A 57,671-nucleotide genomic window follows, 5' to 3' on the forward strand; every position below is an offset into this window, starting at 1 on the left:
AGTTCTTCCCAAACCGGTAGCTCTGGCTTAGCGCCAGCGCCCGAGCTGTGCGACTCGGGCTGCCGCTACCTTGCCCTTCCGGGCATTTGCGAATAACTCCTTGAATCTCCATATTCCGAGACCTACAAGGCGCAGAGGCGCGGAGAAAAATTGAAGTTGAGTGAAGACAACTCCGACTGCACTGCTTTCGGTACAAATTTGCTGAGACCAGTAATTGCATTCTCCTCTCAGCGCCCCTGCGCCTCTGCGCGAAATCTTTCCCTCTTCTCAGGGAGGTCTAAGACACCCCCAGGACCTTCTTCAAGATCGCCAGGGCCTCATCAGCTTCCGCCTTTGTAATATTAAGCGGCGGCAGAAGCCGGATCGTCCGCTCACCGGAGGGAATCACCAGTAGACCTGCGGCCATCAGAGCCTTGGTTGCGATGATCGAAGGAAGACCCTCCCCTGCGAGATCATTCAGCTCGATGCCAATCATGAGCCCGATACCCCTGACAAGTCGGATCGTGGGCAGATTCATCGCATCCAGCTCCCTGATAAGGTGATCGCCAAGCTTCCGAGCGTTCTCCAATAAACCCTCTTCTTGGATCGTCGAGAGCACAGCGAGACCAGCCGCTGCCACAAGAGGATTGCCTCCGTAGGTTGTGCCATGAGTTCCCGGACCGAGCAGATCGCAGAGAGGAGCGGATTTTGTTGAACGGCTTCCTGCCCAGAAGGACCCTAGCGGCACACCGCTGGCGATCCCCTTGGCCCAGCTGACCGCATCGGGTTCGACTCCGGAGGGGACGATTGTCCTCCAGGCACACCAGTCACCGGTCCTCCCGAAGCCGCACTGCACCTCGTCAAACATGAGAAGTAGGTCATGCTTGTCGCAGAGCTCACGCACTCCTTTTAGGAATTCCGACGTTGCCGGATTGATGCCACCCTCGCCCTGAACGGGTTCCAGCAGGATAGCGACAGTCCTTGAGTTGATCGCGGCCTCTGTTGCAGCCAGATCATTGAAGGGGACATGGACAAATCCCTCCACAAGCGGCGCAAAATCCATCTTCACCTTCTCCTGACCGGTGGCGCTGATGCCGCCGAGTGTCCTTCCGTGGAAGGAATTCGTAAAGGTGATGATCTCGTAGCGACCTGTCGGCGCGCCGAATTTCCGGGCCAGCTTATAGAGACCCTCATTTGCCTCGGCTCCGCTGTTGCAGAAAAAGACCTTACCGCCGAGACCCACAAGATCGACGATCAACTTCGCGAGCTCACCCTGCGGACGGGTCAGGTAGAGATTCGAAGTATGGATCAGCGTGGCTGCCTGATCGGCCAGAACCTTCGCCAGTTTGGGGTGTGCATGACCGAGCGAGCAGACCGCAATCCCGGCCCCGAAGTCGAGATAGGCTTTACCCGCTTCGTCCCAAACGCGTGTCCCTTCGCCCCGACTCAAGGCAAGGTCAAACCGGCCGTAGGTGGGCATCACATAATCCCGGTAGAGCTCGGAGGTGGTTGAGGTAGGCATCGGGAAATGTTGAAAGAAAGTGAATGAATATGGAACTCAGAATGCCGAGCCGTGGGAACGACTGGGATAGACTGTCGAAGGCAGCCCAGATAGGGGCGAGACGAACGGGAGTGAGAGAGTCAAACGCAAAGGTTTTTCACAGGGATGAAGGGGATAAAAGGGATGGGGCTAAGTCGTCGTCGAGTCAGTCATCACCTTAATCCCCTTGGCTTGCCCGGCCGTTGCTTCGCAGCCGTTACGGATCCCTGTGAGTTCCATATTAAACAATCAGCTTCTGGAATTCCTCCTCAGTGAGGATTTTCACGCCGAGCTTCTGAGCCTTTTCGATTTTACTACCCGCCTCCTCACCCGCCAGAAGGTAGGTTGTCTTGGCGCTGACGGAGCCGGAGACCTTACCTCCGTTCGCCCGGATCAGATCCGCAGCTTCTTCCCGGGGAATGGATAGCGTTCCGGTGAGCACCCAGGTCGTTCCCTTGAACGGGCCATCGGCAGCAGGGGCGGTGCCTTTGGTATCCCGCTCCCCGAAATTCAGTCCTGCTGCACGCAATTTTTCCAAGAGCGACAGGACGGCAGGATTGCGGAACCATCCATGAATAGCCGTGGCCATAATCTCGCCGATTTCCTCGACCGCGCAAAGCTCCTCAACAGAGGCCTTCTCCAACCTGTCAATTGTACCGAATGAGGCTGCCAGTGTTCGGGCCACGGTCACCCCGACATGAGGAATGCCGAGTCCTGCCAGGAGACGCCAGAGGGATTGATCTCGGCTCCCTGAGATGGCGGCAAGCAGTTTGGAGACACTCTTCTCCCCCATCCTCTCGAGTGCTAAAAGTTGCTCAGTCGTGAGCGTATAAAGATCGGCCACATCGGCAACCAGTCCGACATCACATAACTGTGTGACCATTGCCTCGCCGAGTCCCTCGATATCCATGGCGGATCGGCTGGCAAAATATTCAATCCGGCGACGGACCTGCGCGGAGCAGCTTGGGTTGGCGCAGCGCACGGCCACTTCCCCAGCAGTCCGGCTGACGGGGGCCGCGCAGACAGGACAGTGCGTCGGCATTCGGAAGGGCCTCTCGGAGCCGTCACGCTCGGCGGTCAGGACGCCGACAACAGCCGGAATAACATCGCCCGCTTTCTCGACCATCACACGGTCGCCGATCCGGAGATCCTTGCGCGCGATCTCCTCCTCATTGTGAAGCGTGGCCCTCGCCACAGTGCTACCCGCGACAAAGATAGGCTCGAGTTCGGCAACAGGCGTGAGGACGCCGCTACGCCCTACCTGGATGGTGATGTCGAGAAGGCGTGTCCTGGCCTGCTCCGGCTCGTACTTGTAGGCGATCGCCCAGCGGGGGGCCTTGCTGGTTGAACCGAGGCGGGCGTGCTGCGAGATCAAGTCGGCTTTGATGACGGCACCGTCCGTCTCAAAGGCAAATCCCCTACGGATCTCACCAAGTTCCCGGATTGCAGCCATGACCTCCCCGGCATCGCGGGCCGTCCAATGTCTCGGATTCACGGGAAGTCCCCACCCCTTCAGCAGGCCGAAGAACTTCTCCATGCTCTCCGGCAGGACGTCACCGGCGGCGGGCTCGAATGCTCCAAAACCGTAGAAGACAGCGGAGAGTTTTCGCTCGGCGACAATGTTCGGATCGAGCTGTTTGAGGGTCCCTGCGGCGGCGTTGCGCGGATTGGCAAATGTGGGAAGCCCCTGCTCGTCCCTCTCGGCATTGATCCGGGCGAAGGTCTCCTTTGGCAGGTAGACCTCGCCACGGACCTCCAGCAAATCGGGCACCATCTTTCCATGCAGCTTTGCCGGGATCACCCCAATCGTTCGGATATTGCGAGTCACCTCATCTCCTGCCGTGCCGTCGCCTCTGGTAGCTGCGCGGACCAGGTGACCCTTCTCGTAGAGGAGTGCGATGGCGACCCCATCAACCTTCGGCTCGATAGTCATCGGGATCTCTTCCCCGGGAAGCAAGCGCTGCAAACGCTCCACAAACTCGGTGATCTCTTTAGCCGAGTAGGTGTTGTCGAGACTCTGCATCCGAACAAGGTGCCTCACTTGGGCAAAGGCACCCTGGGGTCGTCCCCCCACCTTCTGGGTCGGGGAATCGGGCGTGATCAGTTCTGGATGGGCCCTCTCCAAATCGACCAGTTCGCGGTAAAGCGCGTCATACTCGCGGTCGGAGATCTCTGGCTTAGCCTTTTCGTAATAGAGACTGTCGTGGTGAGAGATCTGAGCACGCAGTTCCAGAATCCTAAGCTCTGGCGAAGCAGAAGCGGCTTGTGGTTCAAAAAGATCGTCGGTGGTCATTTCCTGAGAATGCAGCTGATCACTTTTTTAACTGCAGAAAGGGATTGCTGGCGATCTTTGAACAATGATTGCTGGTTGATGGAGTAAATGAGCACTCCCGAGAGTTGGCACAGGGAGTGCTTTACTGAAGTTGGTTTGTGGTTGCAGCCCGGTCGTAAAAACTTTCGAGGTCTCGGGGGGGAACTCGGAAAACTCCGGCCGGGCTGCTCTTTTTTCTTCTTTTTCTGACTCACAGAGATGAAGGGGATGGAAGGGATGCCCATTCTCTCGAAAGCCAGCTTTTGGAGTCCCACCCAAACTTTTTCGCTGTTTTCTAATTCAATTTTTCGATTCCCCATTTGCAGTGGCCGTTGCTGAGCATCCGTTACGGATCCCTGTGAATCTCTTCTTTGGGAGACTCGGAAAAGTTGTGGTATAGTCCTTATCTGATGACGACTTCTATCCCCCCCTCGATTCACGATCGATTGGGTAAGGAAAAGACGGACAGGCGGCTTCGGCTCCAGGAAAAGCTCAAGCAGCGAAAAGTCGCCCAAGGGCTTGGTCTCTTTGCCATGGAGCGCTTTTTCTCCGTAAATGCCTGCATCGGCGGAATTATTTCGCTTTGCGGGATGAAGGAAAGGGGGTTCCGAAATATCATGGATCTCAGGATCGAACAGCATGAGGTGATCCTGCCGTCACTGCCCGTTGCCTTCGAAGGGTTCCGCCTCTTGCAGTTGGCCGATCTGCACTGTGATCTCGATGCAAACATGATGACACGGATCCGTGAAGTGATGCTCACCGTCCCTCACGACGCCGTGGTCCTGACGGGTGATTACCACAACAAGGTCTCGGAAACGTTCGAGCACTCGGTGAATGCCATGATCAGCCTGATCCCCCATCTCCATCCGCTCCGCTTCGCCGTTCTTGGAAATCATGACTTTTTGGAAAAAGTAGAACCTCTCGAGGCGGCAGGACTTCCCTTCCTGCTGAACGAATCCGCCGCCATTGAGCGTGATGGCTCACGCCTCTGGATCTGCGGAATCGATGACCCCCACTTCTTCCTGACCAATGATTTGGCGAAAGCGCGTTCAGGAGTGCCAGTCAACGAAATCAGTATCCTGCTCTCGCACTCGCCGGAGACCTACCGGGAGGCAGCCTCGTTAGGCTATGATCTTCAGTTAAGCGGCCACACTCACGGAGGTCAGATCTGCGCTCCGGGAGGCATTCCCATATACCGGAATGCACCCGGTTGCCGCAGGGAACATCTTTCGGGTTCCTGGAGGGAGGGGAAGATGATCGGGTACACCTCGCGGGGGACAGGTTCAGCAGGCGTTGCCGCACGCTTCCACTGCCCTCCCGAAATCACGATCCACACCCTGCGCTCTTCACCATTGACCGGCGGACAGGGCTGATTTTGAATTCAACTCGTGAACTTACCCCCCAACAAGACCCCTCGCTCCGCTTTCTTTCTTGCGACCATCGTGTCCCTCCTCTGGGTGACGGTTACAATATCTCAGGATTTACCTGTTCCACAAAACGCCACTGCGATTCTCAAGGAGTTGGACAAGGTCGACCAAGAGGCCAAGGCGAATGAAAACAACCGCCGTAGGGCCGCGATCTCCCAAATTCAGGCAGCGGCCAATTCCGGGTCTGTCGCCGTAGATTTGTACCTCAGGTCGCTTGAGAACACAAAATACCTAGAGAGCCATCAGGACTATGTGGACTGGAGCCGCAAAAACCAGGAACTGCTCCACAGCCTCTCCTTCCAGAATGCCGCCCAACTCCAGATGCGTTATCTCTCCATGGCCCTTCAGCGCGATGAGAAGCATGATGCCTTTACCCAGATTCCGGAATGCCTCGCCTACCTGGAGGCCTTGGCATCGCAGAAGTCCCTGCGGTCGGCAGGTGCGTCTTCATCATCTTCCCAAATACAGAACCAGAAAACACCTATCAAAACCACTTCGACCGACAAACCCTACCCTGAGGCGCTTGCTCTAATCAACCAACCGGTGGACAAATCGAGCGTGGTTCAGTGGCTGCAAATTTCCGACCTTCTTCTGAACAAAGATTTCGAACCCTCTGCGGGAAATTACCAGTCCATCCTTGAGAAGAATATCCGTGGCCCCCTCAGAGCCAAGAACGATGCGCGAATCTTCCAGACATGGGATATGCAAATAGCCATGGAAACGGCAGCAGCCACCGAGAGCAATTCCAAGCAGCAGGCCGATGCATTCAACCAGATCCGCCTCCCATACCTCCTTTTCAGCAAGGCCAAGGACACCGCAGCTATTGGCCAGCCCAACCGAGCCCTTGGTGAAGTCATGGTGCTCGTTAGTAACTATCCTCAGAATCCCTCGATGAAGGACTGGATCACAACGGCGCGGGGACTACTGACCAATCTGCCGACGCCGGTTACAGGTGTCCCGACCGCTACGAACTTAGCCACCACGCCGACGCCTACGAATTCCACAGCACCGGGAATCCCCATTGCCCCAGCCCCAGCACACTGATCCGCTGATTAAGCAGGAAGCCGCTCACCCACGATCAGATCGTCCCAAGTCTGACGTGTGCGCACGACCGTCGCCTTCTCCCCCTCCACCAGCACTTCGGGCAGCAAGGGACGGGCATTGTAGGTCGAGGCCATGACAAAACCGTAGGCGCCGGAGCTCATCAGGGCAATGCGGTCGCCTGGTGCCAGCACCGGAACCTCTCGATCCTGAGCGAAGAAATCTCCGCTCTCGCAGACGGGCCCTACCACGTCGACTTTTTCCAACGCGCTTGAGGAGCATTGCTTTAGCGGCTCGATCTCATGGTATCCCTCGTAAAGGGCAGGACGGATGAGGTCATTCATACCAGCGTCCACGATCACGAAGTTTTTAGTCGGAGTGGACTTCCTGTAGAGCACGGTCGAGAGCAGGACTCCGGCATTGCCGACAATGAAGCGGCCCGGCTCGAAGAGGATCCGGAGACCGAGCGCCTTCAGCGGCTCGATCACCTCGGCTGCATAGGTCTCGGGGGCTAGACGCTCTCCTTCCTTTTCCGAGTTGTTGTTATCACCCCCCTCTTCACTTCCCTTCCACCAGGCGGCGTCACCGCTGGAGAGAGCTCCGCGATAGACAATGCCGACGCCTCCACCGACGCTAAAAAACTCAAGGCCGTACTTTGCCTTCAACTCCAGGACCAGCGGAGTGAGCTTGCGGACCGCCTCGGCGAAGGGAGGGGCCTTGAGGATCTGCGAGCCGATGTGGGTCTGGAGACCGCGTATCTTCAGATTCGGAAGTGAGGCTGCTCGCTCATAGACGGCAGCCGCACGGTCGAGGCCGATGCCGAACTTGTTCTTGCTCTTGCCTGTCGAGATATACTTGTGCGTCGGTGCGTCGACATCGGGATTCACACGGATCGCGATCGGAGCCACCAGACCTGCCCGGCCCGCAACCTCATTGATCATTTCCAACTCCTCCTCTGACTCGACATTGAAGCTGTAGATCCCCTGACGCAGAGCGTAGTCGATCTCAGCAGCCGTCTTGCCGACACCCGCAAAAGTGCAGCGATCCGCACGACCTCCAGCCTTCAGAACCTTGAAGAGCTCACCACCCGAGACGATGTCAAATCCAGCCCCTTCCTTGGCAAGCAGGTTCAGCACGGAGAGATTCCCGTTTGCCTTCATCGCGTAGCAGATCATCCGGTCTCCCAGCGGAGCCAGCGCCGCATCAAGTCGGCGGTAGTTGCCTCGGATCGTCTCGGAGGAATAGACATAGGCGGGCGTGCCCACCTCGGCGGCTAAAGTCTCCAGATCAACCCCCTCGCACTTGAGCGAGCCATCGACATATCGGAAAGAATGCATCGCGAGATTGTAAAAGGTGAAAAGTGAAAAGTGAAAGGTGAAAGGTAGTCGGGCACAGGGAACGGGACACGGGTCAGGACATAGGTGACACACGTGGTTCAAGACATAGGTAACACATGACGTGAGTGAAGATACGCAAATCCCTTACGCCTTAAGCCGTTCTTCCTGACCGGCAGAGTCGTAAAGTTAGTCATGGAAACCATATTTTCCCTTCTGATAGGCGGTATCGCCGGCACAGCAGTGATGACTGTATTCTTACTGCTTCCACGCTGGATGGACTGGGGAAAGATTGATGTGGTTCGAGCGGTTGGGTCTCTGATGACGGGTCGCCGGGAGAGGATCTTTCGTCTGGGACTAATACTTCATGGCGCGATGGGCCTTCTCTTCGCTTTTCTCTATGCGGGGTTTCTGAACCTCTCACGCCTCCCGTTTAATGCGATGACAGGCCTGCTGCTGGGCAGCCTGCACGGAGTGATCATCATGTTACTTGTCTGCGTCGTGATCATGGAACATCACCCGATTGCCGGGTACCATGAGAAGGGCTTGGGCACCGGTCTGGCTCAGCTTGTGGCCCACATGCTCTATGGTGCGACAGTCGGATGGATCGTCTCGATAATGCAGTGATCACACCACCGGTAGTGGCCCGAATCTTAAAAATGACTAAACCGCCACAATTTTAAGGTTGTATTACGTTACCCGTACTGAAATACAGAGAACGAGTTGAGCAACTCCCGCCACCAGATTGATTCGGTGTGGTTTAAGCATCTCCGGTTGGAGATCGCACAGAGGCAGCTTCGTCGCCCCATGGTTTCGTCATCCCTTTTTTACGTCCACTTTCCGTCAATAAACTAACTCCATCATTAAACACCCACCATGCACCGAACCGCCCCGCTGGAAGCCTCCGAAGAACAGAGCATCCTCCTTCCAGTAGTTCCACCCAGTAAGGCCGCCGGTAAAAAGAAACTCAAAAAAGATGCGAGCCTGGTGAAGAACTTCGTCCTCGATACGAATGTCCTACTCCATGACCCATATTGCCTGAACCGGTTTGAGAACAACCATATCTTCATTCCGGTCGAGGTCCTCGGTGAGATGGACAAGTTCAAGAACGAGCAGACCGAGCGCGGAGCCAATGCCCGGACCGTGCATCGCTTCCTGACACAGACCTTTGATCATCAGACCAACAAAGTGATCAGCGGCGTCCCGACCGCCGGGGGTGGCACCGTCCGCATCTTCATCAATGACGCGTTGAACACCGATCATCCTTCCGCCGCGATCCGGCGGTTCATCGAGATATTCCCGGACAAGAGCCAGGTCGATCACAAGATCATGGCAGCCTGCCTAGCCCTCCAGGAACAGGAGAAGACCCCTGCCGTCCTCATCACTAAGGACCTGAACATGCAGCTCAAGGCGATGGCCCTCGGGATCACCTGCCAGGATTACCTCAATGACAAGGTCTCCGCTGAGGACGCCGAGGAGGGCGAGCTCCGGAAAATCCAGGTCGAGGCCCATGAACTCCAGCGCTTCGGCAGTGCCCAGAGCATCGATCTGGAAGAGAGCCGCACCGGTCAACTCGAGATCAACGAATATGTTCTCCTCGAGGCCTCCGAACAGAAGCTCATGCCTGCCCGCCATGTTGGCAATGGCCACTTCCAGCGGCTCAAGGTTCCTCAGAGCCTTCAGATGCCGCGCGGTATCGAGCTGCGTCCTGCGAATCTCGGGCAGCTCTGCTTCCTCGACGCCCTGCTCGATCCCTCCATCTCACTCATCACCTGCTATGGCCAGGCCGGAACCGGCAAGACCCTCATGGCCGTTGCCGCAGGTCTCTACCTCACCGGTCAGCGCGACTACAATGGCATGACAGTCAGCCGCCCCGTTGTTGCCATGGGCGACACCCTCGGCTTCCTGCCCGGCACCCTGAACGAAAAACTCCACCCCTGGCTCCAGTCGATCTACGACGCCTTCGAGGTGCTCCTTCCCATCCATCCTCAGCGGAATGAAGGGCCTGGCACGCCCCATGCCTCCGAGCGGAAGAAGCAGAAGAAACAGTCCGTCCAGCAGCCGGAGAATACTGGGGGAGGACAGACGACCCCCCTCAAGCCCTACGAGCAGCTCATCCAGCGGGGACTCCTGGAGATCGAGGCCCTCTGCTACATCCGCGGTCGCTCCATCCCGAACCGCTTCTTCGTCCTGGACGAGGCCCAGCAACTCACACCTCTCGAGGCCAAGACCGTCGTCACCCGCATGTCAAAGGGATCCAAACTCGTCATGGTCGGAGACCCTGCCCAGATCGATAACCCCTATGTCGATCGCCGCTCCAACGGACTCGTCCACACCCGCAACAAACTGCGCGGCCATAAACTCACCGCCCACATCTCCCTCACCAAGGGAGAGAGGTCACCGCTGGCCGAGATGGGCGCGACCTTGATGTAGGAAGAGAGGCTGTTAGCGGTTTAGGCTGTAGGCTATTAGGAAAAGACTGAAAGATCTCCCGCAGAGGCGCAGAGACGCAGAGATAAAAAGACAAAGGGTTAATTCGAAAATTATCCAGATGGTCACCCAAAATCAGAGAAGTCATTTAAGTATTTAAAAGTTACCATCAACCTAAAAACTCTGCGCCTCTGCCTCTCTGCGCGAGATTTTGTTAGTTCTGCTTTAGGAATTTAAAACACCGGGCATACAAACTCCGACAAGCTCCGCATCTGGATCATATTGCAGGTAGGGGCCTAGCCACTTCTCCACTTCGGCTACGGGCATTCCCTTGCGTTTGGCATAATCCTCAATCTGGTCGCGACCGAGCTTGCCGACTGCAAAGTAGCGGGACTCGGGAGCCGCGAAGTAGAGGCCGGAAACCGAACTGGCGGGATTCATCGCAAGGCTCTCGGTGAGGGTGATCCCGGTGTGCTTGGTTGCATCGAGAAGGCGGAAGAGTTCCCACTTCTCGGTGTGGTCGGGACCAGCAGGGTAACCAGCGGCAGGACGGATGCCGCGATACTTTTCCCGGATGAATTCTTCCTTGGTGAGGTTCTCGGTGCGGCCAAACCCCCAGAGATCGCGTGCCTGCTTGTGCAGCCACTCTGCAGCGGCCTCAGCGAAGCGGTCTCCGATCGCCTTCACCAGCAGGGAGGTGTAGTCGTCATGATTATTCTGAAAGGAATCGGCATACTCCCCGACCTCGGGACCCGCCGTGACGGCAAAGCCTCCCATGGTGTCGATCCGACCGGAATCACGTGGAGCAATGAAGTCGGCCAGAGAGTAGTTCGGTTGGCCGGCTGGCTTCTTGTTCTGCTGGCGGAGCATGTGAAACTTCCCGATCACTGAGGAGCGCTGCGTGTCGGCGTAGAGCTCGACATCATCACCCACTCTGTTTGCTGGCCAGAAGCCGCAGACTCCGCGCACGCGGAAGCGCTTCTCCTTCACGATAGTCTCCAGGACCTTCAGAGCATCCTGATGAAGCTCCGTGGCCTGCTCGCCGATCTCGGGATCCGAAAGCAGGCCGGGATAACGGCCGCGCATCTCCCATGCGGCAAAGAAGGGTGACCAGTCGAAGTACTCCACCAACTCGGCCAGCGGGATCTCGTCAAAGGTCAGCACGCCCGTCTTTTCAGGCACGGCAAGATCCGCCGTACTCCAATCGATCGGGGTCACGTTTTCACGGGCGACCTCGAGGGGCAGAAGCTCTCCCTTGGCCCGCTTGCCGGCATGCTCCTCGCGGAGTCGCTTGTGATTCGCCTCAACCTGGAGATGATAGGCCTCCTTGCGATCCTCAGAGAGAAGCTCCGCCGCGACTCCGACCACGCGGGAGGCATCGAGCACATGGACAACAGGGTGCTGGTATTCCCCTGCGATTTTTACCGCGGTGTGGGCCGGGCTCGTGGTGGCTCCCCCGATCAGCAGCGGGAGATCGAAATTGGCACGCTTCATCTCCCGGGCGACATGGACCATCTCGTCGAGGGAGGGGGTGATAAGGCCACTCAGTCCGATGATGTCGACCTTATGCTCCTTGGCCGCAGCGAGGATCTTGTCACAGGAAACCATGACACCGAGATCGACAACTTCGTAGCCGTTGCAGGCAAGAACGACGCCCACGATGTTCTTGCCGATGTCGTGGACATCACCTTTGACGGTAGCCATGAGAATCTTTGCCGCGGCGCTGGTATCGGAAGCGGCCGCTTTCTCGGCCTCCATGTAGGGGGTCAAATAGGCGACAGCCTTCTTCATCACGCGGGCACTCTTCACAACCTGGGGCAGGAACATCTTGCCGGCTCCGAAGAGATCACCGACGACGCGCATCCCGTCCATGAGAGGGCCCTCAATGACCAGCAGGGGACGCCCCAACTTGGTGCGTGCCTCCTCGGTGTCGCCGTCGATGTAGTCGACGATCCCCTTGATCAGGGCGTGCTGGAGGCGCTCCTCGACAGTGCCGGAACGCCAAGCCTGCTCGGCTTTCTGTTCCTTGGGATCTCCACCCACGGCTTTCAGCCCCTCCGCATAATCCACCAGACGCTCCGTGGCATCGGGCCGACGATTCAGAAGCACATCCTCCACCATCGTGAGCAGCTCAGGCTTGATCTCCTCGTAGACCTCGAGCATGCCTGCATTCACGATGGCCATGTCGAGACCGGCCTGAATCGCATGGTAGAGGAAGGCCGAGTGCATCGCCTCGCGCACGGGGTTATTGCCCCGGAAGGAGAAGGAGATGTTGCTCAGGCCGCCGCTGCATTTGGCGCCCGGAAGTGTCGCCTTGATCTCCCGGACAGCCTCGATGAAGTCGACGGCGTAGTTGTTGTGCTCCTCGATGCCGGTGGCGACCGTCAGGATATTGGGATCGAAGATGATGTCTTCGGGATCAAAGCCGATCTTGTCCACGAGTAGACGGTAGGCACGGGTGCAGATGCGGACCTTCTCATCCTTGGTGGCGGCCTGTCCCTCTTCGTCGAAGGCCATGACGATCACGGCAGCACCGTAGCGCTGGGCCAGACGGGCGCGCTTCAGGAAGGTCTCTTCTCCGTCTTTTAGACTGATCGAATTGAGGACGCATTTGCCCTGGAGACACTTCACTCCTTTCTCGAGGACCGACCACTTCGAGCTGTCGATCATGATCGGCACGCGACTGATCTCCGGATCCGCGGCAAGCAGGTTCAGGAAGGTCACCATCACCGCCTCGCTATCGAGCATTCCCTCATCGACGTTCACATCGAGGATATTGGCACCACTCTCCACCTGCTGACGGGCCACGGAGAGGGCCGTCTCGTAATCACCGGCAATGATCAGCTTCGAGAACCGGGGCGAGCCGGTGACGTTCGTCCGCTCACCCACCATCATGAAGGAGCTTCCTTTGGCGATCGTGAGAGCCTCCAGTCCGCTCAGGCGCGTGGCGGCAGGAGGAATCGAGGGTTTGCGAGGGGGATGGAGGCGCACGGCCTCAGCAATCGCCGCGATATGCTCCGGCGTGGAACCGCAGCAACCCCCCACCACATTGATCCAGCCCTCCGAGGCGAAGTCGGCAACGAGCGCCGCCATCTCTGAGGCCGACTGGTCGTAGCCGCCGAAGGCGTTGGGAAGGCCTGCATTCGGATAACAACTGATGAAACAATCGGCGATGTGGGAAAGCTCCTCGATGTAGGGACGCATCTCGGAGGCACCAAGGGCGCAGTTGATGCCCACCGCCAAGGGCTTGGAATGGCGGACGGAATTCCAGAAAGCCTCTACGGTCTGACCGGAGAGCGTTCGGCCCGAGGCGTCGGTGATGGTGACCGAGAGAATGATCGGCCAGCGCATACCGCGTTTTTCAAAGACCTCCTCGCAGGCAAAGATCGCGGCCTTCAGATTCAGGGTGTCGAAGACGGTCTCAAGCAAGAGGAGATCAACTCCGCCAGTGAGCAATGCCTCGATCTGCTCGGCGTAGGAAATCACCAGCCCATCGAAGTTGACGGCTCGGTAGCCGGGATTGTTCACATCTGGCGACATGGAGGCCGTACGGTTGGTCGGCCCCACAGCTCCTGCCACAAAGACACGCCGTCCTGGATTTGCGGCCATGAACTCATCGGCGGCTTCGCGAGCCACCTTGGCCCCGGCAAGATTGATCTCCCTGACGGCATCTTCCAGCCCGTAGTCGGCCTGGGAGACCGTCGTGGTACTGAATGTGTTCGTCTCGACAATATCGCTTCCAGCATCGAAGTAGCCTCGGTGGATCCCCTTGATCACGTCGGGACGTGTGATGGAGAGGATATCGTTGTTTCCCTTCAGGTCATGCCCGTGATCCTTGAAGCGTTCTCCCCGGAAGTCCTCCTCGGTCAGCGGGTGGCGCTGGATCATCGTTCCCATCGCGCCGTCTAGCAGTGCGATACGGCGGGTGAAAAGCTCTCTCAGAAGGGCATCCGATTCGTGGTTGGGCAGCGTGGAGGTCATCAAGTGGGTGGCTTTACAGGTTGGAGAAGGAGTAGGGGAATGGTACGGATTAGGGATGCTGGAATCCACCGAAACAATCACGGTAGCAGGAAAAGAAATCTCTGTTTTCCTGCCTGCTTCCTACAGCCAAACGCCTGGCCGGAAATTTCCCATTCTGCTGATGCTGACCCCGGGGTTGAAGGCCCAGGAAGCGATTGCCGAACTTCATGTGGAAGGGGTGTTGCCGGAGATGATCGTGGCTGAGATGCCTGCGTCGGAAACCCTGGGCGACACTCTCCCGATCATCAATACTCTCTCTGATTGCTTCCGATTGCTCGACTCTCCCACGGCACGTTGGATCGGAGGAACGGGTCATGCCGCGGTGACTGCTTTCCGAACCCTGCTTGGTCATCCAGAAATTTTCAGTGCCGCGTGCTGTCTCTCGACCTCGTTCGAGGGCGTGGAGGGTGCTCCTCCGCCCCACTCTCCGATGCTGCTCCATCTGGAGGAAAGGAAGTCCCTCCCCGCCGGCCGCCGAATCTATTTCGACTATGGCACAATCGGTCTGGATGAGTGCTATGAGCCTTACCATCGGGATCTCGGAGCCATCCTGCGCGGCAGGGGCTGGAAGGACGGGGTGGACTTCCAAATCCATCGTCATCCAGGCGGATCCCAGGAGATCACTTCCTGGCAGCGGAGAATCGGACCCGCGCTCCGCTGGCTTGCGCGGCGATGACATCAGGCCGGAATGCTTCGGCTAAATTCCGAGCGGATCATCACACGCTCCATAGCGACAAAGAAGGCAGCAAAGAGGAGATCGCTCACGAGGCTATTGCGGAAGAAGACCCAGGTGGGAGGATAGCCGGGTAGACCGATGGTCAGCGACTGGATCCAGCCCGCGAAGTTCCGGGGATAGGCAACAAGCCCGAGCCAGCTCCCCGTATTGGTGATCAGATAAAAAAGGACGGAAGCAACCAAGGTTCCTCCTAGGATCGCCAGAAGACCACCGCGGCGTTCACGGATCATCCAGCCAAGCCCGACGGCGATCAGGTAGCCCGGCAAGGTCCAGAGAAGCTGGGAGGAGACCACGGGCACTCCATAGTGGACATTGAGCAGGGCATCTGAAACCAAAAGGGCCACAATAGGCACCACTAATCCCAGCCAACCCGGGATGAAAACCGCTCCGCAAAGGGCCGCAGCCATGAGGGGCGCAAAATTCGGTAAGCTCTCAGGAGCCAAATCAACCCGGATCAGCCGGAAGAAGATCCCTGTAAGCAGAAGGATCAACGTGAGAAGCATCGAAAATGGAGCAGTGTGAGGAATTTTCATTTACTGAGGCGTGATAAGAGAGGGGTCTAGCCTGCCAATATTGGCACCAGGCATCCGGGAATCAAGCGTTCCGGCCATCATCGGAAGATATCCCGCCGATCCGTCGGCATACCCCACCATCGCCTGCCCCCCCACGCGGAAGTGGACGGTTCTTTCGGTGGTGTTGAAATAGTAGAATTCCTCCACCATGGGCTTTCTTGCCGAGGCGGGTGCTTGGAAAGTGTTCACCTGGGCACAGGTGGCGAAAACAGGGGTCTTCCCGGAGCGCACGAGTGCCAATTGGTTCTTTCTCTGAAGAAGAAGATTGTAGCCGTAGGCAAAATGAGTGGAGCCGTATTTCGGCTTGTAAGTGTTCCCTGCGCGCGCAAACGAAGGGTCTTTGGACATTCCCCCGGAGGCAGCAATGTAAGGGCCAAGCGGGCCTTGATTGAGATCGAGCCAACGCTTCCCTTCCGGCGCACTCATGCTAGCCGTTGACTCAAAACCGAACCACCACTGGGTGCCGCCGTTAGTGCTGACCCTGTAAGGCCAGAAGGTCATGTTGTTCTCTGCCAAGTAGGACTGAGCGGCGGCATTGAGCTGAGAGATGCAATGAGCGCTCGTTGCCCCTGTCGAGGAGGCAAAAACGCTTTGCGCTGCAGGGATCAACAGGGCGGCAAGGAAAAGGATGACGGTTAATCCAACCAGCAGTTCCGTCAGCGTAAAAGCGCGATGGCGCGTGGCATTCAATTCTGCTCTTTGGTTGAAGACTTCCGTCGAAATGCCCACACAAAAAACAATCCAGCAACAATGACCAGAAAAGTAGTCGAAGGCTCGGGCACCAGAGAAACGGACGGCACCGAATCCAACGTTGTTAAGCCCCCGTCGATGTAAGAACTAATCGTCCACCCATCCCAGGAGCCGGGTGCTATTAGGCGGGCATCTAATCCTGTCTGTGCATAACTCCAAATGCCAGCTTTAAGAGGAGTAAACCCATCCTCTGCAACCCCTGCAACATAGTAGGACCAGTAAATTCCGGAATCATTGTCTGCACTGAATGGCGTGCCCTGAACCGTACTCCCATGAAAACTGAAGGAATCGAGTAAGTATGTTCTCCTACCCCCAAAATAGGTAGTACCGACACCGACACTTAATCCCGACAAAGCATCACTTGTGATGGAGCGCAATAAATCCAAGCCCGTGAGTGGGTTGTTGCTATCATAGGAGTAGTGGTATGCAAATTTCAGAGGAGATGACGAAAGCCCCGAGTCATCAATCACCAGAAAGGAAACATCGGGTCCATTACCCAGATCCAACAGCAAAGGCTCCCGCCCAGTCAGAACCGCTGCCTTTAGAGAGCTGATGGAAACGAGGAAAGCAAGGGCTGAAGAACAAAGAAAGCGCTTTGAAATTCTTTTAATCAACACATCTGTATTTGATGGTATGTTTTAGCCCAAGTCAACACCTTTTCATCTTTTTTAGAAGAAACCCCCTATCTCCCCTGATCCAGAACCCGATTCGGCTTCCGGATCACTTCGATCGGTTTTAGGACCTCGGCCCTTACGGGAATGATCCCGTCACTGATCATATCGAGTTTTCTAGCTGCCACGACACTGAGGTCGAGGATGCGCCCCTTGGCATAGGGGCCGCGGTTATTGATCCGGACGATGACACTCTTCCTATTTCTGAGGTTGGTAACACGAACCATTGTGTTGAACGGCAGATGCTTATGAGCGGCCGTGCAATCTCCGGAATGGTAGTGCTCCCCATTGGCTGTCAGCCTTCCGATCCATCGTCCCCCGTAATAGGAGGCCTTGCCGGTCTCGATGGAACGAGGCACAGGGTCGTACAGAGCCACTACGCGAGAGGAAGATGAAACCAAGGAAGAACAACCCGTCGCGAGTAACAATACCGGGAGTAATAAAAGCCGGGCCGGCGCAGGTGGGAAGCGCATCGGGGTATGAAGCACTGCCATGGAAAGGCGTGCAAGCACGGATGCGCATGATACTATGCATCCATTCCAATCGCCAAAGCATGAGCAATCATTCCAAAAAAGGGCACCCTTCCAGTGCGCAGTCTCGCAAAGAGTCGAAGAAGGTGACCGAAAACCTGGCCGAAGCGATTTCCTTCATCACCAGATTTGCTTCCGCCCCGAGCAATATCGGTGCGGTCTTCCCGAGTTCCCGCGACCTCGCAGAGGCGATGTTGCACGGAATCGAGTTTGAACCAGGAGATATCGTGGTCGAGTATGGCCCCGGAACAGGTGCCTTCACGGAACTGCTCCTGGAACGTCTACCCGAGGGGGCCGAATATCTGGGCATCGAGCTTGACACACATTTCCATGGTCATTTGACCCGACGTTTTCCAGGCCGCCATTTCCATCATGGCTCTGCAGCGGAAGTAGAGGCTCTTCTTGAGGGAAAAGGTCTAGGGAAAGCGCGGTTGATTCTCTCCGGGTTGCCTTTCGCCAGTATGCCCCACTCGGTTCAAGAAATGATCCTGACGGCGACGCGAGAGGCGCTTCATGATGATGGAATCTTCAGGACTTTCACGTATCCGATCTGCTGGTACACGACGGGAAGTCAGCGTTTCCGTAAAGTTGCCCTCGATCATTTCGATAGTCATCACAAAAGCAGAACCGTTCATCGAAACCTTCCTCCCGCGAAGGTACTCAGCTACTCGAAGCCGGTCAGAAAAAAATAAGCCACTTGAAAAGTGGCTGCCTCGCATGGATTCGAACCATGACAAGCAGATCCAGAAACTGCTGTGCTACCGTTACACCACAAGGCAGTGGTAAAAACTGAGTTGGAGAGAGTGCCTGACCGGGAGCAGGGTTTCAAGCCTTTGCTTCACGGCGACCATCTAAGAGGCTCGGAAAGCTGAAGGATTCCGAGACCGATCCGAACTTCGTATAGACATGGCGGGCCGCCACGGTCCTGTCACGGGTAATCCCGCTCGCTCTTGTCAGGCCACGTTCCTGAAGCGCCGCAAGGGATGCATGCAGAAGACGGGAGCCGATACCCCTGTTTCGGTACTCCGTGGTCACCATGGGACCGCTGACAAGCTGATGCACCGCTTCGGGATCAGGATCCAGAAGTGAGGCGGCGATGAGCCTGTTCCCTTTCTGAATGACGAGGCAGAGAGGTTCAGTCTCGTTGAAAAGCCTACCGACCATGGAGGTCAAATAATGCTCCGCCATGGCATAGGAATCGTTCCAAGAGGAATCCATCGACAGTGAAAGAAGAACTGTCTGCAGGACATCCTCCCCCTCCTCCCGTCTTGCCAAGCGGATCAAATCACTATTCTGAGAAGAGGGCTCAATGGATAAAACGGATTCCAGTGACCAAGAGAAGCATCTCCAGAAGGAGTCATGACGCCGAATCATCGGACCCCCTGCAACAGCCGCATCAGCTGAAAAAACCATGGGGAGGCTGGGAAGAGAGGAAGTCGCGGACATACGGAAAGCCATCGGAGAGGGCGAGAGCGAACGGCAAAAATCTCCTCAGGTCAACGGATTTATCGCAATCGCAGAGTTTCCTCCGATTCATTTTCCAAATCATGTTTGATGATAAAGGCAAAAGATGAAAAGTTTGTTGCTTCCAGTCCTCCACCTGACCGAACCATCCTGTTGAACTTCCAAACCACGCCTCCCTTGTCCGAGTCCCATCGTCCCAAACATGAATGCGGCGTCTTCGCCGTCTTCGGTCATAAGGACGCCCCACTGCTAACCTACTACGGACTCTTTGCCCTTCAACATCGCGGTCAGGAAAGCGCTGGCATCGCCTCGAGTAACGGCGACGGAAAAGTATTCTGCCTCCATAAAGGAATGGGCCTTGTCTCCCAGGTCTTCGATCCGGAGAACCTTGAATCGCTCAAGGGCACGCGGGCCATCGGCCATGTCCGTTATTCTACAACCGGATCGAGCACTCTCCTGAACTCTCAGCCCCTGGGTGTCGACACGGCGCGGGGGCAGATCGCTGTGGCCCATAACGGAAACCTCGTCAATGCGGCGGCTCTCCGGGATGAGCTTGAAAACCGCGGCTCCATTTTCCAGACGACGGTCGATAGCGAGATCGTCCTCCATCTCCTTGCCCAGCCGGATCACACGATGGGAGGACCGATTGGGTCACTGCGTCGTCTCGAAGGGGCATTTTCCATTGTCGTCATGGGGGAGAATGAGATTATTGGCGTCCGGGATCCCAACGGCCTGCGCCCCCTTTCGCTCGGAAAGCTCGGTGATGCCTGGGTGCTCTCCTCGGAGACCTGTGCCTTCGACCTGATCGGCGCCACATTCATCCGCGATCTCGAACCGGGAGAGGTTGTGGTTATCAATGATCAGGGTCTGCGCTCGGAGTTTCCCTTCGTTCCGGCCCGGGAAGCCTTCTGCATCTTCGAGTATGTCTATTTCGCCCGCCCTGACAGCCGCCTGCGCGGAGTGACTGTGAGCAAGGCCCGTGTGAACATGGGTAGGGAACTGGCACGCCTCCACCCCGTCGAGGCCGATGTCGTCATTCCGGTACCGGATTCGGGAATTTATGCGGCGCTCGGTTTCGCCGAGGAGCTTGGAATTCCCTACGACCCTGCCTTCGTCCGCAATCACTACATCGGCCGCACCTTCATCCAACCAAACCAACTCATCAGGGATTTCAACGTCCGCGTGAAACTCAACCTCATCGGCGATGCGGTGAAGGGGAAGCGTGTCGTCGTCGTCGATGATTCGGTCGTCCGCGGCACCACGGCTAAGGCCCGCGTGGTAAATCTCCGTGAGGCTGGAGCCAAGGAGGTTCACCTCCGCATTAGTTGCCCCCCTCACCGACACGCCTGCTACTACGGCATCGACTTCCCCGATCCTGAGAAGCTCATCGCCAACCAGCACACCCATCAGGAGATCTGCGATTATCTGGGCGCAGACAGTATCGGCTACCTGGACGTCGACGGCATGGTCCGGGCAACCGGCCTAGAGAAAAACTCTTTCTGCATGGCCTGCTTCACCGGGGAATACCCCGTGCCCTTCGACGCGGCCTTCGACAAGCTGATCATGGAACGACGCAAGGATAGCGCCCAACTTCTTGCTGACCAAAGCGCCCAGCCCACACTCATCACCGCCCGATCCTGATTTGCAGAACCACTCAACACCCTTGTCATGACCACCAAGAAAAAAGCCTCCAAAGCTCCCAAAGCCCAAGAAACCTCCAAGAAGAAGCCCGCCGGAACTGCCGCAAAAACGAAATCCTCGAAACCCGCCAAGAGTTCCTATGCGCGCGCGGGAGTTGATGTGGCGCTCGGCAACCGGCTCAAGTCCGGCATCGGGGACCTCGTTCGCCCCACGCACGGGGCCGAGGTACTGGGAGGCATCGGCGGCTTCGGCGGCCTCTTCCGTCCCGATTTCAAGAAACGCGGGATCAAGGATCCCGTCCTGGTCGCAAGCGTCGATGGTGTCGGCACGAAACTCAAAATCGCCTTTGCCACGGACAAGCACGACACGATCGGGGCCGATCTTGTGAACCACTGCGTCAACGACATCGCCGTGACGGGCGCCCGTCCCCTTTTCTTCCTCGATTACATTGCGGCCGCCAAGCTCGACCCCCGTGTGCTCAAAGAAATTATCACTGGCCTCTCCCGTGCCTGCAAGGAAGCGGGCTGCGCCCTAATCGGTGGGGAGACAGCACAGATGCCCGGGCTTTACAGCGAGGGGGAATATGATCTGGCAGGCTCCATCACCGGTATTGTTGACCGGAAGGACCTGCTCGACGGGAGTCGGGTGAAGGTGGGAGATGCCCTCATCGGACTCTCCTCCAACGGCCTTCACACCAACGGATACTCGCTGGCCCGGAAGGTTCTCTTGGATCTTCTCGGGCTCAAACTCAGCGACCGCCCAGCCGGACTTGGTACGACCGTCGGCGCCGAGCTTCTCAAGGTTCACCGCAGCTACCTGCCGGCCTTCGAGAAGATTCACAAGATGAAGGGCAAACCGCTCCATGCCGCGGCACACATCACCGGCGGCGGACTGATCGACAACCTCCCTCGCATCCTTCCCAAGGGGTGCGACGCGGTGATCGATCCCCATTCCTGGAAAGTGCCGGCGATTTTCGGAATCATCGGGCGTGGTGGAAACGTCGATCCGCTCGAGATGTATCAAGTCTTCAACATGGGTATTGGCATGGTGCTTGTGGTTCCCGGCAAAGAGGGCTCCTCCATTGCGAAGAAACTCGGGGGAAAAATCATCGGCCAGGTCACCAAGGGAAGCGGTATCGTCCGCTTCGTCCCCGAACCCGGGAAATAAGAAGTCCCGGTATGAACGAGGAATCCCAAAACCAGCCAAGTCGTCGGAAGGCTCTAGGCGTGGGATTGGGAGCAGGCCTCCTCGGCGCCGTCGCACTGGCAGTGCGATACGGCTGGCGCAATACCCTGCGCAGTATCATACCGGATGCCATCTCGCCGGCGGTCTTCGCAACCCGCGTGGCCGACACCTCGGCCGGTGAGATCGTCTACCATACCGCCGATAGCCAGTTTCCAGGACAGCCTCTCCTCTTTCTCCACGGCGTCTTCCCCGGCGCCTCTTCCTTCGAGTGGTCGAAGATCTACCCCCGCTTTGCCGAGAAGTGGAGGGTGCTCGTGCCCGATATGATCGGGTTCGGAGAATCGCAGCGCCCCTCACCTTCGCCGACGGCGGAGGAGCAGGTCCGCTCGATCGCAGAATTTCTGGATGCCACCGTCCCAGGTCAGGCGTCCGTGATTATCGCCTCGGGATTAAGCGCGAACATCGCCCTGCTTTTTGCAGCGCGTCATCCGGAGAAAACCGTGAAACTTGTTCTCTGGATGCCGGATGTGGCACTGGGGAAGGCCAATCCCTCGCGGGGATGGCACCGTCTCAGCTGGTTCCCTAGAATGGCGCGTCTTGTCTACCGCTACCAACTCTCCACCGATTCCTTCCTGAGGGCCTGGTTGCTACGCTCGGGATTCGTCGCGGAGGGTCCCGGATTCGAGGAGTCGGTCAGCGTCATCACCTCGACCGCCCAACAGTACGGCGCGGAACATGCCTTCCTGGCCCAATCGTCAAAAGCCTATTGGCGCAGCATGCGCACGGGACTTCGCAACCTAGCCTCGCCTGTATCCGTACTCCTGGCCAACAGGTCGGACAAGGATTCCTCCGCGGCAATTAATGACCTGCGCCCACTTGTGACGCGGTTTTCCATCGTCGAGGTGACCGCTCTCGGCGCCCTGGCCCCGCTTTCCGAACCCGAGAGCGTGGCGGTCGCACTTGAGAGGGAACTGGAAACACCGACTCAGTCAGAAACCGCGGGCGGCAACATAAATTGATTGCACCATCGGGAGGCGAAACCTCACCATTCCTAATTAAGTGAACGTTTCCGATCTCAGAGAAATCCTTCAGTATGTACCCCGCTTCCGGGAGAGAATTTTCGTGATTGCGGTCGACGGGGCCGTGGTGGCTTCGGACAACTTCCCGAACATCCTTCTCGACCTTGCCGTGCTACGCTCTCTCAGCGTTCGGGTGGTCCTTGTCCACGGGGCAAGCCACCAGATCGAGGAGCTTGCAAGAAAGCGCGGCATCGCCGTTACCAACAGTGATGGCACCGGCATCACCAACGACTCCACCCTGGAGATTGCCATCGACGCGGCCATCAGGCTGACCAATGGGATCATGGAGGGACTTTCGGCTGTCGACCTGCGGGCTGCCTATGCCAACGCGATTATCGCTCATCCGGCCGGCATTCTCGGGGGGACAGATCAGCTCTTTACCGGACGAGTGGAGAGGATCGACAAGCACGCCCTCGAGCTTCTCCTCAAGGAAGGGATCATTCCCGTCATCCCTCCCCTCGGCTTTGATGGTGAGGGGCGGACCTACCGGGTGAATTCCGACGGCATTGCGCTGGAAGTGGCAGAAGCACTCCATGCCGCCAAGATCATCTTTCTTGGAGAGGACGAAGTGGTGGGAGGAACCAATCCCTTACCAAGACAGCTTTCCATCGACGAGTCGGAGGAGCTGATCAAGAAACTAAAGACTGCTAATGGCCCCTCGGGACTCATTTCCAAAATCGAATGCGCCGCGCGCGCCTGCCGTGGCGGCGTCCCGAGGACACACTTGCTCGACGGCAGGATCAACGAGGCCTTGCTGACCGAGATCTTCAGTCACGAGGGCTCTGGAACGATGATCTACTCCAATGAGTACCAGCAGATCAGACGCATCTTCAAAAAAGATGTCCGGGCCGTCATGTCGCTCATCCGGCAGTCGGTTGAGGACGAAGAGATCTCTCGTAGGACTCGGGCCGATATCCTCTCGATGATCGAGGATTACTGGATTCTGGAAATCGACCGGACACCGATCGCCTGCGTGGCCCTCCATGTGGACAAGGAGAACTCCCTTGCGGAAATGGCCTGTCTTTATGTCAGCAAGGCTCATGAAAACAAGGGGTTCGGGAAGAAATTAATGGCCTTTGTAGAAAACCTAGCCAAAGAAAAGGGAGTCAAGCGGATCTATGCCCTCTCGACCCGTGCGATGAATTATCTTCAGCAGAAGGGTGGCTACACCGAGACCGATCCCGTCATCCTGCCCGAGGAACGACGCCTCCGGTATGAGGGAAGCGGCCGTAACTCCAAGATCCTGGTAAAGCAGCTTCGCCCGAAAGGCGCCTGATTCCCGGGGACCTCGGCCTGGTGATCCCTTCCCATCTTACAGCTTTTGCATCGGCCAATGCTTCCTGCAGCATGGCTCGCCTGCCCGCCTCATTCCTTATCGACGCGGTCGTTATCCTGATCTACTTCGGAGCGATCATCGGTATCGGTCTTCGGGCGGGTCGAGGAAATACCAGCCTCAAGGAGTTCGCGCTCGGGGGCCGCTCAATTCCTTGGTGGGCGGTACTGGCCTCAATCGTGGCCGCTGAAACCAGTGCCGCAACCTTTCTTGGTACCCCGGCAGAGGGATATAAGACGCATGCCTTTTTCTATGGTCAACTGGCGATCGGCACGGTTATCGCGCGCGTGGTGATCGCCTTCACCTTCATCGGTCCCTATTACAAGTATGGAGTCGAGAGCATCTACGAGTTCCTGATGGTTCGCTTCGGCCCATGGACAAAGAATATGGCTAGCGGCATCTTCCTCTTCACGCGCGTGCTGGGGATCGGGGTTCGTCTGTATCTCGGCGGCGTAATCCTGGTCGTGCTTCAGCGCCACCTCTTCCCAGACATCCCGGTGACACTCGCAACCTACTTCTGGGGAATCCTGTTCGTGACGTTGGTCACCACGGCCTACACGATGGTGGGGGGTATCAAGGCCGTGATCTGGACCGACCTGATCCAGGCCACCCTGATGATCGGTTCCGTGGGATTCGTCCTTTGGTTCCTTCTTCACCAACTAGGAGGGGTAGGTGCGACAGGACATCTGCTCGGCGGTTGGGATAATCTTCGCTGGATCCAGGTAGGCTGGGATAGTTCCCTCCCCTTCGGTAAGGCGCTGGCCGTAATGCTAGAAGAGCCCTACACGATTTTTGCCGCGGTGATCGGCTCCACTTTTTTGACGATGGCCACGCACGGCACTGACCAGGATATGGTCCAGCGCCTTCTGACCGCACCTGATCCCCAACGCTCCCGCCTTTCGCTGATCGTAAGTGGTCTGGCAGACATTCCTATTGCCCTGGCCTTCTTGGGAGTCGGCATCCTGCTGGCGCTCTACTATGCCGGACCAGGAGGTGGAGCTCCGCATATCCCTGACAATGAGATTTTTGCGGATTTCATTGTGGGAAATCTACCGACCGGACTCCGGGGACTCATCATTGCGGGGGTCTTTGCCACCATGATGGGGTCCACCTCGGCTGCGCTCAACGCACTCGCCACAAGTTTCACCGCCGATTTCTATCTCCCATACTTCAATCCCGGAGCCGACGATCGGACAGCGGTACGCGCCGCCCGGATCGCCACTCTTTTCTTTGGATTGCTGATGGTCCTGATCGGAACCATGGCAGCCTACTCGGTGCTCCATGATCCACGCCTTACCATCATACCGATCGCGATTGGCATTCTCGGTTATACCTACGGAGCCCTCCTAGGGATCTTCCTGCTCGGAATGCTCTCCAAGAAACGGGGAAATGATCGGATGAATATCCTAGCCATGGCCGGGGGCATCCTAGCCGTGTTTTTTATGGGCAAGGTTCATCTCCCAGGCATCATCGATTTTGGACGCTGGATGCCAGCATGGTGGCCGGAGATCGCCTGGCCATGGTACGTCCTGATCGGCTGTACCGCGACCCTTGCGTTAGCCATTCCCTTTCGCCAACCACGAGAAAATGGAACCAAGCAGTTGACCTCAAGCCCGGGTCAAGGTTTTTCAGGTAGCTAGAAAAAATAAAAAGGGCCCATGGCAGGATTTCTGCTTGAGGGGGGGGAAGGGTGGCTTGCTAATCTGCTCCTCCCCCAAAATCTTTTCCCCTTACTTTGAACGCCCCTTTAACCAACAACTCGGAGGAATCTCTTCTTCCGACAATGCCTCCCCTCACCAAGCTCTGGAAGAGCCTTTCCGATGTGATCCGCAGTCGTGTGAGCGCAGACAGCTTCGACCGTTGGTTCAGCAATGTCTCGGTGATTGCCGCATCGGCAAATTCCGTGACTCTCGAAGTTCCTAATCCGATCCATCAGTTTTTCATCGAGAGCAACTACTCGAGCCTTCTCTCCTCCGCCCTAGAGGAAGTGCATGGCGGACCACGGGAGCTCCTGCTGGAATGCACTCAGGAATCCAGCCAGGCAACTGTGGAAACGGTGGAAAAGGAACTGCCTCAGGCTCCTGACAGATCCTCCGCAGCGATTTCTCAGCGCTCTCCTTCCGCAACCCCGGCAGCAGCAGGAATGAATCCCTCCTACACCTTCGAGAGCTTCATTGTCGGAGCAAATAATCAGTTTGCCCACGCCGCTTCGCAGGCCGTCGCCAACTCACCGGCCAGGACCTATAATCCTCTCTTTATCTATGGTGGAAGCGGCCTGGGAAAAACCCACCTACTCCAGTCGATCGGTCACCACATCCTCTCTGTTAAGAAGAATGCCCGTGTCGTTTACCTTCGAAGCGAGCAGTTCACCAACGAGTTCATCGATGCGATCCAGAACAATGCACTCGTGGCGTTCCGCAAGCGCTACCGTCAGGCCGATATCCTGATGATCGATGATATTCAGTTCTTTGCCGGAAAAGAGCGCTCCCAGGAGGAGTTTTTCCACACGTTCGGAGCCCTCCATGACGGGCATAAGCAAATTATTCTCTCCAGCGACAGGCCCGCCAGCGAGATCTCAAACCTGGAACAGCGTCTTGTCTCCCGTTTCGAGTGGGGCATGACGGCGGAGATCCAACCACCTGACATGGAGACCCGTATTGCGATTCTTCAGGGAAAGGCTTCGCGGATGCATATCGAGATCGAGCAATGGGTCCTCGAATTCCTAGCCGACAAGATCCGCAGCGACATCCGCCGTCTCGAGGGTGCGCTTATGCGCGTCGCCGCTTATAAGTCACTGAGCGGTCAATCGCTCACCACCGATGCCTTGGAACACCTCCTGCGCGATGTCCTTCAGGAGCAGGCTCGCAAGGCGGTCACCATCGATCAAATTCAGAAGAAGGTGGCGGAGCACTTCGATATTCGTCTGGCCGATATGACCAGCAAGAAGCGAACCGCCAGCATTGCCTACCCGCGCCAAGTCGCCATGTATCTGGCTAGGGAGATGACCCCCTCTACGTTGGTGGAGATCGGTGGCGCTTTCGGAGGAAAGGATCACGGCACCGTTATCCATGCCTGCAAGCTTGTGAAGGCCCAGATGGAGAAAGACTCCAAGACCCGACATCTTGTGCGTCTTCTGGACCAACAGCTCCAGCGGTAGTGGTTTTAGGGTATTATTCGGGCTTTTCTTCAGAGAATCGCTTTGACAGGTGACCCCTTCGGAAACTATGCATTGGTTTTGCCATTAGTGGCCCCTCACCCATCACTTTATCCATGAAACTAACGGTCACCAAGCAAGCCCTTCTCGATGGCCTCCAGCGCATCCAGAACATCGTCTCCAACAAGGTTACTCTGCCTGTTCTCTCCAATGTGCTGCTCGAAACGACCGAGACCGGCCTTCGCCTCACGGCCACGGATCTCGACGTGAGCGTTCGTACGGAAACTCCTGCCTCCATCGAGAAGGCCGGAGCCACCACACTGCCTGCCAAGCGCCTCCTCTCTATCATTCGTGAACTTCCCGCCGAAGAGATCGAACTGGAAACCGATTCCAAGAACATCACTTCAATCCGCAGCGGCGCCAGCTTCTTCAAGGTATTCGGTCTCTCCAAGGAGGAATATCCTGCTTTTCCATCGCTGGAGGAATCCCGAGGCTTTTCGATGAAACAGGGCGATCTCAAGGAAGGCCTCAAAAAGACCTCCTATGCCATCTCGCTCGACGAAACCCGCTATGTCCTCAACGGCATCCTCTTCTCCTTCCGCGACGGACGTCTGACGCTGGTTGCCACCGATGGCCGTCGCCTTGCACTCTGCGATGCGGAACTCGGTGAAATCAAGTACCCAGCCGGCCACGAGCGCGACTTTATCGTGCCAACCAAGGCGATCGGGGAACTTCAGCGCCTGCTCGTCGACGACAAGGAGGTTCGTTTGCACATCGGGGACAACCTCGTGGCCTTCGATCTCGGCACCACAGTCTTGGCCACCAAACTCGTGGATGGAACCTATCCGAATTACCGTCAGGTCATTCCCGGTGAGGCCAAGGAGCGCGTCTCCCTTGAGCGTGAAACCCTTCTCCAGTCGGTACGTCGTGTCGCCCTCCTCAGCAGCGACAAGAGCGGTTCCGTCCGGCTCAACTTCACCAAGAACAACCTCGACATCACCTCCAACACCCCCGAAGTCGGAGAGGCCAAAGAGTCTCTTGCTGTCGCCTACAAGGGACGCGATCTCTCGATCGCCTTCAATCCCGAGTTTGTCATCGACCCGCTCCGCAATCTCTCCGACGACACGATCGCTCTCGAGTTGATCGACGAGATGAGCCCAGGCGTCATCAAGATCAACTCGGCTCAACGTTTCCTCTACGTCATCATGCCGATGCGCGTCTCCGTCTGAGGTGACTGTGAAGCTCGTTCTCACCGACACCGCAGCGCGTGTGGGAGTCCTAATTCCGCGCTTCACACTCTGTATCCTCCTGCTGGCGATCGCCGGTTGCGAGACTCCGATCGTCTATCAATCATCTCAGGATCGGGCGACCATCACAGCGGCGATCGCCAAGGAAACCCCTGGAAATTACTTCATCGGAAGACGCTTCTACAAGGTCGACTACAAAATGTGGGGATGGGTCAGAAAGCCTGGTGAACCCTGGAAGCAGTCACAGCTCGTCATGTTCAACGAGCAGAAGAAGCTCGCGCCCGACCGGGAGCATAACGCCATCGGCTCCGACAACAACCATGAGTACCGGCTAAACGGCTATTTCTCGGGCGAGAAGGTCTATGAACCCGCCAGCGACAGCTTCTATCCTGAGTTCGTGCTGACGAGTTCCACTCTCATCTCGACCAACGCACCACTCATCTTTCCAGACCAGCGCTCGATTGATCCAGCGATGCGTCTAATCGGGCCTCCGCAGTATTAACCCGAGAGGAAGTCTTCTCAGGAAGACTGCTTCATCCTTTCAAGGATGCCCGTCGTGGAACGTCCGGGCACCAGTTGTAGCAGATGGATCTCTGCACCTGTCTCTTCCAGCGCGGCGCGCTCGCCGGAATCAAGCGTCTCGAGGGTGTAGTCCCCTCCCTTGGCATAGATGGCGGGCCGTAAGGAGCGGATCACCTCGGTCACCCGCTTGCCGGAGAAAATCGTCACGTGGTCGACACAGCGAAGAGCCGCCAGCACCTCGGCACGATCCAGTTCCCCATTGAGTGGACGGTCGAGTCCTTTGAGTTCACGCACCGAGGCATCGCTGTTCACGGCCACGATCAACGCGTCACCACAACCGCGAGCCTGCTCGAGGTAACGGACATGGCCTGTGTGCAAGAGATCGAAACATCCGTTGGTGAGCACAAGTTTCTTACCCTGAGCGGCATACTCCGCACCAAGGGCCGCCAGTTTATCGGAAGAAATAAGTCGATCCATCAGACTATGGGAGACTTAGCCTAAGACTGAGGAAAGAAGATTCTCAACTTTTCATTATCCGAAGCCTAAAAATTCCCTGAAGGGGAAATTCAGGTCAGTTGGCAGGAGAGAAAGAGCCGTTTGGCATCATCCGGAAGAGCTGCTTACCCCTCGGGTAAACGGGGGCGTAGCTACCATCGGGCTGCTGAATATAGCTTGTTTTGGCAGGAATGAAGCTATCGCCCGAGCGGACATAGAGCTGCTGATTGGTCTGCTGAGGTGCTCCACCACCAGACCCGCTGGATTTAGGAATAAAGGCATTAATCGCCTGCGAGCCAATGCTGCCCGCTCCGGCGGAGATGGCTCCGGCGGCCACCGGATTCACCCCAGGCATGAGCGCGCCAGTTCCCGCACCGATTGCCGCGGCAGACAAGCCCTGAACCACGGCAGCTCCAGTCGGAGTCATGACCTGACGGGTTTGTCCATTGGGACCGACTTCGGTTGTGCAGCCACTGACAAAGAATGCGGTGATGATAGCAGCAGGGAGGAGTGGGAAGGTTTTCATGTGACTTAATTATCAAACAGCGCTTTCAAAATGCAATCGGGTTTATGGCTTAGACCCTCTGAGATTTTCACTCCACCGGGTGAATCGAGGGAGTCGTCTCCCTAGCCCAAGGTAGCTTTGAGTCAGGCCAGCGCTTCGCCTCCAGATCACTCCAGTAGAGATGCGAAATTCCAAGAGAGCGGGCTTTTTCAGACCAGCCAAGCTCTCCCATCATGATGCTGTTCAGTGAGGCCAAACGACTTTTGTAATCCAACCCATGGCTCCAGAGATGGCCTTCATAGCCACAGACAACAGGATGTCCGAGCATCAGCACCGGGTGATTGTATTCAGGGGCGCAGGCGATAACCGCATCGGGAACAACCCTCCGCAAGATCCATGCAGTCTGATCCAACGTGCTTCGCTTGATGAGTTCGTAGCTCTGGCGCCCATCCAAACCCGCGAGCAGAGTTGCAGCACCAGATCCGAATAAAAAGACTAGCACAGGAAGCCGTACCCAGAAAGGGCTAGAGCGCAGCAATGCACTCCAGAGATAGGGAATTATCACAAGCCATGACCAGAGCATCAGCTTCATGTTGTCCCAGGGCCACGGGGCGAACCGGATGAGAATGCAGAGTAGGAAGACAAAGGCTGCGGGCCAGACAAAGGCTCTTGCCTCCTCATTCCCTCCTCTCTTCACAAGCACGAGAGAGAGGAAAATACAGAGAGGCAGGCTGATGCCGAAGTTCCAAAACCAGAATCCGACCGTTCCGTCTCCCATCCATCCCGGGGCCCACCCAAGTGAGTGAAGCGCCGAAGGACCTCCGGCCCCGCTGGTGACCAGCCATCCAAAGAAGGCCATCACGGGCCAGGCGAGAAAAGCTAGACGAATGATCCGGGGGCGCGAGGCAGGAGAGAAAAGGGCAAGTCCCGTCATGGCCAGGCCCAGAAACAGGCCGGCATGGATGCTGAAGAGTGGGATCGCACCAAGAAGAAGAGCTTGGACAGATAGAGGCAGGATTATATTTCCGGGCTTTGCGAATGTCTCCTCCCTCCATGCAGCCAGAAGGATCAGTCCCGCTGGAAGGGCAAAAAGAAATCCCCGTTGAGTGACAAAGAGGGTGAGGAAGAGGTTCTTCCATTCACTCACAGCATCGGGATCGGCAACCCGCAGAAGCACTATTGCGGCAAAGCCACCGTTGAAGAGGAGGGCGGCCAGCGCCACAGCGCCCCCCCAGCGCCAGAGGGCGTAGCCCGTCAGCGCAGCGCCTCCGATTCCGCACCAGAGAAGCCCCTGCTCCACAGGCATCCCGCCGTGGAAAAGGAGCGCGTTGAAGAGATCGCTTCCCGGTGGATAGCGGAGGGGGTCACCCGCGAGGATCGGGCTTGCTGGCCACCAATGGGGGGAAACAGCAAGCCACCGGATCACGGAAAGATGAAGGGAGAGATCCCCGAGATTGTTCGGGGAGAGAATTTTCCACGCATCGCCGTCCGGATAGATCAGCCAGAAAAAAGCGCGGGCAGAGGCGCAGGCAAAGATGGCAACCATAAGCCAATCCCAGAGTGTCACGGGTCGTTGCGCCGGGGATAAGGGCGTGATCGCGAAAGCCGTGCCAGCCACCACGAGTCCCAGCAGGAGCGCTGCCCACGAATTCCACGGATGAAGTCCGGCACCGATCCATGCCAGCGGCAGAGCCGTAACGACGGAGGCGGCCACTCCCGAAAGAATCGCAACGGGAAGCTTCATGACTTTACTCCCTTCTTATCCTGTGTAGAGCCTTGCTCGGGCACGACTCTCTCGACACTCCCATGGGCCTTCTCTGCAAACCATGGCGCAAACAGGGCCTCTCGAAACCAGATGGTGCATTCCTCCATAGAGTCACGCAGTTGAAAACTCCGCCGCAGATACGGCTCCCGAAGCTTCTTTTCGACCTCACCCTTCTGAGCGCTCATCGCAATGATGAAATCACTCGTTAGTTCAGTCGCGGTGTGGTCTTTTCCGTAGTAGCCGATGCGCGTGAACTCCCCGAAAATCCACGGAAGCGGATAGTAGCTCTCGATCAGGACATCTCCCGACATGGCATGATTGCGGGGGTCGCGTGCAGCCATCCCGAGCACAGGCTCAGTCACCACGGCCATGCCGGGCTGGGTCTGGACATAGACATACGGCTCCTTGGGGTCGGTGCAGTGACGGAAATTCAACCTCAGGGTGACTAGGAGCGATGCCGCGAGAAGCACCGCCGTTAGTAAAGCCACCACCAGGCGAAATCGGGTTTTCTGCCATAGTTCCTCAACAACACATCCGAAGAGCAGGAGAAGAGGCCCGAGGATTGAAATAATACACCAAGGCGTCTTGTAGGGGACGATCGAGTAGGCGATCAGAACCCCCAGACCATAGATCGCCAGATAACGCTGCTGGGCCGGGGCAGGCCAGGCCAACCGGACTGCATAGAGCAAGCCCATAAGGGTCGGCCACTCGTAACGAGCCATCAAGGCAAGCCAGTACCAATTCAGGAAAGCGAATTGACCAATCTGACAGTCCGTCTTCACATGGCCACCGGCACTGGTTCCAGTCTGGAACCACTTGATATAGGCCTTGAAGAAATCGATGGCACCATGCCAGTTCATGAACGTGCCCGAATAGAAAAAAACCAATACCAGAACCGAAGCTGCGTAACACGTGAGCAGATCTCGGCTACTCCATCCCTGCTTGGCAAGGGGCATTGCCGGACGCGAAGGAACAATCCTCTGCCAAAGCGCCAGACATCCTGCCGCGAGCACAAAACAAACTAGATGGATCACCGCCGTCTCCTTGAGCAGCAGTAACAACGTTACCCCCGAAGACGTGATTGCAAGATCACGCCTGCGACCATCCTTCCAAAGCCCAAGAAGCCCAAAGACCGTAATCATCAGGGAAGCAACGAACAACGACTCATGGATCGCATAGCGCCCATAGAAAACGGCTGCGGGTGAGACTGCTAAAGCCAGCGCTCCTAGGCGCGCGGCAGTTGATCCGAAGAAGCGGTCGAAGCGAAGCGCCATCCAGACCGAGGCAATGCTTGCGAGTAAAGCGGGTAGACGGAGCGCCCAAAGATTCCTGCCCAAAAGCGAAAGGAAAACAAACAGCACGTAGAAGTAGAGGGGACCGTGATAATTCTCCGGATCGTAGCGGTAGAATCCAGACACCTTCATCTGATCGACAAACCACCCGTTGATCCCCTCGTCAAAATGAGCCGGCTTCAGATCAAGTGCCCAGAGCCTCAGGAGCGTTGCCAGAAGAATGATGAGCGCCTCGAGAAGAACTCCACTGCCAACAAGAGCAAGGAGTGTCTTGACGCTGGAGTCACTTCGGCGAATCTGCATTCAGACCAAGTAAACGTACCCTGAGGAATGAATCAAGATCGCCCAGCCCTCTCCATTGTCATTCCTGCAAGGAACGAGGAGAAACGTCTCCCCAGGACACTGGAAATGATCCGGGATTGGACTCTTAAATCGGGGCGACGGACGGAGGTGATCCCGGTAGTCCAGGGCAATGACCGCACCGCCGAAATCGTCGAGGCGGCCGCAGCGAACGATCCGGACTTGCTTCCGATCATCCAGCATTCCGGCCAGGGTAAAGGTATGGCCGTCCGTCTCGGTATCACGGCGGCACGGGGATCGATCATTCTCTTTACCGATGCCGACTTGAGCGTTCCCGTGGAGTGCCTCGAGGAGCTTGTCTCCATGATGGAGCGGCAGCCACAACTCGACGGGATCCTCGGCAGCCGACGCCTTCCCGGAAGCAACATCGTGATCCGACAGCCCCCGATGAGACGCCTCTCCGGATGGGCCTTCAACAGGGCCCTGAAGCTCGGCGGCCTAACCGGCTACGCAGACACCCAGTGCGGATGCAAACTCTTCCGGCACGACGCGGCCAAGGCGATCTTCGCCCGATCCGAACTCGATGGATTCGCCTTCGATGTGGAGATCCTCAAACTCGCGGAAGTGCTCGGCTGCCGAATGAAGGAAGCGCCCGTCACATGGGCGGATGCCGGCGGATCACGCGTCTGGCTTCCTCGCGACGGATTCCGAGCCCTACGGGATGCCTGGTCGCTCAGGAAGCGGTTTTCCTAGCGTTCGAGATACCTGTCGCGCCCCTTCACGAGGCCTCGATCTTGCGGTCGGCGACGGAGCGCTTGAGCATCCAGAATCCGCAGTCGGGACGGTGTGCCAGTTCCAGCACGAGATGATCGGAGTGCAGGCCGTTAAGGAATTTCAGGAGGGCGCTCCATTCCCCCTTCTGGATGGTCTGCCCACGGTAGTTGCCGAAGCAGAAGTGGACGGACTTCTCCACGCGCACGGCGTCGAGGATGCGGTTGATGGCTGCCTGGGCGAAGGGGGCTCCCTCGGGGCTTCCGGGAATGTTAGCTTCGTCGACCTAGATGCAGGCCGCTAGAAGGTCCCCAACTTGGGCGGCCAGAACATCGGCGATGGCCATCGTCAGTTCCTCATAATTCCCGTAGTGGGTGTCCAGAAGCGTGCGGGCCAGCATGTAGGGGCTGGTGAGTGTGAACTTGAAGGAACCTCCGTCGATGGAGGCGGAACGGGCGGAGTCCTCCTGTAGGTCAAGCACTTCCTCAGAAATGGGGCCGCGGACGACTCCGGCCGGCTTGCGGAGGAAGCTCATCTCCTGCTTGGCACGAAAGGCCTTCGCATCCGTGAGTCCCACGGCCGTGGAGATGCCACCCATACGCGAGATGAAATATTCGATCATCCCGTTGGTGTCTGTATGATTCACGTCGAAGCGGTAGAGTTCACCGTCGGTGGCAGATCGATCCCCGCCCGGCGCTGCGTGCTTATGACGACTTCGGTGGCATCAAGGACGGCCTGCTCGCTTGGGAGGACGGCGAGCCAGTCGATCGGGGAATAGGAGCTGACGGTGGTGGTGAGGATCTAGGGGGAGGTGGGGATGGTGGTGTTCATGAATTGGGTTGATTTGATTGATCGGGAGTTTTCCGGGTGAGTCTATGAGAGTAGGGATGCATCCGCAGTGTCGATCAGCCAGCGGCGGAATGTTTTCTGGAAGGTGTTAGCAAGGGTGTCGCCGGGGGTCACCAGAATGCCCCATCCGCCCTTGGCCGGAGTGACTGGGACTTCGTATGGAATCTGGTTCTCGCACATTTCGCGGTCCTCGTTGAGCACCGCCGTGGCGAATTCCATCTGCGATTCGGGAGAGGGGCCGCGGAAGCCGGGTGAGATGGCTAGGGCCCAAAAGACATTACATTCCTCGGGACCGACCGGGCTGGGAATGTGCACCAGCACGCGCTCATCACCATCCTCGAAGCTCTGCCGGATCGTCGTGAAATTGGGTAGATGGCAACGCTGGCGCCTGCGATGGGCCTGCTGGAGTTTACCCGGTTGGTCATGGGGGCTCTCCAGCGCGGGAAAGGGAGCGTCCATGAGAAAACCATCCCGGTATTCCTCGATATGCATGGGAGGGACAACCGGCTTGGCCGCCACCCCGAGGGTCGTCTTGTGGGCAAAGGCGAAGTGGGTCATGTCGAGGTAGTTTTCGATCTCGCAACGGAAACCGGCCGCAAAGCGCATCGGCGGGGCCACGACGAAGGTCCAATTGGGATCCTCGAACTCGGGCACCTCGGGCAGGGGCACCGACTCATGCTCGTCGAGGCGCACCCAGATCATCCCGTAGCGTTCCTTCACGGCGAAGTTCCGGAGGTGCGAGAGTTCGAGTTTGTTCTTGGGGGGATTGACGAGCGAGGGGATGTTCTGGCATTCCCCGGAGCTGTTGAAGCGCCAGCCGTGGTAACCGCACTGAAGAACCCCGTTGCAAATCGAGCTTTTGCTAAGGTCAAACCCCTTGTGGGGACAGGCGTTCGGCGCGGCCAGCAGGGAACCGTCCGGGAAACGGGCCACCACCAGACGCTCTCCCAGCAGCGTCACCCCCGAGACCTTGCCCGGCGGCAGATCCGAGGCATTGATCACGGGTTGCCAGGTCGATCGGAGCAACTTGAATGGGAGATCCTCGGTCAGGACTGAAGGACAGGTCGGCAATTCGGGCGTGACGGATGATTTCATTGGTTCTGAGGTAGCGCTTCTGCTTCATCTGATGGTGATCCCGCTTTGTCTCCACACCAGAAAAGAAGATTTGCAGATCGGGCATATTTGTGGATCTTCGGTCATGCGAACCACCCGTGCGTCAAAGGGTTCTTGCGTCACCGGCCCGTTGAATCCGCAATTTTCGGAGCCCGGACTGGCCCTCATCGAAAGCCATCACGGCGAGGGTTTTTTTATGGAGTGGAGGCGAGACGATTTCTACAAGCTGGTTCTGGTGCTGGAAGGCGAGGGCTCCTTTCAGACAAGGGATGTCGGGGCGGAAATCACTTTAATCGCCGCCCCAATGCTTCTCTCCGTTCCACGAGGGACCGAGCACCGCTTTGTCGACGCCACGGGCAGCCCCATGACGCTTTATCTGCTCTGTCTCAGGCCCTTGGTTTTTCCAGGATCGGGACTTCTGGATCACTCCCTGGGTCGCATCCGTTTTCTGGATGAAAGCATGCTGGTTGAGAGATCGCTCGCCATGCTTCGGCAGATCCTGTTTGAAAAACGCAATCCCGGCCCCTGCTCCGAGGAACTCTCGCTGGCCCTCGCCATGCAGCTCCTGGTCGCCCTCACGCGCTCTCACGGAGACTCGTCGACGGAGACCGGGGCGGAGGCGCGTGTCCTGGCATACGGCTGCGAACTCGAACACTCTTTCTGGGTCGGGGAGAGCATGGACCATGTTGCCGCGAGGTTGGGGATCAGCAGGAGGAACTTCTCATCGCGATTCCACCGGCTCTTCGGCACCACCTGGCTTGACCGGATCCATGAGCTTCGACTCGCCCACGCCTCACGCCTTCTCATCGAGACATCCCTGCCCGTCAAGTCGATCGCCTTCGAGTGCGGCTACAACGATCTCTCTCATTTTCACCGCCGCTTCCTGGCCGCCATGGGAACCACCCCGGGAACATGGCGTGAGTCCCGGCGCAGCGGTTCACCAGAGATACCTAGTGTGAAGAACTGATCAGGAAGTCCTCGGCGGCGGCGATCCCGGAGAGCCATGCGCCCTCCACCCGTCCGCCATTGAGCCCGTCACCGATGAGATAGAGTGGGCTTGCGGTCTCAGCCTTGAGGAATCCGCCGGGGGCATTGGGCCCCTCCGGATGGGCGTAACGCCAGCGATGGACCCAAAACTCAACGGGCGCACTCATCCATGCCCCTGCGATCATCGCCGCCTCGTCGAGCAACTCCCTGCCGGCCATGGTGAGTTCCTCCTTGGATGCATCAAGCCACCTGCGACTGAAACCAGCCGATCCGTGCAGGACGGCGATCCCCGCAGTGGAGATGGTCTTTGCCCGCCGGGAGGAATCCCAGGCCATCCATGAGAGCCTGAATTCGGGATCCCTCACCTGGATACCGCGCCAGGGAGGAGGCTCGGTCCCCTCGGGATAACGCGCAATGACCGCGACGCAGGGTTCGCAGGAGATCCGTTCGACGAGCGCCCGCTGCTCGGCGGAGAGATATTCCCCCGCCAGCTTGAGCGCCTGAGGGGGCGGTGCAGAGAGGAACAGGGCACGGGCCGCGACGGGTGCCGCCGGATGTTCCGGCATGGCCGCCAGCGCCCAGTGGTCATCCTCCCGAACGACAGAGTCGACCTGGAATTCCCGGATCACCTCGATTCCCACAGCAAGATGCTTGCCAAGGCGACTCATCCCCTCGCGGCAGGCATAGCGGGTCTCGTTCCATTGAGGGTCGGGGGAGTGAAGCCTTCCTTGCTTCCATGTCCAGAAACCCTCCGACCACGGGAAGCAAATTCCCTCCTGCTCCCACCGCTCGACCTGTCGTTGAAACCGGATGTCCCGGGCGGTGAAGAACTGAGCGCCGTGATCCACCGGCACCTGCACCCCGGGGGCGATTTCTACGCGCCGTGTGGCGGTACGCCCGCCGACGCCCCTGCTTTTTTCAAGCATGACAACCTGGAGACCCGCCTTGCGGAGTCGCCCGGCGGCTGCAAGCCCGCTGATACCGGCTCCGATCACCGCCACATCGTGAATGGGTGAATTCATCGTGATCCGGCGGCGTCCAGCACCTCCGAGGCCGTCTTGAAGTGCATTTTCGCGACTTTCGGCAACATGGACGGGCCGTATTGGGCGATGATCTCCGCGGCGGCGGACTTCACTTTAGCCGAGACACCTTTAGCCAGAGTGATCTCAAGATCCTTGCCATGCTTGTCTAGCCAGTCGATGAAACCCTCGCGGGCCAGGATCGATGCAGCTGCAACGGCGTAGTCGCTCTCGGCCTTCGTGCGCTGATCGAGCTGAATTTTACTGCCTTTTTCAAGCAGCGCTTTCTCTAGCACCCGCGCATCGGCGAATTTATCGGAAAGCGCACGGCGGCACTCCGGAACCCGGGTGCAAAGATTCTCGATAATGCGGGCATGGCCCCAGGCGAGGAGACGGTTCAGGTTCCCGATCTTTATGTAGAGCTGGTTGTACTTTTCAGGGCCGATCACAATAATTTCCGAGGGTGCTCCCGAATTCCGAATCACCTGGGCAAGTTCCCGGATCTTCTTGTCCGTTCCGATCCCCTTGCTGTCACGGATGCCCGCATCGCGCAGATGCCGCGCTAAATCACCGTCAACATAGACCCCCGCAATCACCAGAGGCCCAAAGAGATCCCCTTTGCCGCTCTCATCGATGCCAAAGTGGGGGGCGAATTGCTCAGGCTCATGCACCTCCTCATAGCCCAGACGGGCCTCTCCGAGAATCTCAGGCTCCATGACGAAGGTAATGAAATCCTCCAGCCCGCGCCCCTGCAAGAGAGCCTTCGGCCCCTTCTCATAGACTGCGATGTTGAGCTTCTCCTTGGTGGCCGCGTAGAGGGTGTACGGCTTCTCGACGAACGTGAATCCTCGCTCGCGAAGAAGAGTCTGCAACTTTGCCGCCTGCTCTTGTGTCAGCGGATAGGTCTGGGAGTGAAGAGGGGGCATGAAAAATGGAAAAAGGTAGGCGGAGCGGCTTGATGTTTTTCTCACCGTGCCCTACGAGCCTACTGTGGACAAGCAGAAGAGACCCGCAGCCAGAGTGAAATCATCGCACTTAACAAAGCGTTTAGGCAATGCGCGTGAAGAGCTTCTGAAATGGCATAAACTCCACGGCAGGCATGAACTCCCGTGGCGAAAGGAGCACAATCCCTACGCCGTCCTTGTCTCGGAGTTCATGCTTCAGCAGACCACTGTCACTACGGTGATGCCGCGGTTCCATGCCTGGATGGGCCGCTTCCCAACCATCAGCGACTTGGCTAAGGCGGAGGAGCAGGAGGTCCTCGCGGCTTGGGAAGGCCTCGGATACTACTCCAGGGCACGAAGGCTTCATGCGGCGGCGCGAACTGTGATGGAGCGCCATGGAGGAGATATCCCGGTCGAGGAATCAGACCTGCTATCACTGCCGGGAATAGGAGCCTATACGGCGGCGGCGATCCGTGCCTTTGCCCATGATCAACGCGCCGTGGTACTAGACACGAACATCATCCGGGTCCTGGCTCGGTGGGGAAACATGCTCGATCCCATCGATAAGGCTCTTGGGAAAAACAACCTTGCCGCAATCGCCGCCGGTTTTTTCCCTTCAACCGAATGCCGTGCTATGGCATCTGCCTTGATGGACCTTGGAGCAACGATCTGCAAGTCGGGTGAGCCCGACTGTACATCCTGCCCTCTCGAGAAAACATGCGTAGCGAGTAATCCGAAAAAACTCCCTAACAAATCCCCCCGCTCCGTAACAACCAAACTTGTCGAACACCGCGCCTGGTTCTGGAAAGCGAATCGGCTCTATCTTGAGCAGTCGCAAGGGCCTCGCTGGCGGGGTCTCTGGATTCTTCCAGAACTGGGAAACGCTCAATCGAGCGGACGCATACTCTCGGAGATCACCTATCCCGTCACACGCTATAGAATCAAGATGAAGGTTCACCGGGTGATTGGAAAGATCCCAGCCCTACTGAAAGGCTTCACTTTGGATGAACTGGTGGCGCTGCCGATGCCTTCGCCCTTCCGCAAAGTCATCGCGAAGCTCGCCTCAAACTCTTGGTAGAATAGCTGCATCTTTTGGATGATGGGCGATTGCCGCGGATTGACTTCCAAGTCATAATGAGTGCGATGGCATCCGAGTCGCCCACCACCAGCAACCTCACCAGCTTTCCCGACCAATACGGCCACTTCGGTCCTTACGGAGGGCGTTTTGTTCCGGAGACCTTAATGACCGCCCTGCTCGAACTTGAGCGGCAGTATGATGAGGCCAAGAAAGATCCCGCCTTCCGGAATGAGCTGGCCTCCCTACTCCAGGAATTTGCAGGTCGTCCCACCCCTCTTTATTTCGCCGAGCGCCTGACTAAGGAGCTTGGAGGAGCCAAGATTTACCTGAAGCGCGAAGACCTGCTTCATACCGGCGCTCACAAGATCAATAATGCCCTCGGCCAGATCTTGCTAGCGCGACGCATGGGCAAAAAGCGAATCATAGCCGAGACCGGGGCTGGGCAGCACGGCGTCGCGACGGCCACGGCGGCAGCGCGCTTTGGCTTCCAATGTCGCATTTACATGGGAGCGGTTGATATGGAACGCCAGGCGCTGAATGTCGCGCGCATGCGCTTTCTTGGGGCTGAGGTGATTGGTGTCACCGCCGGTCAGGCCACCCTGAAGGAAGCAATCAACGAGGCGATGCGTGATTGGGTTACCAATGTCCGCGACACCCACTACATTCTCGGTTCGGCCCTGGGGGCTCATCCCTATCCGATGATCGTGCGCGATTTTCACCGGATCATCGGGGATGAGGCCCGGAAGCAGATCCTCCAGCGCGAGGAACGACTACCTGATCTTCTGGTGGCCTGCGTCGGCGGCGGAAGCAATGCCATCGGCCTCTTCTATGCCTTCCTTAACGACGAGAATGTCAGGATGACCGGAGTCGAGGCCGGTGGTGGCGGCATTTTTCGGGGCAAGCATGCCGCACGTTTCCAAGGAGGCAAACTAGGTGTTCTTCAGGGAACTAAGACCTGGCTTCTGGCTGATGACGATGGACAAATCGAACTGACCCACTCGGTCTCTGCGGGACTTGATTATGCGGCGATCGGACCTGAGCATAGCTTCCTGAAGGACGTAGGTCGCGTTGATTACTCCTATGCCACTGATGACGAGGCTCTTGCAGCCTTCCACAAACTTGCCTCGATCGAAGGGATCATACCCGCACTCGAGACCGCCCATGCAATCGCTGAGGTGATTAAGATCGCTCCGACGATGACCCCCGATCAGCTCATCGTGGTGAATCTCTCCGGCAGAGGTGACAAGGATGTGCAGCAGGTGGCAGCTCTTGAGGCTGAGAGGGCCTGAAGCTTTTCTGATCGGGATCTGATCCTACCAGAAACTTCTTGGAACGGAGATCTTGTCACCAGGCTCCACGGCAGGGTCCGGATCGATATTTTGACGGACTCTTTTGACATTCACAAAGGTTCTGCTGCCATTTCTAGTAATCGTTACCTTGGTCTGATCGGCATAATCGGTGAATCCGCCGCAGGCAGTGATGGCGCCGAGAATCGTCAGATCAGATGTGTACTTCACCCGCTGGGGGGCTCTAACATCCCCCTCGACGTCGACAAACCTGTCGAATTGCACAGAGACAGTAACGATAGGGGATGAATAGATGCCCTTGGTTTTGAAACTTGTTTCAATGCTGTTCTGGACTTCGGCTTGCTTGAGTCCTGTGGCACGAATTTTTCCGATATAGGGAATATTGATGTCACCAGCTCCATCAATTGTATAGGCCCCCGAAACCTGACTGATTTCTTCGGATGGAACACCGGCCAGACGAACACTCAACATATCACCAGAGTGCAGTGCCACTTCTTTGGCCTTTAGTGAAATTCCCCCACAGAGAAGGAAAATCAGAAGCAGCGCATGCCGGATCAAGGGCTTCATCATGGATTTAATATTCACCATCCGCCTCCTTCTTGGAAGACACATCCTTTTTAGGGGTTTTCTCAGGAGTATTCTTGGACTGATGTGGGCTATAGTACTGGTAGTAGCTCGTGTAGTATTCGTAATATTCGTCGTGTCGGATATCCGTGTTGTTGAGGACGCATCCCACAATGTTGGCCCCGACATTCTGCAAAGTTTGCTTCACACGTATCAGCATCGCTTTGGGGAAGCGACGATGCTGTACCACGACCAACGTGAGATCCACCGAACTGGCGATGACAGAGGCATCACTGACTCCTAGGATGGGGGGGGAGTCAAAGAAAATCATGTCGTATGATGCTTTGAGCTGCTGGATCAAATCGATCATCCGTTGCGAATTAAGAATTCCCACGGCATCAATAGGCAACCTGCCGCTCGGCATAAGCCAGAGGTTGTCAATAGGGGTACTCAAAACGAGAGGTTCAAATGGAATATCTGTGGTGAGGAAGTCCGTGAGCCCTCGATCGTTGGCAACTCCAAAAAACCTGTGTTGAGAAGGTCTCCTTAAATCCGCATCGACAATGAGCGTGCGGTAGCCACCCTTCGCAAAGGTAAAAGCGAGGTTATTGAGGGTCGTGGATTTTCCCTCACCGACTCCACCACTGACGAGCGTTACGGTATTTGCATCCGGAGACTTACGGTTGAATTCGATATTGGTCCGCATGATGCGATATCCTTCCGCATCTGAGCAGTCGGCGGGGGCATCCTTGAGGACTGCTATATCACGCGGAATAACTGCCAGAACCGGAACTCCAAGCGCAGCCTCAATGTCCTGCATGGTCTTCACGCTAGTATCAAGGTACTCGATCAGAAAGGCTAACCCGATGCCGAGAGCCAATCCCACAGCCACGGCAATAGCCATATTCTGGCCCACCTTGGGTTTGGCCGGGAAATCGGATACCTCGGCTTTTTCCCAGATGGTGGCGGGACTCTGGGGCATCGTACGCTGCATCGCCTCGGTGGAGTAACGTGTCTCGGCAGACTCTAGGATGCGCTTGGCCTTGAGATATTCGTTTTTGGCCTCTTGGTAATGAAGCGCTTTTGATTTGGAATCCTGCTCACCTGTTCGGGCCTCGCTCAGCTTAAGCTCCATGGCCTCAAGGGCTTTCTGGTTAATCTCCAGATTTGCAGCCAGGGACTTACGCAGAATGCCGATCTGATTTTTCAGTTGTTCGGCGTAGACTTTTTTCGTGGCCTGCAATGACTGGACGGAAGGGTGATTCGCACCAAGCCCAGAACTGAGCATATGGGCCTCCTGAGAAACACAGGCCTCGTACTGGGGCAGGATCTGAGAGATCATCGCATCATCCATCTCGAAGGTTTTCAGACTCCGGATAATCTGGTCATCCGTCATTCCCTTGATCTGTTCCTGCTTGGAACGCAGGGTCGCCACCCGGATCCGAGCATCGTTCACCTGACTCTCGACGCTGACTAGGATGTTCTTCTCAGCAAGGCTGAGGTCCTCCACACTCTCGGGATTCAAATCATTGATCTTAGCCTCGACCCTCATCTTCGTCATCGCATCCCTGAGTGCTTCGGTCTTGATGCGCTGCTTATTGACCTCGTCCTCAAGCTGGACCAAGGAACGTGCCACCCATCCCTGCTGCTCGTCGATACGCTTTCTCTGGTATTCCAGCGCGATCGTATTCGCTAGGTCGGCAGCTTCTTGGCGATCCTTATCCAGGATAGAGATCTGGATGAGGTCGGTCCCTCTAACCTCGGAAACACTCATCATTCCGCGCAGCTTCATGAAGGCGATATCCCTTGATCGAAGATCCCATTTCTGGAGGAGCTTCATCGTGTCGATGACCGGATAGAGGATCTCCTTGCGCTGGAGAATCTGGAACTGAGTGGTTGAGAAGCGAGGATCGATACCCCGTCCTCCATCCGAACCGAAAATGTGCATGTTGTTGTTATCCTCCTTCACCTGCATTGTGACAGAGGACTGGTACTGCCTGGGGGTCAGATAGGTGGCCACACCAGCCGTGATAACGACCAGCAGGAAGACAAGGATGATGAGCGGCAGGCGGACGCGGATGACCCTCCAGTAGTCCAGCATGTGGAGATTGATTTCCCCGGTATCGCCGCTCCCCTCGTTATGTTGATACTGCATGAAAAATTAGATCTGTTGAATGACTTGGATCCGCATGTTCAAGAAATCGGAACCATTTTCATAAAAAGTAAGCCAACCCTTCACAATTGTCCAAGGGATGACGCTCAAAAAGCTCCATTGAGTTGGAGGTAACTGATGCCACGTGTGTACTCTTGGGACGAGGTTGCTGAACCTCCCGAGGTGATGGAGGTCATATATTGGTACCCGGCTGCGATTTGGAAGATTCGGTTTAGCTCATACGTGAGGGCGGCATTGCCTTGGATGCTCTCCTGGTTGTAGTTGATAAGACCCGGCTGTCCGTTGGCTTGGACGGGCCCATAAGATGAATTCTTGTAATTCTGAATCAGATAGAAGATGCCGGCATTGGCTCTCAACTTGGCCGTAATGCCCTGTGAGTAATTCAGACCGGTCCTGGCAGCGGCGCTATAACTGACATTATTCTGGCCGGAGGGTTGAGTTCCCACATGGGCGGTCCAGTTAATCGAGGAGGTCTGTCCTAGAGCCCAAGACAGGTTGCTGTCGACATAGGGGCCGATATAGGTGCCAGAGCCGCTTGCGCTATTGTCATAAGTTCGAAATTCGGCACCGGCGCGAAAGTTCCAGAACCATTTAGGATTGAAGGTGTGGTCGAATCCTGCGGATAAGCTCTGCCCCCAGCTGGTGTTACCCTGCTGGGCATATCCATAGTAGTCTGTGTTGTAGTCCAGGACCGCAGTAGTCGTCGGCTTGACAAGCCAGCGGAAAGACTGAGAGAAGGCGGGTTGATTGAATCCCTGACCACTGGTATTGAGAACATTATCCAAATAGAAATTGGAGGTGAAGCTGAGGCGCGTGATGGTGGTGAAGAGATCCGACCATTGATAGGCACCTGAGAAACTATTGGCAGTGTAGATGTAGGATCCATTCTGGTTCTGCGAACTGCCGATAAGCGACGGATTAGGCTGTTGTTGATAGGAGCTAGAAGTATTGAACGTCAGGATCAGCCGGGGGGTGTAGCGGTACTCGGTCGAGACCCCCAAGCCGACAGTTCCCTGAACCTGCTGGTTTGGGGGCGGGTTCTGATACCAAGTGAGCCCTCCCGTGAGGTTGGCATTCACATTGAGTCGCGGAGCTCCGAATCGGTAATTGACCCCGCCGTTCAGGTTGCCGAACCAACTTCCCAAAGCATTGGTATTCGCGCTGTTGACATTGTTGTCATAGCCGCTGCGCACAGCGGCGTTGAAACGGAGCTTCTTGGCCCAGTCAAACATGCCGCCTAGAGGGCCTGGTCCGGGGCCTATAGCGCCCTCACCTGGATTCGAATCATCCAATTTCATGCTGGGCATCCCCACCGAAGCGGGGGCGAACTGTGGATTTCCAGCGGGTTGTGCGCTGGGGAGATTAAGACTTTCAGCCGTTGGGGGATTAAATTCAGGCGGAGCAACAGTAGGCGGCGTTGGCTGTGACTGCCCCTCCGAGGGAGAGGGGGAGGGCGTCGCCTCTTGGAGCGGAGGGGGCAAGGGAAGAGGTGGCGTCGGAAGTGTGGCCGAAGGAGGGGAAACCTGAAGAGCGTTGTTTACTGACGATGACTGAGTCGCCGGCTGTTGCGATGAAGCGGCACTTCCGGAATCTCCACTTGCCTCACTTCCTCCCTGGGAAGACCCTCCTCCGCTTTGATTCTCCTGAGCATGGAGGAACGCAGCTTGGACGCTCAGGACGAGCGCCAAAAGCCATGTCTTCCATGCAAAACTGTACGATCTTAAAAACACGTAGCTGGGATGAGAAAAGATTAATAAAAATCGGTTGATAAAACCACACTGAATCAGCCGAAATGACAAGAATTGGTTTGTGTCAAAAGCGTCTCATAAATCTCAAAAGAGCTTCAAATCTCCCCCGCTTTTCTTAACGCCGAAAAACTTACGTTAGCTGATTTCTCCATTCCTTATTGAGAAAGCCTCTCTCCACGATCATGGGCATCCTGAAACCGCTTGGAGAGTCGAAAATAATGAGCTGATTCCTCATCAGCCCCCTCCTTCCCAAGGAAAATAGCAAATTCCTCATAGGGCAGTGCAAAAAGCGGAAGTCTCTGCATGGCCAGAAGAAAGGACTTGTTGGCTCGGTTTTCATCTCCAAGAGCAGCCCAAAGTTGAGCCAACCTCATCGACGGATACCAGGCGCCGGGATCTCCCGCCTCCACCTTCTCCAACACTCGCAAGCGAAGATCCAAGGCTTCCGGCACAGTCATTCCTGCAATTGGACCGCTGCGGACAAGAAGGTCCTCAAGCACCCTGGCATTCCTAGCGCTCATCGGCGAAGCGTCACAGGCTCGAACTGCCGCCGCAACGAGTTGCGCCGTATTTTCGGCACCCTCTGGAGACGCGATGCCCAGGCTCATCATATCCGCATGAAAAACCTCCCTCTCGGTTTTCCAATTTCTCAAGCAAAGCAGCGTCAGTAACAGGCAGAGAGCAATCTGGATCAATCCTATAACGGGGCCAAACCACGCCCTTCCCTGCTTATTTTCTCTCCTTTGGAGACATGGGTTCGCAAGCATCCCGAGACAGGCCCCGGCAAGGAGAACATTGGCACCGAGATGCATGTTGAAATCAAAAAAAGAATGGATTATCTCGGCCAAGACCACGGCGAGACACCCCACCAGAATTGCTCGAGAATCACTGAAACGAATACCATTCTCACCACTGTCCAATGATAGGCGCGAGAAGCCTGTAACGCATTTCAAACCATAAAAAAAATGAGCAGACAGAGTGGCGGTAACAAGCAGGAAGCCAATCAGCCCATACTCGGAAAGCAATTGTGCAAAATCATTGTGAGCAAGCAGGGACTCCGAGGGCATCATCAGTCGGGCGGACCACTGGAAACTGCCTGCGCCCATCCCAAAAAACGGAGCCCTCCCGAAATCATGCGCCGCCGCCCGCCACAGATCCTCCCTGAAGGTATCCATCCAAACACCCTGAAGACGAGATGCCACACTTGCATCCGCAAGAAGAAAGCAAGTTAACGCGACCCCGAGAGTCCCGATGGCGCCTGCCGCAATAACCCCGGAGATCAATGCGGATCGGTTTCCCGATAAAAAAAGCAGCATGAGGGAACAAAGACCGAAGAGCACCAATCCGATGACGAGGGAGACGGAACCTCCCCTGCTTAGGCTTAGAAAAACCCCCATGGAGAAAAAGAGCCAGAAGTAGAGCAAGGCGCTTCGGGTAGTCCATTTTAAGCGCCCCCAGCAAGCCACTGATAGCGAGAAAAGGGCCGCTGCACACAACAACCAGGCAAGATGGTTCTTGTTGGCATATGTGCCCACCGTTTGCGGGTAGCAGGCTTTTAACTCCGGAAAATACATGGAAAGCGGTTGCCATGACGGATCGCAATAAATCTGGTATATCTCTGCGGCAGTTTGAAAAACCGCTGATACGCCTATCAGAAAGATCAAAAGGAGGCGCGGTCCCTTGTCGACAAGGGAAACCGAGAGGATCATATACGTCAGAAACAGCCCACCCATCCGCAACAACTCATAACTCCTGAGCCCCGGATCACCTCCCACCATGGTCCTTGGGATCAGATAAAGGGCTGCAATCATCATGAAAAGAAAGGCCTGCTCTGGAAGTCGCGAACGATTCCCCAATGTTCCGGGCAGTGAAAGAAATCCAGCCAGGAGGATCGGAATATAGCAGGCCAGCAAGGGGAACATCGGCCTCCCCCCCCCGCCGATCATCTCCATTCCGATGATCCCGAGAGCAAGTAGCATCGAGGCAAGCCAAGGAAGCGATAAAAGAACCGGTCTCATTCCTGATCCTCAATGATAGCGGAAAGCGTGTCTTAAAGTCACGGGGAAGCCTCTTTCCCTTGAACCATCGGGAGCGAAAGGTTACCAATAACACCCTTTTTATGAGCAATAGCATTCTGGACCCGGCCCGCACGGCGGCTGTCGAACTGAGCAACGACGAGATCGCGCGCTATTCGCGCCACCTCATCATGCCCGAGGTTACCCTCGAGGGGCAGAAGCGGATCAAGGCGGCCAGCGTTCTCTGCATCGGAACCGGTGGGCTCGGTTCCCCGATCGCCCTTTATCTCGCCGCTGCCGGCATCGGACGGATCGGCCTGGTCGATTTCGATACGGTTGATTTTTCCAACCTCCAGCGCCAGATCCTGCATGGCACCCGCGATGTGGGTCGCAAGAAGATCAACAGTGCTAGGGACACCATCAAGGAGATCAACCCCAACGTGCAGGTTGACCTGCACGACTGCTTCTTCACCTCCGAGAACGCCGCGCAGATCGTCGCACCCTACGACATCGTGATCGATGGGACGGATAATTTCCCGACGCGTTACCTCTCCAACGACATCTGCGTCTTCCAGAAGAAGCCGAACATCTACGGATCCATCTTCCGGTTCGATGGTCAGTGCACTGTCTTCGCCCCCCATCTCGGAGGTCCATGCTACCGCTGCCTTTATCCGGAGCCCCCTCCGCCAGGCATGGTCCCGAGTTGTGCCGAGGGAGGTGTTCTGGGCGTGCTGCCCGGTATTATCGGCGTGATGCAGGCGATCGAAGCGATCAAGCTGATCGTCGGCATCGGCGATCCTCTGATCGGACGCCTTGTCCACTTCGATGCACTGAAGATGAAGTTCCGTGAATTCAAGATCCGCAAGGATCCCAAGTGCCCGGTCTGCGGTGAGCATCCGACCGTCACAGAGCTCATCGACTACGACACCTTCTGCGGCATCCCGCAGGCCGCGGCTGCCGAAGAAGCCGAGGTTCCCGTTCCCGAGATCACGGTCGAGGAGCTTCAGGCAAAGCTCCAGAGTGGAGAAAAGGTGGCCTTGATCGACGTGCGCGAGCAGTTCGAGTGGGATATCGCCCGTATCCCCGGAGCCAAACTCATCCCTCTTGGAGACCTTCACTCGCGCATGAGCGAACTCGACAGTGCCGACACGATCTATCTCCAGTGTAAGTCTGGCGTCCGCTCCGCAAACGCTCTGCGCGAACTCCAAGGAGCCGGCTTCTCAAAGCTCTTCAATGTGCAGGGAGGCATTCTGGCTTGGGCTGACAGAATCGACCCCTCCGTCGCAAAATACTGACCGATGGCAGACGTGCTGACTGAGCTCGCCTCACTGCTTCGTTGCCCCATTACGGGACAGCAGCTGCATCTGGCAACACCTGAGGAATTCCGCTCACTCGCCTCCCATGATGCGGACGGCTTTCTTGTCCGTGAAGATGGCACTGCAGCTTATCCCGTCGAGAAAGGCATCCCCTCACTTCTCCCCGAGTCGCTGATTCCGATCGGTTCTACCCCATCTCCGATCTCCTAGCTCCCATCTCCCATTTTCATGACCGAACTCGAAACGACCCGCCACTCCTGCGCCCATATTCTGGCCAATGCGATCCTTCGGATCTGGCCTGAGGCCCAGTTTGCCGCAGGGCCTCCGGTCGAGAATGGTTTCTACTACGACGTCGAGCTGTCCCACCGGATCAGTCCTGAGGATTTCGAGCGAATCGAAAAAGAAATGGCCGCCATCATCGCAGAGGCACAGCCTTTTCAGCGGGAGGTCATCAGCCGGGACGAGGCCCTTGTCATGGGTGAGCGGGGCGAGCTGGCCGGTCTGACACCGCGCACGGACGCGAGCAAGTTCAAGCTCGATATCATCACCCGCATTCCCGAGGGAGAAGAGATCACACTCTACCGCAACGGCGCTTTCACCGACCTCTGCGCTGGGCCCCATGTCGCAGATACCTCTAAGGTTGCGGCCTTCCGCCTCACCCACGTGGCAAGCGCCTTCTACCAGGGCGATGAGAAGAACCCCCAGCTCCAGCGCATCTATGGAACAGCCTTCTCGTCCACGGAGGAGATGGAGAACTGGTTTGCCATGCTGGAAGAGGCGAAGAAGCGTGATCACCGCAAGATCGGCAAAGAGCAGGGCCTCTTTCACATCGACGATGCAGTCGGCCAGGGTCTGATTCTCTGGACCCCGAAGGGAGCGATCATCCGCCAGGAGCTTCAGAATTTCATCAGCGGTGAGCTTGCCAAGCAAGGCTACTCCCAGGTCTTCACGCCGCACATTGGCAAGATCGGTCTCTACAAGACCTCGGGCCATTTCCCTTACTACAAGGAGTCCCAGTTCCCTGCGATTCCCGAACCGGATCAACTCGAACGGATCGCCTCGGAGGGATGCGGATGCGCGGAGATGACTGCACGTCTGGAAGCGGTCTCCGAATCCTTTGCCAACTCGCTGAACGAGCGGGCAGGCAAGGAAATCGTCTCATCCGAACGCGTGATGGATCCCACACGTCTGCTGGATGGCTTCATGCTGAAGCCGATGAACTGCCCCCATCACATCAAAATCTTCGCCTCCCAGCCTCACAGCTACCGTGATCTGCCGGTGCGTCTGGCGGAGTTCGGAACTGTCTACCGCTGGGAGCAGTCGGGAGAGCTGAACGGCATGACCCGCGTGCGCGGCTTCACTCAGGATGACGCGCATCTCTTCTGCACCGAGGAGCAGGTAGCCGCGGAGGTGCAGGGATGTCTCGAACTCGTGAAGAAAGTGCTCACCACGCTCGGCATGTCTGACTACCGGGTACGCGTCGGACTCCGCGATCCCGATAGTAGCAAGTTCACCGGCAATCCAGCCCAGTGGGATCTTGCCGAACAGGCCTGTCGCGATGCGGCCGCTACCCTCGGAGTCCCCTTCTCGGAGGAACCTGGCGAAGCGGCTTTCTACGGGCCCAAGATCGACTTTGTGGTCAAGGATGTCCTCGGACGTGAGTGGCAGCTCGGAACCGTCCAGGTCGATTACGTCCTTCCCGTCCGCTTCGACCTCTCCTACACGGGTGCGGACGGCAAGCCCCATGTCCCCGTAATGATCCACCGGGCTCCCTTCGGATCACTCGAACGGTTCACTGGCGTCCTGATCGAGCACTTCGCCGGAGACTTCCCAGTCTGGCTTGCTCCCGAGCAGGCCCGCATCCTGCCAGTCTCCGAAAAAGTTGCCGAGTACGCACAAAAGATGGTCACCGAAATGAAAGCTAAAGGCATCCGCGCAACCGCCGATCTCTCACCCGAAAAGCTCGCCTCCAAGATTCGCCTTGCCCAGCTTGATAAGGTTCCCTACATGATCGTTGTCGGACCCAAGGAAGAGGCCGCCGGCCAGCTCTCCATTCGCAGCCGTCAACACGGCGACGAAGGGGCCATCGCAGCAGATGCATTCATCCAACGAATCGAATCCGAAATCCGCGACCGCACGCTCACCGTATGAGCGGGTTGATCATTCCGTTGCCTGATCCTTTTGATTCCTTTGGTTTCCTTGTTCCAGCAGTCAGCCACCAGCCGGCATCCACATGCCGTCACAACCCCGTGCCTCCGCAAGACGGAGGCGCATTAAAGTCCCATTAATCCAGCATTCATTCGTATTAACGACCGCATTCGCTCCCGCGAAGTGCGCGTCATCATCGGCTCCACAGGCCAGCAACTCGGTATCCTGAACACCGACGAGGCCATACGCCGCGCCAAGTCCTACGGCCTCGACCTGATCGAGGTGGCGCCGACCGCCAATCCTCCCGTCTGTCGGATCGCCGATTTCGGAAAGTTCAAGTATGAGCTCACCAAGAAGGAGAAGGAGAGCAAGCACAGCGCAACCAAGATCAAGGAGATCAAGTTCCGCGTGAAGATCGGCGCCCATGATTACGAGACCAAGCTTCGTCATGCCGAGGAGTTCATTGAGAAGGGGAACAAACTTAAGATTGTTCTCCAATTCCGTGGCCGTGAGAACGCTCACAAGGATCTCGGCTTGGCGATGATGTACAAGATCAAGCAGGACCTCGAGACCATGGCCCTGGTGGACATGCCCCCGAAAATCGTGGGTCGTGCCGTCGGCATGACTATGAGCCCTCTCCCCGCCGCCAAACGGAAGCGAAAATACGCCAAGATCGAGGAGGAATATGTCGAGGACGTTGATTCCGACGAAGATGAGGAAGAGACTGACGAGACAGCCGAGACAGTTACAGCCGAAGGCAAGGAAGAGAATCATGCCGGTTGATTCCGATCATTCACCGGCTATACCCGCCAGCAAGCGTCTCTACCTCTTCGACATCGACGGCACCCTGATCACCTCGGGGGGTGCCGGGGAGAGTGCTTTTCACGAGGCCGTCGAGGAAATCTGCGGGGGACTCTCACCTCTGGAAGGGGTTAATTTCGCAGGCAATACCGACACGGGGATCGCCCGCAGCGTCCTCTTGGCGGCCGGCATGGAGCCGACTCAGGAAAACGTCATGGCCCTGCTCGACGCCTATCTCTCGAGGCTTGCCGACCGGATGCACCGCCATCAGGGCCGCCTCCTGCCGGGAATCATCCCCCTGCTTGACCGGATGATGGAACGCCCCGACTGCCTCCTTGCACTCCTCACAGGGAATCTCGCCGCGGGAGCCGAGGTGAAGCTCTCCCACTATGGCGTCTGGCACTACTTTGGCTTCGGCGCCTATGCCGACGACCATCATCTCCGGAACGAACTGGGGCCCGTCGCGCAGGCGCGAGCTTTCCAGGAGCACGGGGAGGAATTTACCCCTGATCGGATCTACGTGATCGGAGACACCCCCCGCGACATCGAGTGCGGGAAGGCTTTCGGCGCGGTCACCGTCGCCGTTGCCACGGGCAAATACGCACGGGAGGAACTTGCTTCACACCAACCCGACTTCCTCTTCGACGACTTCTCCGATCCCGCCGCCGTCATGGCAGCGATCGCGCCGAACCAAGACTGAAATATCTCGCGCGGAGGCGCAGAGAGTTTTTGAATTTGGAACTCAGGAAGACAGGAAACTGAAGAAACTCACAGAGGTGAAGGGGATAAATGGGATCCCGAAAAACAAAACCACAGTAATCTTAGGGCGTAAGATTTTAGGGAAATTGGCCATCACTTCTTCCATCCATCTCCTTCATCCCTTGCATCCCTGTGAGTTTTTCTCCCCCCTAAAACGAGGCCGTCATCCCGTAGAGGAAACCCTTGAGGTATTCGCTCTCGGAGAAGCCGACAAGGATCGGATGGTCGGGACTCTGTCCGAAGGTCTGCAACTGACGTGCCGTCCTGCGTGCATCGCCGAAAGCCTCGGCCACGCTACTGCCGAATTCTTCAGCAGAGACATGATGTGAGCAGGAGAAGGTGGCGAGCAGTCCGTCTCTGGAAAGCAACTGTGCGGCCTTCAGATGAAGCTCGCGGTAACCGCGCAAAGCATCGGCGATTCCCTTGCGCGTGCGAGTGAAGGGAGGGGGGTCGAGGATGATCAGATCGTACTCCTCCTCGCGTCTTGCCGCCGAGGAGAGAAACTCAAAGACATCCGCACCGACAACTTTGATGGTGACGTTGTTGAGAAGGGCATTCGCCTCGATCCGGGGCAGGTTTTCTTTTCCGGATTCCACAGCGGTGACTTCCGTGGCTCCAGCCTGAGCGGAGGCAATGGCAAAAGCGCCCTGATTGGAGAAACAGTCGAGCACCCGGCGGCCCTTCGCCCATGCAGCCACTTGACGGTAGCTGGTGCTCTGGTCGAGATAGAAACCGGTCTTCTGCCCGTGGATCGGGTCAAGTTGGAATTTCATTCCCGCGACCATGATCTCGAAGGGACTCGGCTCTGGTCCTAGCAGCGTTCCTGTCCTGACCTCGAGCCCTTCCAGCTTACGGGATGAGGAGTCATTGCGCTCGACAACGCTCTCAACGCCGAGCTCTTCCTTGAGAGCAGAAGCAATCAGATCACGCCGCAGATCCATGGCCATCGTGAGGGTCTGCAAGGTCGCCACCGGGCCGAAACGGTCGACGATCACTCCGGGAAGCCCATCACTCTCGCTCCAGAGAACGCGCCGCACGAGCGGATCGATGCCTAGGTTGTCCCGGTATTCCTGTGCCCGCTGGATGCGACGCTGAAAGAAATCCGCATCCAGGTCCTGCCTCCGGCGCGAGAAGCGACGGGCGACGATCTGTGACTTGGAGTTGTAGACGGCACTTCCGAGCATGCGGTCACGGCCATCCTTGACCGAGATGACATCGCCATCCTCGGGGCTTCCGAAGGTTTTGAGCACCTCGGTGCCATAGACCCAGTCATGACCGTGCAGGATGCGTGCCCGAGGGCGTACGATGATTCCTCCCATAAAAAATTAGGAAACGTAGGCTTCCTCGTTGCGAGAGGCCCGAATGATTTCTTCCCCCTCGCATTGCTCCTGAACCTCGGGATATTCGAAAACCTTCCCCTCGAAGTTCCGAAAGACGACCTTCTCCCTGTCATGGAAGAAGACATAGCCCGGATTGATCGGCACCTTCCCACCGCCACCCGGGGCATCGATGACGAACTGCGGAACCGCATATCCGGTGGTATGCCCCCGTAATCCCTCGATAATCTCGATTCCCTTGCGGACAGGTGCCCGAAGGTGAGAGGACCCTTGGATCAGATCGCACTGGTAGAGGTAGTAGGGGCGGACTCGGCAGCGAAGTAGTTTATGAATCAACGATTTCATCACTGGGAGCGAATCATTCACTCCGGCCAGCAAGACACTCTGGTTGCCCAGTGGCACGCCGTGGTTGGCAAGCATCGCCAGGGCATCCCTCACCTCAGTGGTGAGTTCGCGGGGATGATTCGTATGGATGCTCATCCAGAGGGGGTGATGTTTCTGCAGCATCCTGCATAACTCAGGCGTAATGCGCTGCGGCAGAAAGATAGGCACGCGGGTTCCAAGGCGAAGGAACTCGATGTGTGGGATCGCCCGGAGTCTTGTCAGGAGGGCATCCAGCTTGTCGTCCGAAAAAAGCAAGGGATCCCCTCCCGAGAGCAGAACGTCGCGAATCTCCGTGTGTGCCTGCAGGTAGGCGATCGCCTCATCGAAGTCGGTGTGCAGTTCCTGCTCGCCTGCCCCGCTGACAACGCGCGATCGCGTGCAGTAGCGGCAGTAGGCGGCGCACCGGTCGGTGATGAGAAAGAGTACACGGTCGGGATAACGATGGACCAATCCGGGAACAGGCATATGACTGTCCTCGCCGCAGGGATCAGCCATCTCCGCAGGCGAGACTGTTCCCTCCCCAACATGGGGAATGACCTGTCGGCGGATGGGGCAACCAGGATTCGCCGGTTCGATCAGATTGAAATAATGGGGTGTGATCGCAAGGGCGAGTTTGTTGCCTGAGAGGATGACCCCAGCCCGTTCCTCGGGAGTCAGTTGGAGATACTTCTCCAATCCCTCCAGCGTTGTGACCCTGTTCTTGAGTTGCCATTTCCAGTCGTTCCACTGGTCCGGCGGCACATCGGGCCAATATCCGGGAGCGGAGGAAAGGAACTCCGCCTCGACGCGCGGTTCGGTGATTAAGGAATCCATCGGCTAATCAAAAAGAGCCTAGGATGGGGGGTGAAATTGTCAACGACGAGGCCCCTGACTTACGCTTAGGATCCAAGTATGAGATGGAGGTTTCTTTTGATTTTCGCCGTTTGCGTTGCTGTGGTAGACCATGCATCAGCAATCCAGGAGCAGGGTTATGGGCCAAACTACGCAGGGACAGTTCTTCCCTTCCTGAGTTCGGGAGAGAGATTCAGCTTCCGGAGTGCGGACGGAGTCACAAACCTCCAGGGCATCCGCTTTCTTCATCCTGTTGCGAAAGGGATGATCGTGGTTCTGAACGGGAGCACTGAGTCCTGGCTGAAGTATGGAGAGCTCTTTTACGACCTCTACCATCACGGTTACAGCGTGATTTCCTATGACCATCGGGGGCAGGGACTCTCCCCCCACTTAGTCCGTGCCAACTCCCAGATCGCTCAGATCGATAACTTCGACCTCTACGCGGCGGACCTCAATGCCCTTATCCAGCAGGTGATCATGCCGGGAAACCATGAGAAACTCTACCTGCTTGCCCACTCCATGGGTGGAGGCGTCGCCCTTGATTATCTGGAACGCTATTCATCGCCGTTTCAGGCCGTGGTCCTGAGCGCCCCGATGCTCAGGATCAACACAGCTCCCTATCCCGAATCATTGGCTCATCTGGTTGTGAAACTTTCCTGCATCATGGGCCTGGGAGACCGCTACTCGATCGGCATGCATGATCACGATCCCAAGGAACCTTTTGAAGGGAACAAGATCACCTCCAGCAAGGAACGTTGGGAGGCTATCCAACATGTCTGGCAGAATCATCCCGAGGCCGTTCTGGGAGGTCCTTCCAACGACTGGGTCGATCAGACAATGAACCGCACACCGACCATCAGAAAACATCTTTCCACAATCGACAGCAGAATCCTCATCCTGCAGGCCGGCAGGGATCAGTTCGTGATGAATCCTGATCAGGTGGTGGCCAGCACACAAATCCCACGGGCCCGTCTGGTGACTTTTCCAGATTCCAAACACGAGATCCTGACAGAACGCGACCCAATCCGGGACCGCGCCATCGGGCAGATCCTGGAGTTCTTTAACAACTGATCCCTTGACCGAACCGCGGGGAAAAGAGACACCTACAACTTAAGAATCCACATTTTGGATCCAATTCTCGGATCCAATCCTCACGGACTCGACTTCATAAAAAAAATATTTATCCACTCCCATGAATGTTCTCACCATCGATATCGGCGGCACCCACGTAAAAATTCTTCTGAGCGGTGAGAAAGAGCCCCGCAAGATGCCATCGGGATCTGGCTTCACCCCCCTTCAAATGGTCAAGGACGTCAAGATGCTAGCCGAGGGATGGAACTTCGCTGTGGTGTCGATTGGCTTCCCTGCCCCAGTCCATAATAACCAACCGGTTGCCGAGCCCTTCAATCTCGGCGGAGGCTGGGTCGATTTTAACTACGAGAAGGCCTTTGGATGCCCAGTCAAGATGATCAATGATGCCGCCATGCAGGCCCTCGGCAGCTATAAGGGGGGAACGATGCTTTTCCTCGGTTTGGGAACAGGACTAGGTAGCGCCGTGGTGAATGACAGTGCCATCCTGCCCATGGAACTGGGTCATCTTCCCTTCAAGAAGAAAACTTTTGAGGATTATGTCGGCAACCACGGACTAGAGGAAAACGGAAAGGGAAAGTGGAAGAAACATGTCTTCCAGACCGTCGAACTGCTTACGGCGGCCATCCTTCCCGACTATGTGGTACTGGGTGGTGGCAACGCCAGGCTCCTGAAGGAGCTCCCTCCTGCCTGCATCGCCGGTGATAATGCGAATGCCTTTGAAGGAGGATTCCGGATGTGGTCAGGACCTGCGGACAGGGCAGTGCTTCAAGATCCCGCCATACACAAGGCATCGCGTGCAACTCGTAAGAAAAAAGCAGCTGCACCGAAGGCTAGAAAAGCGATCAAAAGCAGAGGCAAGTAGAAAGCCACAAGCGCTCTGAAGCCGACAGGGCCGACTGGGTCGAGGGGCTGATCAGCCGGGCTCGACAGCACTCAGAAACACTTATTCCAGCCTCAGGAGATACACTTCCGGGGAGACGACAAGTTTCGGCAGATGCTCAAGCAGCCGCTGATCGCAGCTCACCATGGGAACGCTTAGTTGCTGAGAGAGTGCTAGGTATTGGGCCTCTGATCCGGAAACCCCTAAATCAATGGCCATCCTAAGTGCACGC

The 57,671-nt window shown here is 56.9% G+C and carries 48 protein-coding genes, 1 tRNA gene and 1 pseudogene (1 of these 50 running past the window's edge); 25 read left to right on the forward strand and 25 right to left on the reverse strand.

The window, feature by feature from the left end; all coding sequences use genetic code 11:
- Positions 1–277: 277 nt before the first annotated feature.
- Positions 278–1,501 (reverse strand): aspartate aminotransferase family protein, encoded by a 1,224-nt coding sequence (locus K8R57_09845; GenBank protein ID MCE9588601.1) that lies wholly within the window; start codon positions 1,499–1,501, stop codon positions 278–280.
- Positions 1,502–1,760: 259 nt separating this feature from the next.
- Positions 1,761–3,812 (reverse strand): NAD-dependent DNA ligase LigA, encoded by a 2,052-nt coding sequence (ligA, locus tag K8R57_09850; GenBank protein ID MCE9588602.1) that lies wholly within the window; start codon positions 3,810–3,812, stop codon positions 1,761–1,763.
- A 428-nt stretch (positions 3,813–4,240) separates the two neighbouring features.
- On the opposite strand from ligA, the gene K8R57_09855 reads away from it, so the two are divergent.
- Both K8R57_09855 and K8R57_09860 read left to right on the forward strand, forming a co-directional pair.
- Positions 4,241–5,203, forward strand: a complete 963-nt coding sequence (locus K8R57_09855) for a metallophosphoesterase (protein MCE9588603.1) — start codon at positions 4,241–4,243, stop codon at positions 5,201–5,203.
- A gap of 15 nt (positions 5,204–5,218) precedes the next feature.
- Positions 5,219–6,301, forward strand: coding sequence for a hypothetical protein (locus tag K8R57_09860; protein MCE9588604.1), 1,083 nt, complete (start codon positions 5,219–5,221; stop codon positions 6,299–6,301).
- An 8-nt stretch (positions 6,302–6,309) separates the two neighbouring features.
- Here K8R57_09860 and K8R57_09865 read toward each other — a convergent pair whose 3' ends face one another.
- On the reverse strand, positions 6,310–7,635 hold the full coding sequence (locus K8R57_09865; GenBank protein MCE9588605.1) for a diaminopimelate decarboxylase: 1,326 nt from the start codon (positions 7,633–7,635) through the stop codon (positions 6,310–6,312).
- A gap of 192 nt (positions 7,636–7,827) precedes the next feature.
- Between K8R57_09865 and K8R57_09870 the strand changes: the two genes are divergently transcribed.
- On the forward strand, positions 7,828–8,259 hold the full coding sequence (locus tag K8R57_09870; GenBank protein ID MCE9588606.1) for a hypothetical protein: 432 nt from the start codon (positions 7,828–7,830) through the stop codon (positions 8,257–8,259).
- A gap of 249 nt (positions 8,260–8,508) precedes the next feature.
- A complete protein-coding gene (locus tag K8R57_09875; protein ID MCE9588607.1) occupies positions 8,509–10,065 on the forward strand; it encodes a PhoH family protein in 1,557 nt (518 codons plus the stop codon).
- Positions 10,066–10,287: 222 nt separating this feature from the next.
- Here the strand turns inward: K8R57_09875 and metH are convergent, their stop codons facing one another.
- On the reverse strand, positions 10,288–14,043 hold the full coding sequence (metH, locus tag K8R57_09880) for a methionine synthase (protein MCE9588608.1): 3,756 nt from the start codon (positions 14,041–14,043) through the stop codon (positions 10,288–10,290).
- A 55-nt stretch (positions 14,044–14,098) separates the two neighbouring features.
- Between metH and K8R57_09885 the strand changes: the two genes are divergently transcribed.
- A complete protein-coding gene (locus tag K8R57_09885; GenBank protein MCE9588609.1) occupies positions 14,099–14,758 on the forward strand; it encodes a hypothetical protein in 660 nt (219 codons plus the stop codon).
- A 2-nt stretch (positions 14,759–14,760) separates the two neighbouring features.
- Here the strand turns inward: K8R57_09885 and K8R57_09890 are convergent, their stop codons facing one another.
- The 4 genes from K8R57_09890 to K8R57_09905 all read right to left on the reverse strand — a co-directional run bounded on the left by K8R57_09890 (position 14,761) and on the right by K8R57_09905 (position 17,284).
- On the reverse strand, positions 14,761–15,351 hold the full coding sequence (locus K8R57_09890) for a hypothetical protein (GenBank protein ID MCE9588610.1): 591 nt from the start codon (positions 15,349–15,351) through the stop codon (positions 14,761–14,763).
- On the reverse strand, positions 15,352–16,080 hold the full coding sequence (locus tag K8R57_09895; GenBank protein ID MCE9588611.1) for a type II secretion system GspH family protein: 729 nt from the start codon (positions 16,078–16,080) through the stop codon (positions 15,352–15,354). It abuts the gene before it with no gap.
- Positions 16,077–16,754 carry a PEP-CTERM sorting domain-containing protein gene (locus K8R57_09900; protein MCE9588612.1) on the reverse strand — a complete coding sequence of 226 codons (678 nt, stop codon included), beginning with the start codon at positions 16,752–16,754 and terminating at the stop codon, positions 16,077–16,079. Before K8R57_09900 ends, K8R57_09895 begins: the two co-directional genes overlap by 4 nt.
- 68 nt (positions 16,755–16,822) lie before the next feature.
- Positions 16,823–17,284: a septal ring lytic transglycosylase RlpA family protein gene (locus tag K8R57_09905; protein MCE9588613.1), complete on the reverse strand. Its 462-nt coding sequence runs from the start codon at positions 17,282–17,284 to the stop codon at positions 16,823–16,825.
- Positions 17,285–17,364: 80 nt separating this feature from the next.
- Here K8R57_09905 and K8R57_09910 point away from each other — a divergent pair, with 80 nt between their 5' ends.
- Positions 17,365–18,033, forward strand: coding sequence for an SAM-dependent methyltransferase (locus K8R57_09910; protein MCE9588614.1), 669 nt, complete (start codon positions 17,365–17,367; stop codon positions 18,031–18,033).
- 13 nt (positions 18,034–18,046) lie between these two features.
- Here the strand turns inward: K8R57_09910 and K8R57_09915 are convergent.
- Positions 18,047–18,120, reverse strand: a tRNA-Gln gene (locus tag K8R57_09915).
- A 46-nt stretch (positions 18,121–18,166) separates the two neighbouring features.
- Positions 18,167–18,616: a GNAT family N-acetyltransferase gene (locus K8R57_09920; GenBank protein MCE9588615.1), complete on the reverse strand. Its 450-nt coding sequence runs from the start codon at positions 18,614–18,616 to the stop codon at positions 18,167–18,169.
- 279 nt (positions 18,617–18,895) lie between these two features.
- On the opposite strand from K8R57_09920, the gene purF reads away from it, so the two are divergent.
- The 8 genes from purF to K8R57_09960 all read left to right on the forward strand — a co-directional run bounded on the left by purF (position 18,896) and on the right by K8R57_09960 (position 28,946).
- Positions 18,896–20,446 (forward strand): amidophosphoribosyltransferase, encoded by a 1,551-nt coding sequence (purF, locus tag K8R57_09925; GenBank protein ID MCE9588616.1) that lies wholly within the window; start codon positions 18,896–18,898, stop codon positions 20,444–20,446.
- A 27-nt stretch (positions 20,447–20,473) separates the two neighbouring features.
- Positions 20,474–21,613 (forward strand): phosphoribosylformylglycinamidine cyclo-ligase, encoded by a 1,140-nt coding sequence (gene purM / locus K8R57_09930; GenBank protein ID MCE9588617.1) that lies wholly within the window; start codon positions 20,474–20,476, stop codon positions 21,611–21,613.
- An 11-nt stretch (positions 21,614–21,624) separates the two neighbouring features.
- On the forward strand, positions 21,625–22,650 hold the full coding sequence (locus tag K8R57_09935; protein ID MCE9588618.1) for an alpha/beta hydrolase: 1,026 nt from the start codon (positions 21,625–21,627) through the stop codon (positions 22,648–22,650).
- 40 nt (positions 22,651–22,690) lie between these two features.
- Positions 22,691–23,986, forward strand: a complete 1,296-nt coding sequence (gene argA, locus K8R57_09940; GenBank protein ID MCE9588619.1) for an amino-acid N-acetyltransferase — start codon at positions 22,691–22,693, stop codon at positions 23,984–23,986.
- 71 nt (positions 23,987–24,057) lie between these two features.
- The gene (locus tag K8R57_09945) at positions 24,058–25,683 is read left to right on the forward strand and encodes a sodium:solute symporter (protein MCE9588620.1); all 1,626 of its coding nucleotides are present in this window, start codon (positions 24,058–24,060) and stop codon (positions 25,681–25,683) included.
- Positions 25,684–25,826: 143 nt separating this feature from the next.
- Complete coding sequence (gene dnaA, locus K8R57_09950; protein MCE9588621.1) at positions 25,827–27,200, forward strand: chromosomal replication initiator protein DnaA; 1,374 nt, start codon at positions 25,827–25,829, stop codon at positions 27,198–27,200.
- Between the two features lie 113 nt (positions 27,201–27,313).
- The gene (gene dnaN, locus K8R57_09955) at positions 27,314–28,426 is read left to right on the forward strand and encodes a DNA polymerase III subunit beta (protein MCE9588622.1); all 1,113 of its coding nucleotides are present in this window, start codon (positions 27,314–27,316) and stop codon (positions 28,424–28,426) included.
- Positions 28,427–28,433: 7 nt separating this feature from the next.
- Positions 28,434–28,946: a hypothetical protein gene (locus K8R57_09960; GenBank protein MCE9588623.1), complete on the forward strand. Its 513-nt coding sequence runs from the start codon at positions 28,434–28,436 to the stop codon at positions 28,944–28,946.
- 17 nt (positions 28,947–28,963) lie between these two features.
- Here the strand turns inward: K8R57_09960 and K8R57_09965 are convergent, their stop codons facing one another.
- The 4 genes from K8R57_09965 to K8R57_09980 form a co-directional block, all read right to left on the reverse strand.
- Positions 28,964–29,443 (reverse strand): adenylyltransferase/cytidyltransferase family protein, encoded by a 480-nt coding sequence (locus K8R57_09965; GenBank protein MCE9588624.1) that lies wholly within the window; start codon positions 29,441–29,443, stop codon positions 28,964–28,966.
- A 94-nt stretch (positions 29,444–29,537) separates the two neighbouring features.
- Positions 29,538–29,987 carry a hypothetical protein gene (locus tag K8R57_09970; GenBank protein MCE9588625.1) on the reverse strand — a complete coding sequence of 150 codons (450 nt, stop codon included), beginning with the start codon at positions 29,985–29,987 and terminating at the stop codon, positions 29,538–29,540.
- Between the two features lie 67 nt (positions 29,988–30,054).
- Entirely contained in the window at positions 30,055–31,710 is a 1,656-nt protein-coding gene (locus K8R57_09975; GenBank protein MCE9588626.1) for a hypothetical protein, read from the reverse strand.
- Entirely contained in the window at positions 31,707–33,326 is a 1,620-nt protein-coding gene (locus tag K8R57_09980; GenBank protein MCE9588627.1) for a TIGR03663 family protein, read from the reverse strand. Before K8R57_09980 ends, K8R57_09975 begins: the two co-directional genes overlap by 4 nt.
- A gap of 27 nt (positions 33,327–33,353) precedes the next feature.
- Here K8R57_09980 and K8R57_09985 point away from each other — a divergent pair, with 27 nt between their 5' ends.
- On the forward strand, positions 33,354–34,076 hold the full coding sequence (locus tag K8R57_09985; protein ID MCE9588628.1) for a glycosyltransferase: 723 nt from the start codon (positions 33,354–33,356) through the stop codon (positions 34,074–34,076).
- Positions 34,077–34,101: 25 nt separating this feature from the next.
- Here the strand turns inward: K8R57_09985 and K8R57_09990 are convergent.
- Positions 34,102–34,895 (reverse strand): annotated as a pseudogene (locus K8R57_09990) (methionine synthase).
- Between the two features lie 72 nt (positions 34,896–34,967).
- On the reverse strand, positions 34,968–36,038 hold the full coding sequence (locus K8R57_09995; protein ID MCE9588629.1) for an aromatic ring-hydroxylating dioxygenase subunit alpha: 1,071 nt from the start codon (positions 36,036–36,038) through the stop codon (positions 34,968–34,970).
- Positions 36,039–36,141: 103 nt separating this feature from the next.
- On the opposite strand from K8R57_09995, the gene K8R57_10000 reads away from it, so the two are divergent.
- A complete protein-coding gene (locus tag K8R57_10000) occupies positions 36,142–37,023 on the forward strand; it encodes an AraC family transcriptional regulator (GenBank protein MCE9588630.1) in 882 nt (293 codons plus the stop codon).
- Here the strand turns inward: K8R57_10000 and K8R57_10005 are convergent.
- Together K8R57_10005 and rnhC are read right to left on the reverse strand one after the other, a co-directional pair.
- A complete protein-coding gene (locus K8R57_10005; GenBank protein ID MCE9588631.1) occupies positions 37,007–38,065 on the reverse strand; it encodes an FAD-dependent oxidoreductase in 1,059 nt (352 codons plus the stop codon). The genes K8R57_10000 and K8R57_10005 overlap by 17 nt on opposite strands.
- Complete coding sequence (gene rnhC, locus K8R57_10010; protein MCE9588632.1) at positions 38,062–38,988, reverse strand: ribonuclease HIII; 927 nt, start codon at positions 38,986–38,988, stop codon at positions 38,062–38,064. The genes K8R57_10005 and rnhC overlap by 4 nt, the downstream gene beginning before the upstream one ends.
- A 94-nt stretch (positions 38,989–39,082) precedes the next feature.
- Here rnhC and K8R57_10015 point away from each other — a divergent pair, with 94 nt between their 5' ends.
- Together K8R57_10015 and trpB are read left to right on the forward strand one after the other, a co-directional pair.
- On the forward strand, positions 39,083–40,084 hold the full coding sequence (locus K8R57_10015) for an A/G-specific adenine glycosylase (protein MCE9588633.1): 1,002 nt from the start codon (positions 39,083–39,085) through the stop codon (positions 40,082–40,084).
- Between the two features lie 56 nt (positions 40,085–40,140).
- On the forward strand, positions 40,141–41,373 hold the full coding sequence (gene trpB, locus K8R57_10020) for a tryptophan synthase subunit beta (protein MCE9588634.1): 1,233 nt from the start codon (positions 40,141–40,143) through the stop codon (positions 41,371–41,373).
- Positions 41,374–41,397: 24 nt separating this feature from the next.
- Here trpB and K8R57_10025 read toward each other — a convergent pair whose 3' ends face one another.
- The 4 genes from K8R57_10025 to K8R57_10040 form a co-directional block, all read right to left on the reverse strand.
- Complete coding sequence (locus K8R57_10025; GenBank protein ID MCE9588635.1) at positions 41,398–41,961, reverse strand: polysaccharide export protein; 564 nt, start codon at positions 41,959–41,961, stop codon at positions 41,398–41,400.
- A 4-nt stretch (positions 41,962–41,965) separates the two neighbouring features.
- Complete coding sequence (locus K8R57_10030) at positions 41,966–44,110, reverse strand: polysaccharide biosynthesis tyrosine autokinase (protein ID MCE9588636.1); 2,145 nt, start codon at positions 44,108–44,110, stop codon at positions 41,966–41,968.
- 104 nt (positions 44,111–44,214) lie between these two features.
- Positions 44,215–45,426, reverse strand: a complete 1,212-nt coding sequence (locus K8R57_10035; protein ID MCE9588637.1) for an outer membrane beta-barrel protein — start codon at positions 45,424–45,426, stop codon at positions 44,215–44,217.
- Positions 45,427–46,031: 605 nt separating this feature from the next.
- Positions 46,032–47,894, reverse strand: coding sequence for an O-antigen ligase family protein (locus K8R57_10040; protein MCE9588638.1), 1,863 nt, complete (start codon positions 47,892–47,894; stop codon positions 46,032–46,034).
- Positions 47,895–47,995: 101 nt separating this feature from the next.
- Between K8R57_10040 and moeB the strand changes: the two genes are divergently transcribed.
- The 5 genes from moeB (at position 47,996) to K8R57_10065 (ending at position 52,856) form a co-directional block, all read left to right on the forward strand.
- On the forward strand, positions 47,996–49,186 hold the full coding sequence (gene moeB / locus K8R57_10045; GenBank protein ID MCE9588639.1) for a molybdopterin-synthase adenylyltransferase MoeB: 1,191 nt from the start codon (positions 47,996–47,998) through the stop codon (positions 49,184–49,186).
- A 3-nt stretch (positions 49,187–49,189) separates the two neighbouring features.
- Positions 49,190–49,417 (forward strand): hypothetical protein, encoded by a 228-nt coding sequence (locus tag K8R57_10050; GenBank protein MCE9588640.1) that lies wholly within the window; start codon positions 49,190–49,192, stop codon positions 49,415–49,417.
- Between the two features lie 18 nt (positions 49,418–49,435).
- On the forward strand, positions 49,436–51,358 hold the full coding sequence (gene thrS / locus K8R57_10055) for a threonine--tRNA ligase (GenBank protein ID MCE9588641.1): 1,923 nt from the start codon (positions 49,436–49,438) through the stop codon (positions 51,356–51,358).
- A 147-nt stretch (positions 51,359–51,505) separates the two neighbouring features.
- Positions 51,506–52,138: a translation initiation factor IF-3 gene (gene infC / locus K8R57_10060; GenBank protein MCE9588642.1), complete on the forward strand. Its 633-nt coding sequence runs from the start codon at positions 51,506–51,508 to the stop codon at positions 52,136–52,138.
- Positions 52,128–52,856 (forward strand): HAD hydrolase-like protein, encoded by a 729-nt coding sequence (locus tag K8R57_10065; protein MCE9588643.1) that lies wholly within the window; start codon positions 52,128–52,130, stop codon positions 52,854–52,856. The genes infC and K8R57_10065 overlap by 11 nt, the downstream gene beginning before the upstream one ends.
- Positions 52,857–53,064: 208 nt before the next feature.
- Here the strand turns inward: K8R57_10065 and K8R57_10070 are convergent, their stop codons facing one another.
- A complete protein-coding gene (locus tag K8R57_10070; protein ID MCE9588644.1) occupies positions 53,065–54,234 on the reverse strand; it encodes a class I SAM-dependent rRNA methyltransferase in 1,170 nt (389 codons plus the stop codon).
- Between the two features lie 6 nt (positions 54,235–54,240).
- Positions 54,241–55,449, reverse strand: a complete 1,209-nt coding sequence (locus K8R57_10075) for a KamA family radical SAM protein (GenBank protein ID MCE9588645.1) — start codon at positions 55,447–55,449, stop codon at positions 54,241–54,243.
- 96 nt (positions 55,450–55,545) lie between these two features.
- Here K8R57_10075 and K8R57_10080 point away from each other — a divergent pair, with 96 nt between their 5' ends.
- Both K8R57_10080 and K8R57_10085 read left to right on the forward strand, forming a co-directional pair.
- Positions 55,546–56,538, forward strand: coding sequence for an alpha/beta fold hydrolase (locus tag K8R57_10080; protein MCE9588646.1), 993 nt, complete (start codon positions 55,546–55,548; stop codon positions 56,536–56,538).
- Positions 56,539–56,659: 121 nt separating this feature from the next.
- Positions 56,660–57,421, forward strand: a complete 762-nt coding sequence (locus tag K8R57_10085; GenBank protein MCE9588647.1) for an ROK family protein — start codon at positions 56,660–56,662, stop codon at positions 57,419–57,421.
- Positions 57,422–57,502: 81 nt separating this feature from the next.
- Here the strand turns inward: K8R57_10085 and K8R57_10090 are convergent, their stop codons facing one another.
- Positions 57,503–57,671, reverse strand: partial view of a type II toxin-antitoxin system VapC family toxin gene (locus tag K8R57_10090; protein MCE9588648.1) — the 3' end only. It continues 239 nt past the right edge of the window; 169 of the gene's 408 nt are visible here — the last part of the coding sequence; its start codon lies off the right edge, out of view; its stop codon occupies positions 57,503–57,505.

Source organism: Verrucomicrobiota bacterium (assembly GCA_021413925.1).
Taxonomy (GTDB): Bacteria; Verrucomicrobiota; Verrucomicrobiia; order Chthoniobacterales; family UBA6821; genus UBA6821.

Excerpts from the sequence above, each read along its gene's own strand:
- K8R57_09845 (MCE9588601.1), bottom strand. The coding sequence starts at position 1,501 with ATGCCTACCTCAACCACCTCCGAGCTCTACCGGGATTATGTGATGCCC.
- ligA (MCE9588602.1), bottom strand. The coding sequence starts at position 3,812 with ATGACCACCGACGATCTTTTTGAACCACAAGCCGCTTCTGCTTCGCCA.
- K8R57_09855 (MCE9588603.1), top strand. The coding sequence starts at position 4,241 with ATGACGACTTCTATCCCCCCCTCGATTCACGATCGATTGGGTAAGGAA.
- K8R57_09865 (MCE9588605.1), bottom strand. The coding sequence starts at position 7,635 with ATGCATTCTTTCCGATATGTCGATGGCTCGCTCAAGTGCGAGGGGGTT.
- K8R57_09870 (MCE9588606.1), top strand. The coding sequence starts at position 7,828 with ATGGAAACCATATTTTCCCTTCTGATAGGCGGTATCGCCGGCACAGCA.
- K8R57_09875 (MCE9588607.1), top strand. The coding sequence starts at position 8,509 with ATGCACCGAACCGCCCCGCTGGAAGCCTCCGAAGAACAGAGCATCCTC.
- metH (MCE9588608.1), bottom strand. The coding sequence starts at position 14,043 with ATGACCTCCACGCTGCCCAACCACGAATCGGATGCCCTTCTGAGAGAG.
- K8R57_09885 (MCE9588609.1), top strand. The coding sequence starts at position 14,099 with ATGCTGGAATCCACCGAAACAATCACGGTAGCAGGAAAAGAAATCTCT.
- K8R57_09890 (MCE9588610.1), bottom strand. The coding sequence starts at position 15,351 with ATGAAAATTCCTCACACTGCTCCATTTTCGATGCTTCTCACGTTGATC.
- K8R57_09905 (MCE9588613.1), bottom strand. The coding sequence starts at position 17,284 with ATGCGCTTCCCACCTGCGCCGGCCCGGCTTTTATTACTCCCGGTATTG.
- K8R57_09910 (MCE9588614.1), top strand. The coding sequence starts at position 17,365 with ATGAGCAATCATTCCAAAAAAGGGCACCCTTCCAGTGCGCAGTCTCGC.
- purF (MCE9588616.1), top strand. The coding sequence starts at position 18,896 with ATGATAAAGGCAAAAGATGAAAAGTTTGTTGCTTCCAGTCCTCCACCT.
- purM (MCE9588617.1), top strand. The coding sequence starts at position 20,474 with ATGACCACCAAGAAAAAAGCCTCCAAAGCTCCCAAAGCCCAAGAAACC.
- K8R57_09935 (MCE9588618.1), top strand. The coding sequence starts at position 21,625 with ATGAACGAGGAATCCCAAAACCAGCCAAGTCGTCGGAAGGCTCTAGGC.
- K8R57_09945 (MCE9588620.1), top strand. The coding sequence starts at position 24,058 with ATGGCTCGCCTGCCCGCCTCATTCCTTATCGACGCGGTCGTTATCCTG.
- dnaA (MCE9588621.1), top strand. The coding sequence starts at position 25,827 with ATGCCTCCCCTCACCAAGCTCTGGAAGAGCCTTTCCGATGTGATCCGC.
- dnaN (MCE9588622.1), top strand. The coding sequence starts at position 27,314 with ATGAAACTAACGGTCACCAAGCAAGCCCTTCTCGATGGCCTCCAGCGC.
- K8R57_09965 (MCE9588624.1), bottom strand. The coding sequence starts at position 29,443 with ATGGATCGACTTATTTCTTCCGATAAACTGGCGGCCCTTGGTGCGGAG.
- K8R57_09970 (MCE9588625.1), bottom strand. The coding sequence starts at position 29,987 with ATGAAAACCTTCCCACTCCTCCCTGCTGCTATCATCACCGCATTCTTT.
- K8R57_09975 (MCE9588626.1), bottom strand. The coding sequence starts at position 31,710 with ATGAAGCTTCCCGTTGCGATTCTTTCGGGAGTGGCCGCCTCCGTCGTT.
- K8R57_09980 (MCE9588627.1), bottom strand. The coding sequence starts at position 33,326 with ATGCAGATTCGCCGAAGTGACTCCAGCGTCAAGACACTCCTTGCTCTT.
- K8R57_09985 (MCE9588628.1), top strand. The coding sequence starts at position 33,354 with ATGAATCAAGATCGCCCAGCCCTCTCCATTGTCATTCCTGCAAGGAAC.
- K8R57_09995 (MCE9588629.1), bottom strand. The coding sequence starts at position 36,038 with ATGAAATCATCCGTCACGCCCGAATTGCCGACCTGTCCTTCAGTCCTG.
- K8R57_10000 (MCE9588630.1), top strand. The coding sequence starts at position 36,142 with ATGCGAACCACCCGTGCGTCAAAGGGTTCTTGCGTCACCGGCCCGTTG.
- K8R57_10005 (MCE9588631.1), bottom strand. The coding sequence starts at position 38,065 with ATGAATTCACCCATTCACGATGTGGCGGTGATCGGAGCCGGTATCAGC.
- rnhC (MCE9588632.1), bottom strand. The coding sequence starts at position 38,988 with ATGCCCCCTCTTCACTCCCAGACCTATCCGCTGACACAAGAGCAGGCG.
- trpB (MCE9588634.1), top strand. The coding sequence starts at position 40,141 with ATGAGTGCGATGGCATCCGAGTCGCCCACCACCAGCAACCTCACCAGC.
- K8R57_10025 (MCE9588635.1), bottom strand. The coding sequence starts at position 41,961 with ATGATGAAGCCCTTGATCCGGCATGCGCTGCTTCTGATTTTCCTTCTC.
- K8R57_10030 (MCE9588636.1), bottom strand. The coding sequence starts at position 44,110 with ATGCAGTATCAACATAACGAGGGGAGCGGCGATACCGGGGAAATCAAT.
- K8R57_10035 (MCE9588637.1), bottom strand. The coding sequence starts at position 45,426 with ATGAAATTGGATGATTCGAATCCAGGTGAGGGCGCTATAGGCCCCGGA.
- K8R57_10040 (MCE9588638.1), bottom strand. The coding sequence starts at position 47,894 with ATGAGACCGGTTCTTTTATCGCTTCCTTGGCTTGCCTCGATGCTACTT.
- moeB (MCE9588639.1), top strand. The coding sequence starts at position 47,996 with ATGAGCAATAGCATTCTGGACCCGGCCCGCACGGCGGCTGTCGAACTG.
- K8R57_10050 (MCE9588640.1), top strand. The coding sequence starts at position 49,190 with ATGGCAGACGTGCTGACTGAGCTCGCCTCACTGCTTCGTTGCCCCATT.
- thrS (MCE9588641.1), top strand. The coding sequence starts at position 49,436 with ATGACCGAACTCGAAACGACCCGCCACTCCTGCGCCCATATTCTGGCC.
- K8R57_10065 (MCE9588643.1), top strand. The coding sequence starts at position 52,128 with ATGCCGGTTGATTCCGATCATTCACCGGCTATACCCGCCAGCAAGCGT.
- K8R57_10070 (MCE9588644.1), bottom strand. The coding sequence starts at position 54,234 with ATGGGAGGAATCATCGTACGCCCTCGGGCACGCATCCTGCACGGTCAT.
- K8R57_10075 (MCE9588645.1), bottom strand. The coding sequence starts at position 55,449 with ATGGATTCCTTAATCACCGAACCGCGCGTCGAGGCGGAGTTCCTTTCC.
- K8R57_10085 (MCE9588647.1), top strand. The coding sequence starts at position 56,660 with ATGAATGTTCTCACCATCGATATCGGCGGCACCCACGTAAAAATTCTT.